The sequence below is a fragment of the Streptomyces sp. NPDC047917 genome, from assembly GCF_043204345.1.
Classification (GTDB): domain Bacteria; phylum Actinomycetota; class Actinomycetes; order Streptomycetales; family Streptomycetaceae; genus Streptomyces; species Streptomyces sanglieri.
Genome location: NZ_JBIDCA010000012.1, coordinates 115,192 through 172,183 on the forward strand (window position 1 = coordinate 115,192; position 56,992 = coordinate 172,183).

General features: G+C 71.4%; 49 protein-coding genes and 3 tRNA genes (1 of these 52 cut by a window edge). 31 read left to right on the plus strand and 21 right to left on the minus strand.

The annotated features are described in order from the left end of the window. Positions 1-13 precede the first annotated feature (13 nt). A complete protein-coding gene (locus ACGF8B_RS28325) occupies positions 14-967 on the minus strand; it encodes a metal ABC transporter substrate-binding protein (RefSeq protein ID WP_392744021.1) in 954 nt (317 codons plus the stop codon). A 206-nt stretch (positions 968-1,173) separates the two neighbouring features. Between ACGF8B_RS28325 and ACGF8B_RS28330 the strand changes: the two genes are divergently transcribed. Further along, positions 1,174-2,556, plus strand: a complete 1,383-nt coding sequence (locus tag ACGF8B_RS28330; RefSeq protein ID WP_392744023.1) for a glycine--tRNA ligase — start codon at positions 1,174-1,176, stop codon at positions 2,554-2,556. Between the two features lie 451 nt (positions 2,557-3,007). After that, positions 3,008-3,244 carry a DUF6243 family protein gene (locus tag ACGF8B_RS28335; RefSeq protein WP_392744026.1) on the plus strand — a complete coding sequence of 79 codons (237 nt, stop codon included), beginning with the start codon at positions 3,008-3,010 and terminating at the stop codon, positions 3,242-3,244. Positions 3,245-3,416: 172 nt separating this feature from the next. Here the strand turns inward: ACGF8B_RS28335 and ACGF8B_RS28340 are convergent, their stop codons facing one another. After that, positions 3,417-4,889, minus strand: a complete 1,473-nt coding sequence (locus ACGF8B_RS28340) for an MFS transporter (RefSeq protein WP_392744028.1) — start codon at positions 4,887-4,889, stop codon at positions 3,417-3,419. A 101-nt stretch (positions 4,890-4,990) separates the two neighbouring features. Here ACGF8B_RS28340 and ACGF8B_RS28345 point away from each other — a divergent pair, with 101 nt between their 5' ends. Beyond that, complete coding sequence (locus ACGF8B_RS28345; protein WP_392744030.1) at positions 4,991-5,908, plus strand: helix-turn-helix domain-containing protein; 918 nt, start codon at positions 4,991-4,993, stop codon at positions 5,906-5,908. Here ACGF8B_RS28345 and ACGF8B_RS28350 read toward each other — a convergent pair. Then, entirely contained in the window at positions 5,881-7,365 is a 1,485-nt protein-coding gene (locus tag ACGF8B_RS28350; RefSeq protein WP_392744033.1) for an MFS transporter, read from the minus strand. The genes ACGF8B_RS28345 and ACGF8B_RS28350 overlap by 28 nt on opposite strands. Positions 7,366-7,435: 70 nt before the next feature. Here ACGF8B_RS28350 and dusB point away from each other — a divergent pair, with 70 nt between their 5' ends. The 4 genes from dusB to ACGF8B_RS28370 all read left to right on the plus strand — a co-directional run bounded on the left by dusB (position 7,436) and on the right by ACGF8B_RS28370 (position 14,024). Next, a complete protein-coding gene (dusB, locus tag ACGF8B_RS28355; protein WP_392744035.1) occupies positions 7,436-8,584 on the plus strand; it encodes a tRNA dihydrouridine synthase DusB in 1,149 nt (382 codons plus the stop codon). Between the two features lie 602 nt (positions 8,585-9,186). Further along, positions 9,187-11,934 carry a pyruvate, phosphate dikinase gene (gene ppdK / locus ACGF8B_RS28360; RefSeq protein WP_392744037.1) on the plus strand — a complete coding sequence of 916 codons (2,748 nt, stop codon included), beginning with the start codon at positions 9,187-9,189 and terminating at the stop codon, positions 11,932-11,934. A gap of 557 nt (positions 11,935-12,491) precedes the next feature. Beyond that, positions 12,492-13,466 (plus strand): ArsR/SmtB family transcription factor, encoded by a 975-nt coding sequence (locus tag ACGF8B_RS28365; RefSeq protein ID WP_392744041.1) that lies wholly within the window; start codon positions 12,492-12,494, stop codon positions 13,464-13,466. Positions 13,467-13,610: 144 nt separating this feature from the next. Further along, positions 13,611-14,024 carry a VOC family protein gene (locus tag ACGF8B_RS28370; RefSeq protein WP_392744044.1) on the plus strand — a complete coding sequence of 138 codons (414 nt, stop codon included), beginning with the start codon at positions 13,611-13,613 and terminating at the stop codon, positions 14,022-14,024. Positions 14,025-14,043: 19 nt separating this feature from the next. Here ACGF8B_RS28370 and ACGF8B_RS28375 read toward each other — a convergent pair whose 3' ends face one another. Next, entirely contained in the window at positions 14,044-14,973 is a 930-nt protein-coding gene (locus ACGF8B_RS28375) for an oxidoreductase (protein WP_392744047.1), read from the minus strand. 183 nt (positions 14,974-15,156) lie between these two features. On the opposite strand from ACGF8B_RS28375, the gene ACGF8B_RS28380 reads away from it, so the two are divergent. Next, the gene (locus ACGF8B_RS28380) at positions 15,157-15,945 is read left to right on the plus strand and encodes a TSUP family transporter (RefSeq protein ID WP_342282323.1); all 789 of its coding nucleotides are present in this window, start codon (positions 15,157-15,159) and stop codon (positions 15,943-15,945) included. A gap of 21 nt (positions 15,946-15,966) precedes the next feature. On the opposite strand, the gene ACGF8B_RS28385 is transcribed toward ACGF8B_RS28380, so the two are convergent. Together ACGF8B_RS28385 and ACGF8B_RS28390 are read right to left on the minus strand one after the other, a co-directional pair. Next, a complete protein-coding gene (locus ACGF8B_RS28385; RefSeq protein WP_392744051.1) occupies positions 15,967-16,590 on the minus strand; it encodes a class F sortase in 624 nt (207 codons plus the stop codon). Positions 16,591-16,689: 99 nt separating this feature from the next. Further along, positions 16,690-17,535 (minus strand): hypothetical protein, encoded by an 846-nt coding sequence (locus ACGF8B_RS28390; protein ID WP_392744669.1) that lies wholly within the window; start codon positions 17,533-17,535, stop codon positions 16,690-16,692. 621 nt (positions 17,536-18,156) lie between these two features. On the opposite strand from ACGF8B_RS28390, the gene ACGF8B_RS28395 reads away from it, so the two are divergent. The 4 genes from ACGF8B_RS28395 (at position 18,157) to ACGF8B_RS28410 (ending at position 23,912) form a co-directional block, all read left to right on the plus strand. Further along, complete coding sequence (locus tag ACGF8B_RS28395; RefSeq protein ID WP_392744054.1) at positions 18,157-19,140, plus strand: ABC transporter permease; 984 nt, start codon at positions 18,157-18,159, stop codon at positions 19,138-19,140. Between the two features lie 13 nt (positions 19,141-19,153). Further along, a complete protein-coding gene (locus tag ACGF8B_RS28400) occupies positions 19,154-20,083 on the plus strand; it encodes an ABC transporter permease (RefSeq protein ID WP_392744627.1) in 930 nt (309 codons plus the stop codon). Beyond that, a complete protein-coding gene (locus ACGF8B_RS28405) occupies positions 20,080-22,161 on the plus strand; it encodes a dipeptide ABC transporter ATP-binding protein (RefSeq protein WP_392744056.1) in 2,082 nt (693 codons plus the stop codon). The genes ACGF8B_RS28400 and ACGF8B_RS28405 overlap by 4 nt, the downstream gene beginning before the upstream one ends. Positions 22,162-22,229: 68 nt before the next feature. Next, positions 22,230-23,912, plus strand: coding sequence for an ABC transporter family substrate-binding protein (locus ACGF8B_RS28410; protein ID WP_392744059.1), 1,683 nt, complete (start codon positions 22,230-22,232; stop codon positions 23,910-23,912). A 61-nt stretch (positions 23,913-23,973) separates the two neighbouring features. Here the strand turns inward: ACGF8B_RS28410 and ACGF8B_RS28415 are convergent, their stop codons facing one another. Together ACGF8B_RS28415 and ACGF8B_RS28420 are read right to left on the minus strand one after the other, a co-directional pair. Continuing rightward, the gene (locus tag ACGF8B_RS28415) at positions 23,974-24,774 is read right to left on the minus strand and encodes an aminotransferase class IV family protein (protein ID WP_392744062.1); all 801 of its coding nucleotides are present in this window, start codon (positions 24,772-24,774) and stop codon (positions 23,974-23,976) included. Then, positions 24,771-25,217, minus strand: a complete 447-nt coding sequence (locus ACGF8B_RS28420; protein WP_392744064.1) for a hypothetical protein — start codon at positions 25,215-25,217, stop codon at positions 24,771-24,773. The genes ACGF8B_RS28415 and ACGF8B_RS28420 overlap by 4 nt, the downstream gene beginning before the upstream one ends. Positions 25,218-25,497: 280 nt before the next feature. On the opposite strand from ACGF8B_RS28420, the gene ACGF8B_RS28425 reads away from it, so the two are divergent. Both ACGF8B_RS28425 and cutA read left to right on the plus strand, forming a co-directional pair. Continuing rightward, on the plus strand, positions 25,498-26,124 hold the full coding sequence (locus ACGF8B_RS28425) for an NADPH-dependent FMN reductase (RefSeq protein WP_392744066.1): 627 nt from the start codon (positions 25,498-25,500) through the stop codon (positions 26,122-26,124). Positions 26,125-26,210: 86 nt separating this feature from the next. After that, a complete protein-coding gene (gene cutA, locus ACGF8B_RS28430) occupies positions 26,211-26,549 on the plus strand; it encodes a divalent-cation tolerance protein CutA (RefSeq protein WP_392744068.1) in 339 nt (112 codons plus the stop codon). 26 nt (positions 26,550-26,575) lie between these two features. On the opposite strand, the gene ACGF8B_RS28435 is transcribed toward cutA, so the two are convergent. After that, positions 26,576-27,286 carry a vancomycin high temperature exclusion protein gene (locus ACGF8B_RS28435; protein WP_392744071.1) on the minus strand — a complete coding sequence of 237 codons (711 nt, stop codon included), beginning with the start codon at positions 27,284-27,286 and terminating at the stop codon, positions 26,576-26,578. Positions 27,287-27,466: 180 nt separating this feature from the next. Here ACGF8B_RS28435 and ACGF8B_RS28440 point away from each other — a divergent pair, with 180 nt between their 5' ends. The 6 genes from ACGF8B_RS28440 (at position 27,467) to ACGF8B_RS28465 (ending at position 34,768) form a co-directional block, all read left to right on the plus strand. Further along, positions 27,467-28,279, plus strand: coding sequence for a Cof-type HAD-IIB family hydrolase (locus tag ACGF8B_RS28440; protein ID WP_392744073.1), 813 nt, complete (start codon positions 27,467-27,469; stop codon positions 28,277-28,279). 68 nt (positions 28,280-28,347) lie between these two features. Beyond that, a complete protein-coding gene (locus ACGF8B_RS28445; RefSeq protein ID WP_392744075.1) occupies positions 28,348-28,539 on the plus strand; it encodes a hypothetical protein in 192 nt (63 codons plus the stop codon). A gap of 104 nt (positions 28,540-28,643) precedes the next feature. After that, on the plus strand, positions 28,644-29,963 hold the full coding sequence (locus ACGF8B_RS28450) for a deoxyguanosinetriphosphate triphosphohydrolase (RefSeq protein WP_392744629.1): 1,320 nt from the start codon (positions 28,644-28,646) through the stop codon (positions 29,961-29,963). Between the two features lie 199 nt (positions 29,964-30,162). Next, complete coding sequence (locus tag ACGF8B_RS28455; RefSeq protein ID WP_392744077.1) at positions 30,163-31,422, plus strand: NAD(P)/FAD-dependent oxidoreductase; 1,260 nt, start codon at positions 30,163-30,165, stop codon at positions 31,420-31,422. A gap of 127 nt (positions 31,423-31,549) precedes the next feature. Beyond that, the gene (gene dnaG / locus ACGF8B_RS28460; protein ID WP_392744080.1) at positions 31,550-33,460 is read left to right on the plus strand and encodes a DNA primase; all 1,911 of its coding nucleotides are present in this window, start codon (positions 31,550-31,552) and stop codon (positions 33,458-33,460) included. Between the two features lie 204 nt (positions 33,461-33,664). Beyond that, positions 33,665-34,768 carry an RNA polymerase sigma factor gene (locus ACGF8B_RS28465; RefSeq protein WP_392744083.1) on the plus strand — a complete coding sequence of 368 codons (1,104 nt, stop codon included), beginning with the start codon at positions 33,665-33,667 and terminating at the stop codon, positions 34,766-34,768. Positions 34,769-34,830: 62 nt separating this feature from the next. Here the strand turns inward: ACGF8B_RS28465 and ACGF8B_RS28470 are convergent, their stop codons facing one another. The 4 genes from ACGF8B_RS28470 to ACGF8B_RS28485 form a co-directional block, all read right to left on the minus strand. Then, positions 34,831-36,762, minus strand: a complete 1,932-nt coding sequence (locus ACGF8B_RS28470) for an ABC transporter ATP-binding protein (RefSeq protein ID WP_392744085.1) — start codon at positions 36,760-36,762, stop codon at positions 34,831-34,833. After that, positions 36,762-38,495, minus strand: a complete 1,734-nt coding sequence (locus tag ACGF8B_RS28475) for an ABC transporter ATP-binding protein (protein ID WP_342286837.1) — start codon at positions 38,493-38,495, stop codon at positions 36,762-36,764. Before ACGF8B_RS28475 ends, ACGF8B_RS28470 begins: the two co-directional genes overlap by 1 nt. Before the next feature lie 168 nt (positions 38,496-38,663). Next, positions 38,664-40,109 carry an FGGY family carbohydrate kinase gene (locus ACGF8B_RS28480; RefSeq protein ID WP_392744088.1) on the minus strand — a complete coding sequence of 482 codons (1,446 nt, stop codon included), beginning with the start codon at positions 40,107-40,109 and terminating at the stop codon, positions 38,664-38,666. A gap of 69 nt (positions 40,110-40,178) precedes the next feature. Further along, positions 40,179-40,478, minus strand: coding sequence for a YtxH domain-containing protein (locus tag ACGF8B_RS28485; protein ID WP_392744091.1), 300 nt, complete (start codon positions 40,476-40,478; stop codon positions 40,179-40,181). A 206-nt stretch (positions 40,479-40,684) separates the two neighbouring features. Between ACGF8B_RS28485 and ACGF8B_RS28490 the strand changes: the two genes are divergently transcribed. From ACGF8B_RS28490 to ACGF8B_RS28515, 6 genes are all read left to right on the plus strand, one after another. Beyond that, positions 40,685-40,757: transfer RNA gene (locus ACGF8B_RS28490), tRNA-Asn, on the plus strand. Between the two features lie 5 nt (positions 40,758-40,762). Then, positions 40,763-40,835 (plus strand) — tRNA-Asn (locus ACGF8B_RS28495). A gap of 233 nt (positions 40,836-41,068) precedes the next feature. Beyond that, a tRNA-Ile gene (locus tag ACGF8B_RS28500) sits at positions 41,069-41,142 on the plus strand. 363 nt (positions 41,143-41,505) lie between these two features. Beyond that, positions 41,506-41,691 carry a hypothetical protein gene (locus ACGF8B_RS28505; protein ID WP_392744093.1) on the plus strand — a complete coding sequence of 62 codons (186 nt, stop codon included), beginning with the start codon at positions 41,506-41,508 and terminating at the stop codon, positions 41,689-41,691. Positions 41,692-41,819: 128 nt separating this feature from the next. Further along, positions 41,820-43,715, plus strand: a complete 1,896-nt coding sequence (locus tag ACGF8B_RS28510) for an ABC transporter ATP-binding protein (protein WP_392744096.1) — start codon at positions 41,820-41,822, stop codon at positions 43,713-43,715. A gap of 96 nt (positions 43,716-43,811) precedes the next feature. Beyond that, positions 43,812-45,077, plus strand: a complete 1,266-nt coding sequence (locus ACGF8B_RS28515; protein WP_392744099.1) for an MFS transporter — start codon at positions 43,812-43,814, stop codon at positions 45,075-45,077. Positions 45,078-45,149: 72 nt separating this feature from the next. Here ACGF8B_RS28515 and ACGF8B_RS28520 read toward each other — a convergent pair whose 3' ends face one another. The 3 genes from ACGF8B_RS28520 to ACGF8B_RS28530 are packed head-to-tail and all read right to left on the minus strand — an operon-like array spanning position 45,150 to position 49,200. Then, the gene (locus ACGF8B_RS28520; RefSeq protein ID WP_392744102.1) at positions 45,150-46,508 is read right to left on the minus strand and encodes a carboxyl transferase domain-containing protein; all 1,359 of its coding nucleotides are present in this window, start codon (positions 46,506-46,508) and stop codon (positions 45,150-45,152) included. Beyond that, entirely contained in the window at positions 46,501-47,955 is a 1,455-nt protein-coding gene (locus ACGF8B_RS28525; protein WP_392744105.1) for an acyl-CoA synthetase, read from the minus strand. Before ACGF8B_RS28525 ends, ACGF8B_RS28520 begins: the two co-directional genes overlap by 8 nt. A gap of 36 nt (positions 47,956-47,991) precedes the next feature. After that, on the minus strand, positions 47,992-49,200 hold the full coding sequence (locus ACGF8B_RS28530; RefSeq protein ID WP_392744109.1) for a nitrate/nitrite transporter: 1,209 nt from the start codon (positions 49,198-49,200) through the stop codon (positions 47,992-47,994). Between the two features lie 148 nt (positions 49,201-49,348). Between ACGF8B_RS28530 and ACGF8B_RS28535 the strand changes: the two genes are divergently transcribed. Next, entirely contained in the window at positions 49,349-49,780 is a 432-nt protein-coding gene (locus ACGF8B_RS28535; RefSeq protein ID WP_342281631.1) for an Lrp/AsnC family transcriptional regulator, read from the plus strand. Here the strand turns inward: ACGF8B_RS28535 and ACGF8B_RS28540 are convergent. From ACGF8B_RS28540 to ACGF8B_RS28555, 4 genes are all read right to left on the minus strand, one after another. Further along, entirely contained in the window at positions 49,758-51,245 is a 1,488-nt protein-coding gene (locus ACGF8B_RS28540; RefSeq protein WP_392744632.1) for a GAF domain-containing sensor histidine kinase, read from the minus strand. The genes ACGF8B_RS28535 and ACGF8B_RS28540 overlap by 23 nt on opposite strands. A gap of 20 nt (positions 51,246-51,265) precedes the next feature. Then, complete coding sequence (locus tag ACGF8B_RS28545) at positions 51,266-52,303, minus strand: rod shape-determining protein (RefSeq protein WP_392744113.1); 1,038 nt, start codon at positions 52,301-52,303, stop codon at positions 51,266-51,268. Positions 52,304-52,452: 149 nt separating this feature from the next. Beyond that, positions 52,453-52,668 (minus strand): hypothetical protein, encoded by a 216-nt coding sequence (locus ACGF8B_RS28550; protein ID WP_392744116.1) that lies wholly within the window; start codon positions 52,666-52,668, stop codon positions 52,453-52,455. Further along, positions 52,665-53,138, minus strand: a complete 474-nt coding sequence (locus tag ACGF8B_RS28555) for a MarR family winged helix-turn-helix transcriptional regulator (protein ID WP_392744119.1) — start codon at positions 53,136-53,138, stop codon at positions 52,665-52,667. Before ACGF8B_RS28555 ends, ACGF8B_RS28550 begins: the two co-directional genes overlap by 4 nt. Before the next feature lie 155 nt (positions 53,139-53,293). Here ACGF8B_RS28555 and ACGF8B_RS28560 point away from each other — a divergent pair, with 155 nt between their 5' ends. The 4 genes from ACGF8B_RS28560 (at position 53,294) to ACGF8B_RS28575 (ending at position 56,417) form a co-directional block, all read left to right on the plus strand. After that, positions 53,294-54,313 carry an NADP-dependent oxidoreductase gene (locus ACGF8B_RS28560; RefSeq protein WP_392744121.1) on the plus strand — a complete coding sequence of 340 codons (1,020 nt, stop codon included), beginning with the start codon at positions 53,294-53,296 and terminating at the stop codon, positions 54,311-54,313. 89 nt (positions 54,314-54,402) lie between these two features. Then, positions 54,403-54,831, plus strand: a complete 429-nt coding sequence (locus tag ACGF8B_RS28565; RefSeq protein ID WP_342281635.1) for an organic hydroperoxide resistance protein — start codon at positions 54,403-54,405, stop codon at positions 54,829-54,831. 169 nt (positions 54,832-55,000) lie between these two features. Then, the gene (locus ACGF8B_RS28570; protein WP_392744125.1) at positions 55,001-55,792 is read left to right on the plus strand and encodes an EI24 domain-containing protein; all 792 of its coding nucleotides are present in this window, start codon (positions 55,001-55,003) and stop codon (positions 55,790-55,792) included. A gap of 16 nt (positions 55,793-55,808) precedes the next feature. Further along, positions 55,809-56,417, plus strand: a complete 609-nt coding sequence (locus ACGF8B_RS28575; RefSeq protein ID WP_392744128.1) for a LysE family translocator — start codon at positions 55,809-55,811, stop codon at positions 56,415-56,417. A gap of 21 nt (positions 56,418-56,438) precedes the next feature. Here the strand turns inward: ACGF8B_RS28575 and ACGF8B_RS28580 are convergent, their stop codons facing one another. Continuing rightward, positions 56,439-56,992: the 3' end of an FAD-dependent oxidoreductase gene (locus ACGF8B_RS28580; RefSeq protein WP_392744131.1), read on the minus strand. The gene runs 1,402 nt beyond the window's last position; only the last 554 of its 1,956 coding nucleotides appear in the window; the start codon falls outside the window, past its right edge; the stop codon is at positions 56,439-56,441.

Below are 56,992 nucleotides of genomic sequence, written 5' to 3' on the forward strand. Positions count from 1 at the left end.
GGGGGTACGAGGGTCACTTCGCGCCGAGCGCCTTCTGCAGGGCGGCGAGATTGGACCGCATGACCTCGATGTAGTCGGCGCCCTTGGACTTGGGCGTGATGCCTTCGAGCGGGTCCAGGACGTCGGTCTTCAGGCCGGTGTCCTTGGCGAGGGTCTTCGCCGTCCTGTCGCTGGCGAGCGTCTCGAAGAAGACGGTGGTGGCCCGGTCCTTCTTCGCGATGGTGTGGATCTCGCTGATCCGGGCGGGGCTGGGCTCGGCCTCGGGGTCGACGCCGGCGATGCCCTCCTGGGTGAGGCCGTAGCGCTCGGCGAGGTACCCGAAGGCGGAGTGGGTGGTGATGAACGTCCTGGTGGCGGTGTTCCTCAGGCCGTCCGCGTACGCCTTGTCCAGCGCGTCGAGCTTGCCGACCAGCGCGGCCGTGTTCTTGCGGTAGTCCGCGGCGTGGTCCGGGTCCGCCTTCGCCATGGACTTCCCGACGCCCTTGGCGACCTCGGCGTACTTCACCGGGTCCAGCCAGATGTGGGGGTCGGCGCCGGCCTCGTCGCCGTGGTGCTCGTGGCCGTGTTCCTCGCCGCCGGCCTCGGTGCCGTGGTCCTCCAGCGTGGTGAGCTTCGCGGCGTCGACGGCGTCCTTCGCGCCGGACTGCCCGATGGCGTCGTCCACGGCGGGCTGGATGCCCTTGAGGTAAAGGATGTAGTCGGCGTCGGTGAGCCCGCCGATCTGCCGCGGGCTGAGCTCCAGGTCGTGCGGCTCGACGCCCGGCTTGGTCAGCGTGGTGACGGAGACGTGTTCCCCGCCTATCTGCTCGGCCAGGAACTGCATCGGATAGAACGAGGCCACCACGTCCAGCTTGTCGCCGTTCTTGTGGTCCGCGGTGTCCGGGGAGGAGCAGGCGGTGAGCGCGGTGAGGCCGAGGGCGACTGCTCCGGCGACCGCGGCGGTGGGTATGAGGCGGCTGACGTTCATGACAGTCATTTTCAACAAAACTGGAAACGATTGTCAACAAGACCTATGAGATGACTTCCCGGCCGACGGCGCCGATACCGATTTGATCCAGGGGCCGTCCCCGCCGGTAATCTGAGTCATTCGCCCGCCCGTCTCCTGAACACCACCCCCCACCTAGGCGCTTCGCGCCGCACCCTGTCCCATTTCGTCGCAATGAAGAGAGCACCGTGGCCGCCGACAAGATCGACTCCATCGTCAGCCTGAGCAAGCGCCGTGGCTTCGTCTACCCGTGCAGTGAGATCTACGGCGGTCAGCGCGCCGCCTGGGACTACGGGCCGCTGGGTGTCGAGATGAAGGAGAACCTCAAGCGCCAGTGGTGGCGCTACATGGTCACCTCGCGCGAGGACGTGGTCGGTCTCGACTCGTCGGTCATCCTGGCCCCCGAGGTCTGGTCCGCCTCCGGCCACGTCGCCACGTTCACCGACCCGCTGACCGAGTGCACCTCCTGCCACAAGCGCTTCCGCGCCGACCACCTGGAGGAGGCGTACGAGGAGAAGCACGGTCACGCGCCCGCGAACGGTCTGACCGAGCTGAACTGCCCCAACTGCGGCAACAAGGGCACCTTCACCGAGCCCAAGCAGTTCTCGGGCCTGCTCTCCACCCACCTCGGCCCGACCCAGGACTCCGGCTCGGTCGCGTACCTGCGTCCCGAGACCGCCCAGGGCATCTTCACCAACTTCGGCCAGGTGCTGCAGACCTCGCGCAAGAAGCCGCCGTTCGGCATCGCCCAGATGGGCAAGTCGTTCCGGAACGAGATCACTCCGGGCAACTTCATCTTCCGCACCCGCGAGTTCGAGCAGATGGAGATGGAGTTCTTCGTCAAGCCGGGCGACGACGAGGAGTGGCAGCAGTACTGGATGGACCAGCGCTGGAACTGGTACACGGACCTCGGCATGCGCGAGGAGAACATGCGCTGGTACGAGCACCCGGCGGAGAAGCTCTCCCACTACTCCAAGCGCACCGCCGACATCGAGTACCGCTTCCGCTTCGGCGGCAGCGAGTGGGGTGAGCTGGAGGGCGTCGCCAACCGCACGGACTACGACCTCAAGGCGCACTCCAAGGCCTCGGGCACCGACCTGGTGTTCTTCGACCAGGAGGCCGGCGAGCGCTGGACCCCGTACGTCATCGAGCCGGCGGCCGGTGTCGGCCGCGCGATGCTCGCCTTCCTCCTCGACGCCTACATCGAGGACGAGGCGCCCAACGCCAAGGGCGTCATGGAGAAGCGCACCGTGATGCGTCTCGACCCGCGCCTGGCGCCGGTCAAGGTCGCCGTCCTGCCGCTGTCCCGCAACCCGCAGCTGTCGCCGAAGGCCAAGGGCCTCGCGGCCGACCTGCGGAAGAACTGGAACATCGAGTTCGACGACGCGGGCGCCATCGGCCGCCGCTACCGCCGTCAGGACGAGATCGGTACGCCGTTCTGCGTCACCGTCGACTTCGACACCCTCGACGACAACGCGGTGACCGTGCGCGAGCGCGACACCATGAAGCAGGAGCGCGTCTCCCTGGACCAGATCCAGGCCTACCTCGGCGCCCGCCTGATCGGCTGCTGACGTATCGACCGCGCCGACGAAGCCCCCGGTTCCCCGTACGGAACCGGGGGCTTCGTCACGCACCGGGCATCCCACCGAGGGGCCCCGGTGCCGTCAATGACCACCAGCGGGGTCACCCGATGCGTCCACGTGTGCAAGCCGGGGGTGCGGCGGCGGCCGGGCCGCGACGCCTGCGGCCGGGAGAACGGGGGCGGTTCCCGCCCCGGCCCGTGGCCGGGAGCATCCGGCCGAGGCCCATCGGACGGCCGCCGACCCGCCCGCCCGGTCACCCGGCGCGGGAACCGGGCGCAAAAGCCGGTGCGGGTGCGCACCGGGCCGGGGTACGGTTCCGGCATGTCTTCGTTCTTCCAGATCTACGAGTGAGAGCGCGGCGGGTTCGACCACCCGCCGCCCACCGGACCCCTGCCAGGTCGCCTGAGACCTCACTTCGCACTACGAACCGGAGAACGCCGTGGCCAAGAGCCGTAACAACCTTCTCGGTGTGGGCGGACAGCGCAAGAAGCTGTCCCGCGCCGATCAGCAGGGCGCGGGCGCCGCCCGCAACACCGACCGCAAGGCGGCGGCCGACCAGAAGCAGGAGCTGCTGCGCAAGATGCGCGAGCGCGCCCAGTCCGGCACCGCCCCCGAGGCGGCCCCGGCGGACGGCGCCGCGGACGCGTCCGGGCAGGACGCCCCGGCCGAGAGCTGACGCCTCCTCACCCCGCTCTGTCCCTTTGGGGCCGCCCCCCCCCCCCCGCGGGCCCCCCCCCCCCCCCCCCCCGCCCCCCCGCCCCCCCCCCCCCCCCCCCCCCCCCCGCCCCCCCCCCCCCCCGCCCGCCCCCCCCCCACGCCCTTGTCCGCGCCCCGCGACCGCCCCGCCTTCACGCCACCCTGCGCGGCAGCCGCAGGCTCAGCAGCGTCGTCAGCACCACCGCGGCCAGCTGCACCAGCAGCGTCACGGCCAGCGCGTCCCGCATCCCGGCGCCCGGCACCAGGGCGAGGAACAGCGTGCCGAGTGTGGCGACCCCCAGGGCCAGCGCGGCCTGCTGGGTCGTCGTCATCACCCCGCCGCCCACCCCGGCCCGCGCGGCCGGTACGTCGGAGAGCACGATCCGGAACAGGACGGGCAGCTGGAGCCCCTGCCCGAACCCCGCGATCGCGACCCCCGGCAGCAGCCCCAGTGCCCCGAGACCGGACCACTCGCGCCACACGGTGATCGCCAGCACCAGCACCCCCGTCGCCTGGATCAGCCCGCCGGCCGTCACGACCCGGCTGCCGTACCGCAGGATCAGCCGCGGACCGGCCAGCGACGCCACGAAGAACGCCGCCGCCATCGGCGCCATCGACAGCCCGGCCGCGGCCGGACCCAGCTCCAGCCCCTGCTGGAGGGCGACCGCGATGACGAACATGAAGCCGCCGAAGCCGATCGAGAACGGCACCACCAGCGCCAGCCCGCGGCGCAGCGACTCCAGCCGCAGCAGGCTCGGCGGCACCAGCGGGGTCAGCCCGCGGCGGTCGGCCCGCCGCTCCACCCGGTAGAACGCGTAACCGGCGAACGGGAACAGGGCCAGCGAGACCCAGGTCCACAACGGCCAGCCCGCGGCGCGCCCCTCCGTCAGCGGCGCGAGCAGCGTCACCAGCGACACGGTCAGCAGCAGCGTGCCCGGTACGTCGATCGGCGCGGGCCGCTCGGAGCGGGTCTCCGGCACCACGCGGGCGGCCAGCACCAGCCCCACCGCCGCCACCGGAACGTTCACCAGGAACACCGAACGCCAGCCCGCGCTCTCGCCGAACACCGACGACAGCGGCGCGGCGGCGACGAGGACACCGCCGAGGACCTGGCCCGCCACCATGGAGAGCCCGGCCGTCGCCCCGTACAGGCCCATCGCACGGGCCCGCCGGTGGCCCGAGGTGGCCGCCTGGATGGTCGCGAGCACCTGCGGCAGCATCAGCGCGGCCGCGGCGCCCTGGGCCACCCGCGCCGCCACCAGCGTCCAGGCGTCGGGGGCGAGTCCGCAGGCGAGCGAGGTGACCCCGAAGGCGGCCATGCCCAGCAGGAAGAGCCGGCGCCGCCCGGCCATGTCCCCGAGCCGGCCGCCGAGGACGAGCAGCACGGCGTAGGAGAGGCCGTAGCCCGCGACGACCAGTTCGAGCAGGGCGGGGCCCGCGGCCAGATCGTGGTCGATCGTCGGCAGGGCGACGTTCACGATGAAGAAGTCGATGAGCGGCAGCGCCGCACCGAGCAGCACGGTGAACAGTCCGAGCGCGCCGAGCACCGGAGCGGGGTGGTCGTGCCGCACCACGGCGTCGGCGGTGGCGGAGGAGGGGTGCGTCCGTACAGTTGATTCACTCACGCCATCGAGAATCGCGGCCTTGTCAGCCTGGTACCAGAGTGTCTTTATCCTGGTACAAGGAGCACCTGGCAGAGCGCCGGGCGGTTCGGCAGGCTGGAGGCATGGCGACGATGGCGAGCGAACCGCCCGAGGTGCGCGTGGTCCCCGGGGTTCCGCCGGCCCAGGGGCGCGGCGGGCGCTTCGAGCCCGATGTCCGGCGGCACGAACTCGCGGACTTCCTGCGCAGCCGCCGGGAGCGCATCACCCCCGAACAGGTCGGCCTGCCCCGGGGCCGCCGCAGGCGCACCCCCGGCCTGCGCCGCGAGGAGGTCGCCCAGCTCTCCGCCGTGGGCGTCACCTGGTACACCTGGCTGGAACAGGCCCGCGACATCCAGGTCTCGCCCCAGGTGCTCGACGCGCTGGCCCGCGCCCTGCTGCTGGACCGCAGCGAGCGCGGCCATCTCTTCTCGCTCGCCGGCGCCGTCGACCCGTCACCGGACGCGGACTGCCCGAGCGTGACTCCGGGACTGCGCGAGATGCTGCGGCAGCTGGACCCCGTCCCGGCCTGCATCCAGAACAGCCGCTACGACATCCTCGCGTACAACCGGACCTACGGCAGGCTGCTCTGCGATCTGGAGGCGGTCGCCCCCGAGGACCGCAACTGCATGATCCTCGCCTACACCAACGCGCAGTGGCGCTCCTCCGTCGTCGACCTCCCCGGGGTGCTCCGGCTGATGGCCGCCAAGTTCCGCGGGGCGATGGCCGACCACCTGGCCGAGCCCGCCTGGAAGGCGCTCCTGGGGCGGCTGGAGGAGTCGTCCGCGGAGTTCCGGGAGATCTGGGCCCGGCACGAGGTGGTCGGCGCGGGCAGCCGGACGAAGGTCTTCCGCAACGCCCACGTGGGACTGCTCCACGTCGAACACACCGACCTGTGGCTCGGCCCGTCGCGCGGGCCGCGGATGGTGACGTACGCGCCCGCCGACGAGGAGACCAGGCAGCGCCTCGACCGGCTTCAGGCCTTGGAGCTTGCCGACGTCTGATCCCCGGCCGGGACGTCCGCCGGCCGCTCCAGCCGCCGCGCGGTCCGCAGTGCCGTCTCCCGCGCCCAGCGCCCGCTGGTCAGCGCCCCCACCAGCAGGACACACAGCCCGCACCCGGCGAGGATCCACCAGGCGGGCTTGCTCGCGTCCACGAAGGCCTCGGCGTAGGCGGCGCCGCGCGGCGAGCCGGTGCCTGCCACCCCGGCCGCCAGCACCGCACCGATCACCGCGACCCCCAGCGCCCCGCCGGTCTGCCGGCTGGTCGAGGCCACCGCGGCCGCCACCCCGGCCTGCGAGCGGGGCATCCCGGAGACGGCCGTGTTGGTGATCGGCGCGTTCACCATGCCGAAGCCGAGGCCGAACAGCACATAGCCGGTGAACAGCAGGACGTTGTCCGTCTCCGCGTCGAACGCGGCGAACAGCAGCCCGCACGCCGTCATGGCCACGCCCGCCACGAGCAGCGGGAGCCGGGGGCCGCGGTTGCCGACGAGCCGCCCGGACAGCGGTGCGCAGACGAAGGTCAGGGTCGCCATCGGCAGCATGTACAGACCGGCGTGCAGCGCGCTCAGCCCGCGCACGTTCTGCAGGTACAGGGTGTTGAGGAAGAGGAACCCGCTCAGCGCGGCGAAGGCGCTGACCGCTATGACGGTGGCACCGCTGAACGGGGCGCTGCGGAAGAACCGCAGATCGATCAGGGGCTCGGCCCGCCGGGGCTCGTACAGCAGCAGGCCGGCCAGCGAGCACGCGGCGAGCGCCGCGAAGGCCAGGATGCGGGCCGAGGTCCACCCGGCCGAGGGTGCCTCGATGATCGCGTAGGTCAGTGAACCGAGCAGCGCCATCACCAGCAGCTGACCCACCGGGTCGGGCCTGCGCGGCTTCGGGGCGCGGGACTCGGGGACGTACCGCCAGGTGAGCAGGAGCGCGGCGAGGCCGACCGGCAGATTGACCCAGAAGATCGACCGCCAGCCCACCGAGTCCACCAGCAGCCCGCCGACCACCGGTCCCGCCGCCATGGAGATGCCGACGACACCGCCCCACACCCCGATGGCACGGGCCCGCTCGCGCGGGTCGGTGAAGGTGTTGGTGATGATCGACATCGCGACCGGGTTGAGCATCGAGCCGCCCACCGCCTGCACCATCCGGAACGCCACCAGCGACTCCAGGTTCGGCGCCACGGAGCAGAGCAGCGAACCGAGGGTGAACAGGACGAGCCCGATCTTGAAGATCTTCCGGCGCCCGATCCGGTCGGCGGTGGAGCCCGCGAGCATCAGCAGCGAGGCCAGTACGAGGGTGTAGGCGTCGATCGTCCACTGCATGCCCGCGACGGTGGCATGCAGTTCCTTCTGCATGGACGGGAGGGCGACATTGAGCACGGTGTTGTCGAGACTGACGATCAGCAGACTCATGCAGCAGATCGCCAGTACCAACTGCCGGCGGCGGTGGCTGAGCTCAGGCATACATGGATAGTACGGTTAACTAACGAACTCTGCTGCCGGAGAGCCGCGCTTTGTACGCGACAATGGAGCAATGACCACGCTCGCCCCCTCGCTCCCACTGCTCCGGATCGGCCCGCACACCGTGCAGCCGCCGGTGGTGCTCGCCCCCATGGCCGGCATCACCAACGCCCCGTTCCGCACCCTGTGCCGGGAGTTCTCCGGCGGCAAGGGGCTGTTCGTCAGCGAGATGATCACCACGCGGGCGCTGGTCGAGCGCAACGAGAAGACCATGCAGCTGATCCACTTCGACGCGAGCGAGACCCCGCGCTCGATCCAGCTGTACGGAGTCGACCCGGTCACCGTCGGCAAGGCCGTCCGCATGATCGTCGACGAGGACCTCGCCGACCACATAGACCTGAACTTCGGCTGCCCGGTCCCCAAGGTGACCCGCAAGGGCGGCGGCTCGGCGCTCCCGTACAAGCGGCCGCTGCTGCGCGCGATCCTCAACCAGGCGGTCTCCAACGCGGGTGATCTGCCGGTCACCATCAAGATGCGCAAGGGCATCGACGACGACCACATGACCTATCTGGACGCGGGCCGGATCGCGGTCGAGGAGGGCGTCACGGCCGTCGCCCTGCACGGCAGGACGGCCGCCCAGCACTACGGCGGCACCGCCGACTGGGACGCCATCGCGCGGCTGAAGGAGCACGTCCCGGAGATCCCCGTCCTCGGCAACGGCGACATCTGGTGCGCGGACGACGCCCGCCGGATGATGCGCGAGACCGGCTGCGACGGTGTGGTCGTGGGCCGGGGCTGCCTGGGCCGTCCCTGGCTCTTCGGCGACCTGGTGAGCGAGTTCGAGGGCACGGGGGCGCGGCAGGCGCCGGGGCTCCGCGAGGTCGCCGATGTGATGCTGCGGCACGCGACGCTGCTGGGGGAGTGGATCGGCGACGAGACGCGCGGCGTGATCGATTTCCGCAAGCACGTGGCCTGGTACCTCAAGGGCTTCTCGGTCGGCTCGGAGATGCGCAAGAGGCTCGCGGTCACCTCCTCGCTGGAGGAGCTCGGCGGACAGCTGCGGGAGCTGGACCTGGACCAGCCGTGGCCGGACGGCGCGGACGGGCCGCGCGGGCGCACCTCCGGCAACAACCGCGTGGTGCTGCCGGACGGCTGGCTGAAGGACCCGTACGACTGCGCGGGCGTGAGCCCGGACGCGGAGCTGGACACCTCGGGCGGCTGAGGGGATCCGCCCGGTCTTCCGGGCAGCTCTCGGGCACGCGGCGCCACAGGCACCGCGTGCCTCTTCTTTTGCCTCGCTCATGTGAGCGCGGCATTCGGCCGGAATCGGTGGTGGTTCGGTCGGGACACGACTCGAACGAGTCGGAAACGGGCACCGCACGGTGACTCCGCCCCCTCTGGTTCCGTATCGGTGATGACGGTGTGACGGGCGGTTGCCGATCGGGCGTCCGGATGGTGACATCTGAGCGTCGGCCGTGGAGTGATTCTCGCCACCCTGAGAGTCGAGGCGCTCAGATGAGCGCAATTTTGAGAGCTGCATTTCTCAAATGATGGCACTCGGTGCCAGGGGCCTCCACTTTGATCGATCGACGCTTCCACTGCGTAGTGTCATCAAAATGGCGAGATCTGATGACTCTCGGTGTTTATGCGTTCAAGAATTGAATGAATCCTGCCGATCGGGCTGCGGATCACGTCACTTTCGATCTGCTGGCGGACGGGTGGTTGAGGCCTCATGACGCGCAAGTGGACGTACCCAGACACCTTCGATCTGGGTATGTTCCTCGCCGTCAGGGCAGCCACCGCGTCCTCGAGGAGTCGAGACCCGTGTCGGAAAACAAAGATCCCCACGTAGCCACCCCGGAATCCCCGGAGCTCAAGGGCGAGAAGTTCGTTTATGACTTCACCGAGGGCAACAAGGATCTGAAGGACCTCCTCGGCGGCAAGGGCGCGAACCTCGCCGAGATGACCAACCTCGGGCTTCCCGTCCCTCCGGGATTCACCATCACCACCGAGGCGTGCAAGGTCTACCTGGACAGCGGTGAAGAGCCGACCGCACTCCGCGCCGAGGTCAGCGCGCATCTCGACGCCCTCGAAGCACGGATGGGCAAGAAGCTCGGCCAGGCCGACGATCCGCTGCTGGTCTCGGTCCGCTCCGGCGCGAAGTTCTCGATGCCCGGCATGATGGACACGGTCCTCAACATCGGTCTCTCCGACGAGTCCGTGGTCGGTCTCACCGCCCAGGCCGGCGACGAGCGGTTCGCGTGGGACTCCTACCGCCGCCTCATCCAGATGTTCGGCAAGACCGTCCTCGGTGTCGACGGCGACCTCTTCGAGGAGGCGCTGGAGGCGGCCAAGGAGGCCAAGGGCGTCACCGTCGACGTCGACCTCGACGCGGCCGACCTGAAGAAGCTGGTCGACCAGTTCAAGAAGATCGTCGCGCGGGACGCCGGACGCGACTTCCCGCAGGACCCGCGCGAGCAGATGGACCTGGCCATAAAGGCCGTCTTCGACTCGTGGAACACCGACCGGGCCAAGCTCTACCGCCGCCAGGAGCGCATCCCCGGCGACCTGGGCACGGCCGTCAACGTCTGCTCGATGGTCTTCGGCAACCTGGGCCCCGACTCCGGTACGGGCGTCGCGTTCACCCGCGACCCGGCCAGCGGCCACCAGGGCGTGTACGGCGACTACCTGCAGAACGCGCAGGGCGAGGACGTCGTCGCCGGTATCCGCAACACGGTGCCGCTCGCCGAGCTGGAGTCGATCGACAAGAAGTCGTACGACCAGCTGATGCAGATCATGGAGACCCTCGAAACGCACTACAAGGACCTGTGCGACATCGAGTTCACCATCGAGCGCGGCCAGCTGTGGATGCTCCAGACCCGGGTCGGCAAGCGCACCGCCGGTGCCGCCTTCCGGATCGCGACCCAGCTCGTCGACCAGGGCCTGATCGACGAGGCCGAGGCACTCCAGCGGGTCAACGGCGCGCAGCTGGCGCAGCTGATGTTCCCGCGCTTCGATGACGACGCGAGGACCGGGCTGCTGGGCCGCGGCATCGCCGCCTCGCCGGGCGCCGCGGTCGGCAAGGCCGTCTTCGACTCGTACACCGCGGTCAAGTGGTCGCGCTCCGGCGAGAAGGTCATCCTGATCCGCCGGGAGACCAACCCCGACGACCTCGACGGCATGATCGCGGCCGAGGGCATCCTGACCTCGCGCGGCGGCAAGACCTCGCACGCGGCCGTCGTCGCCCGCGGCATGGGCAAGACCTGTGTCTGCGGCGCCGAGGACCTCGAAGTCGACACCAAGCGCCGCCGGATGACGGTGGGCGGCCGGGTCGTCGAGGAGGGCGACGTCGTCTCCATCGACGGCTCCACCGGCAAGGTGTACCTCGGTGAGGTACCCGTCGTGCCGTCCCCGGTCGTCGAGTACTTCGAGGGCCGGATGCACGCCGGCGCCGACGACGCCGACGAGCTGGTCGCCGCCGTGCACCGGATCATGGCGTACGCGGACCGGGTGCGCCGGCTGCGGGTGCGGGCCAACGCCGACAACGCCGAGGACGCGCTGCGGGCCCGCCGCTTCGGCGCCCAGGGCATCGGTCTGTGCCGCACCGAGCACATGTTCCTCGGCGAGCGCCGCGAGATGGTCGAGAAGCTGATCCTCGCGGACACCGACGCCGAGCGCGAGACCGCGCTGGAGGAGCTGCTCCCGCTCCAGAAGGCCGACTTCATCGAGCTGTTCGAGGCGATGGACGGACTGCCCGTCACCGTGCGGCTGCTCGACCCGCCACTGCACGAGTTCCTGCCCGACATCACCGAGCTCTCGGTACGGGTCGCGCTCGCCGAGTCCCGCAAGGACGCCAACGAGAACGATCTGCGCCTGCTCCAGGCCGTGCACAAGCTGCACGAGCAGAACCCGATGCTGGGCCTGCGCGGGGTACGCCTCGGGCTCGTCATCCCCGGCCTGTTCGCCATGCAGGTACGGGCGATCGCCGAGGCCGCGGCCGAGCGCAAGAACGCCAAGGGCGACCCGCGCGCGGAGATCATGATTCCGCTCGTCGGCACGGTCCAGGAGCTGGAGATCGTCCGCGAGGAGGCGGACCAGGTCATCGCCGAGGTCGAGGCCGCCACCGGCACCCGGCTGAAGCTCACCATCGGCACGATGATCGAGCTGCCGCGCGCCGCGCTGACCGCGGCCCAGATCGCCGAGGCCGCGCAGTTCTTCTCCTTCGGCACGAACGACCTGACCCAGACGGTCTGGGGCTTCTCCCGCGACGACGTGGAGGCCTCGTTCTTCACCGCGTACCTGGAGAAGGGCATCTTCGGGGTGTCGCCGTTCGAGACGATCGACAAGGACGGCGTCGGCTCGCTGGTCCGCAGCGCCGTCGAGGCCGGCCGGGCCACCCGCCCGGACCTGAAGCTCGGCGTCTGCGGCGAGCACGGCGGAGACCCGGAGTCGGTGCACTTCTTCCACGAGGTGGGTCTGGACTACGTCTCCTGCTCCCCGTTCCGCATCCCCGTCGCCCGGCTCGAAGCGGGCCGTGCGGCGGCGGGCTCGACCGGCAGCGACAGCCGCTGAACCGGCACCGGGTCCACCGACTCCATGACCCTTCGACCCGGTGACTCCATGACCCCCTGACCCGGAGCGGCCGTCGGCCGGGCACCGCTTTCACCGGCCCGACGGCGACTCCGGAACACCCGAGGACGGCGGCACCCTGTGCGGGGGTGCCGCCGTCCTGTCCTGTTCCGGGGAAATCGCTGTGCGGCGTTGTGCCTTTTGCTTGCGCATTACGCATCTTCGCGCATTACGCAAAGTTCGTTCATTACGCAAAGAGCCGGGCCGGGAACGGACCGGGATGCGGCCCATGGATCCCCATCCATGGGCCGCACCCGGGTTACCCCCGTCGGGCACGGAGCCGCTCCGTCGTCCACCGCCGCCGGGCGAGCAAAACCCCCCACGGCCTTCACTCGCCCTTCCGGTGGCGCCGGATTCGTACCCGACGTCGTACAGCTTTTCGGGTGACACCGTGCGGGTGCGAGGCGTTTCACCTCTGGCCGAAACCCCGTGGTGACGTGCTGTTACGGATCACCTACCCTGGGGTGGGGGTAATTGCAGGTGCAACAGGTGGGGGATCGGTGCTGCGTATCCACATGTCCGGAGTGGACCTTTCCAGGGTGCGGATGGCCACCCGGCCCGACGCACTGTGGGAAACCGCTCTGAGTTTCCACCGGCTGCGGGACCGGCGCGGTTCCGCGGTGTTCGGGAAATGGCGTACGGAAACCCGGCCTCGGTTGAATGGTGAAGTACGCCTGCTGTCCGCCGTGATTCCACCGCGCGGCTATTTCCCGGATTTCCTGACGCCTTCTCAGGAAAGCGGCGAGCCGTACGGCATCGACGCGGGAATGCAGGCATTGCGCGAGACCCCGCCCGGCCGGATCCGGGCCGAACTCGCCCTGCTCGGCACCGAACGCCGCGACGCCTACGGCTCCCCGGACGGCCGCACCGAAGCGCCGGGCCGGCTCGTCGACGCGCTGCGCGCCTACCACCGCGCCGCCATCGAGCCCTACTGGCCGCACATCCGGGCCAGCGTCGAGGCCGACCGCGCCATCCGCGGCCGCGCCCTCCTGGACGGCGGCGCGCACGAGCTGCTCGCCTCCCTCCCGCCGATGATCCGCTGGCGTCCCCCCGTGCTGGAGGCGGACTACCCCGTCGACCGGGAGGTCCGTCTGGACGGGCGCGGACTGCTGCTCCAGCCGTCCTTCTTCTGCCGCGTCACCCCGGTCGTCTACCGGGACCCGAGACTTCCGCCGGTCCTCGTCTACCCGGTCACCCACTCCCGCGCCCCCGCCTTCGCCGGACCGGGCCCCTGGCTCGGCCGGCTCCTCGGCAACACCCGCTCGACGGTCCTGAGCGCCATCGGCAACGGCTGCACGACCAGCGAGCTGGCGCTGCGGGCCGGGGTGTCCCTCGCCTCGGCGAGCCAGCACGCCTGCGTGCTGCGCGAGGCGGGCCTGATACACACCCTGCGGCACGGCGGATCGGTCCTGCACACACTGACGCCGCTGGGCGGCTCGCTGCTCCGGGGCGGCGCCCCGCTCGCCCTGTCCTGAGAGCGGGCGACCGGGTGGCCGGGACCGGGCGGCGAGGGGAGGCTGGGAGGCGGCGAAAGTCTTTCCGCCGGCGGCGATGAGTTCCCGCGGGCTGCGCCGTCTACCTGTCGTACACGTTCGAACAACAGAGAGAGCGAAGCGACCATGCCTCAGATGATCTTCGTCAACCTGCCCGTCAAGGACCTCGAAGCGACCAAGGCCTTCTTCGGGAAGCTGGGCTTCTCGTGCAACCCGCAGTTCTCCGACGAGAACACGGCGTGCCTCGTCATCAGCGACACCATCTTCGCGATGCTCCTCACCGAGCCGCGCTTCAAGGACTTCACCAAGAAGGAGATCGCCGACTCCGAGAAGTCCACCGAGGTGATCCTCGCCCTGAGCGCCGAGAGCAGGGAGAAGGTGGACGAGCTGGTCGACGCCGCCCTCGCCTCCGGCGGCTCGCCCGCCAACGAGCCGGTCGACTACGGCCACATGTACGGCCGTTCCTTCCAGGACCCGAACCACCACATCTGGGAGGTCATGTGGATGGACCCGGCCGCCGTCGAGGGCGGGCAGGGCTGAGCCGGCCGGCGACCGGGCCTCAAGGGGTGAGGCTCGGGTACGTCACCCCCGTGAGCTGCTCGGACGCCATCCAGAGCCGCTCACTCGTGACATCGTCCCGGGTCCAGCCCGCCCGCCAGGACGGCGCGGGCGCACCGCGCCAGCCCAGCAGCCCCGGACCGGTGAACGAATCGGGGCGCACGCCGGGCGCGGTGGCCGCGTACAGCGTGGGCAGCGCACCGGCCGAAGCGGGCTGGGCGACGATCCGGTTGCCCAGCTCGAAGAACCGCTCCACCGCCCGCCGGTTCTCCATCCGGGCCGCGGCGGACTGAAGGCCGGTCGACGCGTATCCCGGGTGCGCGGCGGCGGCCATCAGCCGGGAGCCCGCCTTCGTGAGCCGTCGCGCCAGCTCGTGGACGAAGAGCAGATTGGCGGTCTTCGAGCGGCCGTAGGCGATCCAGCGACGGTAGTTCCGTTCGCTGTTGAGATCCCCCATGTCGATGTCGGACAGCGCGTGCATCCCGCTGGAGACGGTCACCACCCGCGCCCCGGGGGTGTCGAGGAGGCGGGGGAGCAGCAGCCCGGTCAGGGCGAAGTGTCCCAGGTGATTGACGCCGAACTGCCTCTCGAAGCCGTCGGCCGTCGTCCCGTACGGGAGGGCCATCACACCCGCGTTGTTGATCAGCAGATCGATCCGGTCGGGCGCACGGTCCGCGGCGAACTCACGCACCGACCCCAGATCGGCCAGATCCAGCGGTACGAACGTCACGTCCGCGCCGGTCACGGCCTTCCGGATCCGGGACTCGGCCGCCCTGCCGCGCGTCTCGTCCCGGCAGGCGAGCAGGACCCGCGCACCGCGCCGGGCCAGCTCCCGCGCGGTGTGCAGACCGAGGCCGCTGTTGGCTCCGGTGACCACGGCCGTACGGCCGCTCTGGTCCGGGATGTCGTTCGCGTTCCAGCCGTGGCTCATGGGCTCAGCGTACGGCCGCGATGTGCGGCCCGGACCTGCCGGGCCGGTCCGGATCCGCGCCTGGGCGCGCCCGGCGGCGCAGGGGCGTACCAGGGGGCGTGAACCTCAGGAGTCGCTCAACTTTTCCGTGATCCGGCCGGAGGGGTTGGACGGCGTGCGTACCGCGTCCATAAGGTCATGATCATGCCGGATATAGCACTCACCACCGTGATCGTCCTCTGCCTCGCCGCGGCCGCGGCGGGCTGGATCGACGCGGTGGTCGGCGGCGGCGGACTGCTTCTGCTGCCCGCGCTGCTCCTGGGCCTGCCGCACGTCCCGGCCGCACAGGTGCTGGGCACCAACAAGGCGGTCGCGATCGTCGGCACGTCGGGCGCGGCCGTGACCTATGTGCGCAAGGCGCCGGTGAAGGTCGGGACCGCGCTGCGGATCGGACTCGCGGCGCTGGCCGGTTCGATGGCCGGGGCGTTCTTCGCCGCCGGGATCAGCAGCGACGTGCTGCGGCCGGTGATCATGGTGGTGCTGCTGGCCGTCGCGGCGTTCGTGATGCTGCGGCCCTCGTTCGGCAAGGACACCGGCGACGGTACGCGGCAGCGGGTCACCCGGGCCCGCACCGTCACCGCGATCGTGCTCGTCGGTGGCGGCATCGGTTTCTACGACGGGCTGTTCGGCCCCGGCACCGGCACGTTCCTGGTACTGGCGCTGACCGCGGTGCTCCACCTCGACCTGGTGACGGCGTCCGCCACCGCGAAGATCGTCAATGTCTGCACCAACGCCGGCGCGCTGGCGATGTTCGCCCACCAGGGCAGTGTGCTGTGGCAACTGGCCGCGCTGATGGCGGTGTTCAACCTGGCGGGCGGGCTCATCGGCGCGCGGATGGCGCTCCGCAAGGGCAGCGAGTTCGTCCGCGGGGTGCTGCTGGTCGTGGTCTTCTCGCTGGTCGCGAAGCTGGCCTTCGACCAGTGGACGGCCTGAGCGGTCCACGGGCGCCGGGTCTCACCGCACGGCGGTCAGATGCGCGTACGCCACCACATTGCCCTCGTACCCCGTCTCCTTGGAGAAGCCGCCGCCGCAGGTGATCAGCCGCAGCGAGGCGAAGGACGCGGCGCCGTACACCCGCCGGTCGGGGAAGTCGTCGTTCTCGTAGACCTCGATCGCGTCCAGTGAGAAGACGGCGGTACGGCCGTCCTGGCGGACCACCTCGACCGTGCTGCCCTTCTGCAGGGCGCCCAGGTCGTAGAAGACCGACCGCCCCTGCGCGTCGTCCACATGACCGGCCACGATCGCGCTGCCCCTGGAGCCCGGGGGAGTGCCGTCCCGGTACCAGCCGACGACGTTGCGGTTGCCGGCCGGGGGCACGTCGAGACTGCCGTCCGGCCCCAGACCGAGACGCATCATCGGGGCGTCCACCCGGATGCTCGGGATGCGGATGCGTACGGGGGCCGAGGGCCTCAGCGGGTCGGCGACCGGGGACCCCGGCTGCGGTACCGGGCCGTCGGCGAAGGCCTGCGCGGCGGTCGGCCGGGGCGGGACCAGCTGGGCGCCGGCGCCGTTGCGGATCAGCCAGACACCGGCCAGCGCCGCGATGACCAGCAGCCAGCCCTTGGCCTTCTCGGACACGGTCGTCCTCCGGGTGACGGAACGGGGACGGTCCCGTCCCGGTGGCGCGCGGCCACCGGGACGGAAACCAGGCGGTACGGAGACGTGAATCCGCCTCCGTCAGCCGGCTCTCTGCGTGCCGCTCGCCCGGCGACGCAGGAGCCAGGCTCCGCCGACGGCGGTCGCGGCGAGAACGCCGGCGCCCGCCGCGATCTGGGTGGTGTCGGGCCGGACACTGCCGCCGACTCCGGTTTTGACGTGCCCGGTGGGCCCGGTGGGGTCCGAGGGGCGGTGTCCGGACGACGAGCTGTCGCGCCCGGACGAGGACGAGCTGTCATGGCCCGACGAGGAGCTGTCGTGCCCGGAGGACGACGAACTGTCGTGTCCGGAGGACGAGCCGTCCTGCTTGCCCGAGCCCTCCTCCTCGTCGGAGGGCTTCCCGCTCTCGCGCCCGCCCGAGCTGTCCTGCCCGGACGAGGACGAGTCTCCGCGCCCGGACGACGAGCTGTCGCCCCGGTCCGAACCCTCACCCTGGTCGGAGCTCTCGCCCCGGTCCGTGTCCTCGTCCCCGGGCGAGGTGTCGCGTGCGCCCGCGATGCCGAGGCCGGACAAGGCGTCGAGCCCGCCGGCCGAATCGAACAACGAGGGCGCGTCGAGCCCGGAGAGCTTGTCGAGGCTGAACGGGTTGTCCGTACCGGCCCCCGACCCGGCGCCGTCGCCGGATCCCCCGTCGCCGGATCCCCCGTCGCCGGATCCCCCGTCGCCGGATCCCCCGTCGTCCGCGGCCCCGTCGCCGGTGGTCCGCGTCCCGAGGCCGTCGGTGGTCCGTGACGCGGCGTCGGCCGAGCTGATCCGCTGCGCGCCGGCCCCGTCCGCGTACGCGGCGGGGCAAGCGGTGAGGAAGCCGAGCGTGGCTATGGTCACCGCGGATGCGGCGGTACCGGTCACTAGGCGGACAGGACGCATGGGGGATTCCTCCGGCGATGGCGCGAGTAGGTGTGTCCTGTCACTGAGCTAACGGGCGGGCCGCCACCCATGCCTGCTGACACCAAGTCAGCTTTCACTCGAACGGACCGGCGCGGCCTCCTTGTCAGGGGGTGATCGCGCAGGTCACAGCGGTGATCGAGGCCGGTCGGGGTGGTCTCGTGGTGCCCGGTGCCGATCGAGTGACGGAGCCCGGGAATAAAGTGGCGTACATCACACGCATGACCTCGCGGGTGCCGGGCACACGTCTGTCACCCCCCACGGGACGGTGTACGAGGCCGCCCCCGGCCGCCGCCCTCACCGGGTCCGCCCCCCCTGGACCCGGTGAGGGCGGATTCGTGCGGAGGGGCAGCGGGCCGGGAGCGGAGGGCCTTCGCTCGAACACGATCCGTCACCGTTTGTGGCCGAATGCTGCGGCAGTATTTCGGCCTCGTGGCGAGAACGATCAAGGGCTGGCGCCGGCCCACAGGGGCGGACCAGGCTGGCACTCGCACATTCGTGCTCACGCTCCGCACCCAGAAAGCCCCTGCCGCAGATGCACACGTCCCCCGGACCCGGCGCCTTCGAGGCGCTTCTCCCACATGCGGGGAGGAGGTGCCGGGCATGGTGCGCCATGTGATCCGCAAGGCGGCCGGCTGGCTCCTGATGATCGTGGTCGCGACCAACGCCACGTACTTCCTGGCCAGTTGGTTCCTGGACCCGCGGTCGAACTTCAAGGAGCTGCGCCCGGTCCGCAGCGAGGCCCAGATCGACCGGGCCCTCGCCCCGTACAACCTGAGCCCGCAGGAACCCCTGGTCCACCGCTGGTGGGACTGGTTCAGCTCGGTGGTGCTCCACTTCGACTGGGGCAGGTCCCCCACCGGTGTCTCCGTCAACGGCGAGATCGGCTACCGGGCGCTCATCAGCGGCGAACTGGTCATCATCGCGACCGTCCTGTCCGTGGTCGTCGGCGTCACGCTGGCCGTGTACACCGCGTCGCGGCAGTACGGCTGGGCCGACCGGATCTCGCAGGCCGTGTCCATCGCCGTGTTCAACGTCCCGACCTCCGTCGCCGCGCTCGCCGTGGTCTTCGTCGCCATCTGGCTGAACCAGAACGCCGGGCTGCACTTCCTCTACGTCGCCGGTGAGAACTCGCCGGGTGTCGAGGGACTGTTCCCGACGATCGGCGACCGCCTGCTGCATCTGATCCTGCCGACCCTCAGCCTGACGCTGATGGGCTACGTCGGCTACCACCTGACGCAGCGTTCGCTGCTGCTGGACACGATCGACGCGGACTTCGTACGCACCGCCCGGGCCACTGGCCTCACCAGGTCCAGGGCGATCCGCAGGCACGCCCTGCGCGCCTCGCTCATTCCGACGGCGACCTCCGTGGCGTTCGGCATCCCGGCCATGTTCACCGGCGCCGTCATCACCGAGACGATCTTCGGCTGGAACGGCATGGGCCGCTACTTCATCCAGACCATCGCCAAGAACGACGTGCACGGCACGGTCGCGACCGCGGCCTTCGCCGCCGCCCTGACCGCGATCGGCGCGATCCTCGCGGATGTCGCCACGGTCTTCCTCGACCCCCGAGTGAGGGTGAACTGACGTGGCCACGGACATGACGACCGACACCGCGTCCGGTGCGACGCCGACGGATCCCGCCGCGCGGCAGGCGGACGTGCCCCACCTCGGACTCGGCCGGCTCTACCTGCGGCGCTTCCTGCGCAACCGGCTCGCCGTCGCCGGGGTGGTGATCTTCGTGCTGCTGGTGCTGTTCAGCCTGTTCGGCGGGATGTTCACCCCCTACGCGTACTCCGACGCCGACTTCGCCGCGCTCACCCGACCACCGAGCGCCACCCACTGGTTCGGCACCAACCAGGGCGGGAACGACGTCTACGCCTCCGCCGTGCACGGGCTCCAGCGCTCCCTGGCGATCGCCGTGAGCGTCTCCGCGCTGACCATCGTCGTCGCCGCGGTCGTCGGCTCCAGCGCCGCGTACTTCGGGGGCCGGGCGGAGAGGGCGACGCTCGCCGTCATCCACTTCCTGCTGGTCGTCCCCTCGTTCCTCATCCTCGCCCTGGTCTCGCACCGCCTCGCCGGGGACTGGCGGGTCCTGATCGTCGTACTCACGGTGTTCGGCTGGATGTCCACCGCGCGGGTCATCTGGTCCGTCTCGACCTCGCTGCGGGAGAGGGACTACGTGACGGCCGCCGAGTTCATGGGCGTCAGCGCGCCGCGCATCATCCTGCGCCACATCATCCCCAACCTCGGCTCGCTGCTGATCGTCAATCTGACGCTCGGCGTCGTCGCGACCGTGCTCAGCGAAACCGCCCTGTCCTTCCTCGGGTTCGGCGTCCAGACCCCTGACGTCTCCCTCGGCACGATGCTCGCGGACGGTGCGAGCACCGTCACGAGTGCCCCGTGGCTCTTCGCCTTCCCCGCGGGTCTGGTCGTCCTGCTCACCATGTCGATGACCTTCGTCGGCGACGGGCTGCGCGACGCCCTCGACCCCACGTCCGTGACCGGTGCGGCAGGAGGCCGACGATGACCCTCACCACCCCGGCCGGACCGCCGGCGGCCACCGGCGACACCCCGGTGCTCTCGGTGCGGGACCTGCGGGTCGCCTTCCCCTCGGAGGCAGGCCCCGTCGAGGCGGTGCGCGGCATCGGCTTCGACCTGCTGCCGGGCCGGACCCTCGGCATCGTCGGCGAGTCCGGCTCGGGCAAGTCGGCCACCGCGATGGCCGTGATGGGCCTGCTGCCGCCCGCCGCCGAACTGCGGGGCCGGGTACTGCTCGGCGGACAGGACCTGATCGGCCTCGGGGACAAGGAGCTCTCCGCGGTACGGGGCAACTCCATCGGCATGGTCTTCCAGGACCCGCTGTCCGCGCTCACGCCGATCTTCTCCGTGGGCCGGCTGCTCTCCGACGCCCTGCGCGTCCATCAGGACCTCACGAAGCGGGCGGCCTGGGAACAGGCGGTCGAACTGCTCGATCTCGTCGGCATACCCGACCCGCGGGGCCGGGCCAAGTCGTTCCCGCACGAGTTCTCCGGCGGCATGCGCCAGCGCGTCGTCATCGCCATGGCGATCGCCAACAAGCCGTCCGTCCTCGTCGCCGACGAGCCCACCACCGCCCTCGACGTCACCGTGCAGGCCCAGATCCTGGACGTCCTGCGACTGGCACAGAAGGAGACCGGGGCCGGCCTCGTCCTCATCACCCACGACCTCGGGGTCGTGGCCGGCCACGCGGACGACATCGCCGTGATGTACGCGGGCCGGTTCGTGGAACGGGCGGGCGTCGACGAGCTGTTCCGCCGGCCGGCCATGCCGTACACCGCGCGGCTGCTGGCCGCCGTGCCCACCGTGGACAGCGGGGTCCACCGCCCCCTGGTCCCGATCGGCGGGGAACCGCCCGTCCTCGTGGACCTGCCCGGCGGCTGCCCCTTCGCCGGCCGCTGCGCCGTCGCCCGGGACGAGTGCCGGGCCGACGAGCCCGAGCTGCGCGAGATCACCGGACACGGGCACGTGGCCTGCCTGCGCGCGGACGAGATCGCCGACGGAACCCTGGACGCCGCCGGGGAGACCGGGACGGACGGCGCTCCGGACGGCGCCGGGACCGCGGTGGCCGGTGATGTGGTGCTCCGGGTCGAGGACCTGGTCAAGACCTTCCCGGTCACCAAGGGCGCCCTCCTCAAGCGCCGGGTCGGCACGCTGCACGCCGTCAACCGGGTGAGCTTCGAGCTGCGCGCCGGGGAGACCCTGGGGCTGGTGGGCGAATCGGGCAGTGGCAAGACCACGACACTGCTGGAGGTCCTGAGGCTGAAGCAGCCCGAGGGCGGCCGGATCGAGATCGCCGGCACCGACGTCGCGGCGGCCGGTTCCGCCGCGCGGGTACGGGAGTTGCGGCAGGACGTACAGATCGTCATGCAGGACCCGCTGGGGGCCCTGAACCCCCGGCTGCCGGTCTTCCAGCTGCTCGCCGAACCCCTCCGGGCCACTGGCCGGGACCGCGAGTCCATTCGCGCCCGGATCCACGAACTGCTCACGCTGGTGGGCCTGGACGCCTCGGTGAGCGGCCGCTTCCCGGCCGCGCTCTCCGGCGGCCAGCGCCAGCGGGTCGGCATCGCCAGGGCCCTGGCGACCGAGCCGAAACTGCTCGCACTCGACGAGCCGCTCTCGGCCCTCGACGTATCGGTGCAGGCCGGGGTGATCAACCTGCTGGCCCGGCTCAAGCGCGAACTCGGCCTCGCCTACCTGGTGGTCGCCCACGACCTGGCCGTGGTCCGGTACATCTCCGACCGCATCGCGGTGATGTACCTCGGGCACATCGTCGAGACCGGGGACACCGAGACGATCTTCGCCGACCCGAAGCACCCCTACACCCGGGCGCTCCTCTCGGCGATCCCGGTGCCCGACCCGCGGCGCGAACGCGCCCGCGAACGGGTCGTGCTCCGGGGCGAGCAGCCGAGCGCCACCCGGCCACCCGCGGGCTGCGTCTTCGTCGACCGCTGCCCCCTGTACCGCCTCGCCGACGAGGAGGTGCGCCGGCGCTGCCGCACCGAGCGCCCCGAGCCGACGGCGGTGGCCGGACGTCCCGGCCACCAGTACGCCTGTCACGCCGTCTGAGCCCCGCCGCACCCCTCGCGCACGCCATTCCTCCCCGCCTCACCGAAACCAGAAGGAGCCCTTCCGCCATGCGCGCAAGACTGGCCCTGCCCATCGCCCTCGTCGCCGCCGTCTCGGTCGCCGCCACCGCCTGTGACGCCTCGTCCGGGAAGGCCGGGTCCGACGCGGCGGGCAAGGACGCCCCCGAGGCCGCGTCGGCCGCGGCCGACTACAACCCGGTGCCGTACGACCGGATCAAGGACGGTGGCACGTACACCACCGCCGGTACCTTCGACGACCAGGGCAACCCCTTCAACGTCAACGCCACCCTGACCGCGTCCCGCGTCTGGGCCTGGTACAACGCCGACGCGATCACGTACTCGCCCACCGGCGAGGTGCAGTACAACCCGGACTACTACAGCGACGTCGAGGTCTCCGTCGAGGGCGGCAGGCAGACGGTCACGCTGACCATCAACGACAAGGCCGCCTTCAACGACGGCACCCCGATCGACTGGACCGCGATCGAGGCCACCTGGAAGGCCAACAACGGTTCGGACAAGGCGTTCGACACCTCTTCCACCGATGGCTACGACCAGATCTCCTCGGTCCACCAGGGCGCGAACGCCAAGCAGGCCGTCATCGGGTTCAAGGGCGTCAACGCCTCCTGGACGACCCTGTTCACCACCTTCCTGCACCCGAAGGCGGCCACCGTCGCCAACTTCAACAAGGCGTACGTCAAGAAGGCCCACCCGGAGTGGGGCGCGGGTCCGTACACGGTCGGCGAGTGGAACACCCACTCCGGCGGCATCACCTTCGTCCGCAACCCGAAGTGGTGGGGCAAGAAGGGCAGGCTCGACAAGCGCGTCTACGTCAACCTGGAGTCGACCGCGGCGGTCAACGCCTTCAAGAACGGCCAGCTCGACTACACCTCGGCGGTCGACGCGGAGAGCCTGAAGCAGGTCAAGGGGCTCAAGGGGACGGAGATCCGCAGCGGCGGCAGCCCCTTCGAGTACTCCCTCTACTTCAACACCAAGTCGGCGAACCTCTCGGACACGGCCGTCCGCAAGGCCCTCCAGCAGGGCATCGACCGCTCCCAGATCGCGAAGATCCAGTTCCAGGGGCTCGACTACAAGGAGCCGCTGCCCGGTTCGGCGGTGCTGTACAGCTTCCAGAAGGGCTACCGGGACAATGTCTCCGCCGTTGTGAAGTACTCACCCGACGAGGCGGAGAAGACGCTCGACGCGGCGGGCTGGAAGCCCGGCGGCGACGGCATCCGGGTCAAGGACGGCAAGAAGCTGGAGGTCGGCTACACGATCCTCGGCGACCAGCCGCTGGACAAGGCGATCGCCGGTGCCTTCACCGCCATGCTGAAGCCGATCGGCGTCGAGGTCGTCACCAGGAAGGCCGACGAGGCGGACTTCTCGAAGATCCTCAGCGAGCGCAGGTTCGACCTCTTCCTGTCCGGCAACCGCTCCATGGACCCGTTCGGCGCCCGCTACCTGTGCGACTTCTACTGCTCCGACCGTGACTCCAACATCACCGGCGCCGGAACGCCGGCCCTGGACAAGGAGATCCGCGCGACCACCGCGATAGCCGACCTCGACGAGCAGGTGAAGGCGGTCAACGAGGTCGAGCAGAAGGCACTCCGGCAGTACGCCTTCCTGCCGTTGTTCAGCGGCCCCTCGACGTACAGCGTGAAGAAGGGCCTCGCCAACGTCGGCGCCACCATCTTCCACAGCCCGCTCCCCGAGACGGTGGGCTGGGAGAAGTAGCCCGCACACGGCCCGGCCCCGGACCCGGTGCGGTCGCCGACCGCACCGGGTCCGGGGTGCGTCAGACGGTGTCCCACCGCGCACCGTCGTACGCCCGCCCGATCCGCCGCATCAGCTCCTCGTCCACCACGAATTCCACGGTGTCGATCCGCCCGACCGGCGCGATGCCCTGCGAGTTGGTGAGGAACGCCGACCGGAACGCGCCCAGCCCGTCCAGGGTCACCGGACGCCGTACGGACTCCCGCCCCGCGCCCGGCAGCTCCCGCTCCAGCAGTGCCATGGTGATGCCGGTCAGACACGGCGCGTCGGGCCAGACCACCGAAGTTCCGTCCCAGAAGCCGACGTTGGTGATCGCGCCCTCCGTCACCGTGCCGTCCGGCAGGGTCAGCAGGGCCTCGTCGAACCCGGCGCGGGCGGCCAGCCGCGCGTAGTACGTCTGGCCGAACTCGCCGGGCCGCTTGATGTGCGGCACGGTGCGGGCGTACGGGACGGACATCAGGGCGTGCGGTTCGGCGGACTTCCGGGCCGGCCCGCGCACCGTGACCATGACGGTCGTCTCCGTGTCACCCGGCGGCAGATAGCCGTACACCCGGACCGAGGCGTCCCGCACCCCGGCGCCCTCCAGCGCGTGCCGGATCAGCGCGCGGACCCGCTCCCCGTCGAGCGGGCGCTCGAACAACTCCCGGTTCGCGCCGTCCAGCCGGGCCAGATGCAGATCGAGGCCGCGTACCCTTCCGTCCCTGACCTGCATGGCCGTGAAATGGCCGTAGCCGAGGAAGGCCGGAATCCGCAGGTCCGCCTCGGTGGCCGGACGGCCGTCGAACTCGGCGTACGGGAAGGGCTGGTGCGGGTGAGTCGTCATGCCTCCACCGTAGGCCCGGCGAAGCGCGATGCGACGGCCCCGGGACCGGGCGCCGGGGGAGCGGTCAGGGCGGTCCCTGGTGCGGGTACCCGGTCAGGAGCACGGCGGTCGTCGGGGGCGCCGTTCGGCAGCAGTTCGCGTCGGGCGGCGGTGCGGTCCCGCCCGGCGGCGTCGCGGAGCGCCCGGAACTGTGCCTCGGGCCGCAGGCCGGAGCTCTGTCTCACACCCTTCGACTCGACGGTCAAACGGTGCCCGTCGAGGTGGAGCAAGCCCGGCGGTGTCGGCATCGACACGTTGTTGTCGCGCTCTTCCGGGGCGATGAAACGGGGGTGCTTGTCGCGAAAGGCGACAACACGCCCGTCGGCCGTCGGGCCGGTGAACCGGTCCTCCGGCTTCCACGGCACGGGTGGTGCGACCGGCTTCGCGCTCGACGCGTTCCGCACCCGCGCCCGGTATCGGTGCTGACGACCGCGAGGTGCGTGCCCGCCGGGTCGAAGACGAACGACGCGGGCTAACAGCAGCCCCCCCCCGCGGATCCCTGACGGCGATTTGCCGTACGCGTCGAACCGGCGTCCCCGAGACATCACGGTACGCACAACCACCGTGCGGAACACGCGATTCGGCGGACTGACGGCCGGTGCGGACACGGGAGCCGGGGAGTCCCGCGGGCCCGGTCCGTACGGAGCTTGACCTCAACCATGGTTGACATACGAGTCTCTCCGCATGGACCTCATCACAGCACCGTCATCCACCGCACCCACGACCGGCTCCACCGCCCCCCTGAAGGTCGCGGTCATCCTCGCCAGCAACCGGGAGGGGCGCTTCGCCCCCGTCATCTCCGACTGGTTCCTCTCGCACACCGGCTCCCACCCGGAGATCGAGACCGATCTGGTCGACGTCGCCGGACTCGGCCTCCCGGTCGCGCTCTCCTTCCGGCCCGACGACGAGTCGCGGGAGCGGCTCGCGGCCGTCGCGTCCAGGCTGGCGGCGGCCGACGCCTTCGTCGTCGTCACCCCCGAGTACAACCACTCGTACCCGGCCCCGCTGAAGAACCTCATCGACTGGCACCGCGACGAGTGGCAGGCCAAACCTGTCGCCTTCGTCTCGTACGGCGGGGTCTCCGGCGGGCTGCGCGCCGTCGAGCACCTGCGGCAGGTCTTCGCGGAGCTGCACACCGTCGGCATCCGCGAAACGGTGTCCTTCCACAACGCGGGCGCGCTCTTCGACGACGACGGCAGGCACCAGGACCCGGCGGGCTGCGACGCGGCGGCCAAGGTGCTGCTGGACCAGCTGGTCTGGTGGGGGCATGCCCTGCGCGAGGCCAAGGCGGTCCGCCCGTACGGCGCCTGACCCGGGAGCGCTGCGCCGCGCCGCCGCGTCCCCGACAATCGACGGGTGCCGGGACATCCGGCGATCCGACCCCGCAGGAGCCGAAAGTGACGACGCCGGCATGGCTGACCGTACTGACCACGACGGACAGTGAGGAGAAGGCCCATGCCCTGGCACAGGGCGTGGTGGAGGCGCGGCTCGCCGCCTGTGTACAGATCTCCGCGCCCGTCACCTCGGTCTACCGCTGGCAGAACGCCATCGAGACCACCGAGGAGTGGCAGCTGCTGATCAAGACGACAACGGAGCGGTACGGCGAACTGGAGGCCCATCTGGAGGCGGCGCACGACTACGAGACCCCGGAGATCATCGCGATCCCGGTGGTACGGGGCAGCGCCGGCTACCTCGCCTGGGTCTCGGCCGAGACCGCACCCGTCACGTCCCTGTAGCCCCGGAGGATCCGGGGCCGCGGGGCCTACCGTTCGGGCGCCGCCAGCGCCTCCCCGATCCCCGTCTCCCGGGGCCCCAGGAAGTGCGGATCGGGCTTGAACAAGGCGTCCAGCGCCGCCTTCCCCGCCGCGAACACCTCCCGCGTCCCGCCGTAGTACCAGGTCGCGTCGTGCTTGGCGTCCACGCCGACGCCGTACGCGTCGATCCCCGCGGACCGGCACAGGGCGATCGCCCGGCGGATGTGGAACCCCTGGCTCACCAGCACCGCCCGGTCGACCCCGAAGATCTTCTTGGCCCGTACGCAGGAGTCCCAGGTGTCGAACCCGGCGAAGTCGCTCACGATCCGCTCGTCCGGCACCCCGTGCTCCTTGAGATAGGTGCGCATGGCATCCGGCTCGTCGTACTCCTCCCGGCTGTTGTCCCCGGTGACGAGTACGACCTTCACCTTCCCGTCCCGGTACAGCTCGGCGGCGGCCTTCAGACGGTTGGCGAGATACGGCGACGGTCTGCCCTGCCAGAGCCCCGCCCCGAACACCATGACCACCTGTTGCGCGGGCGCGTCCGCGGTCGTCCTGACCCGGGCGTCGGCGACGGAGTACATCCAGGTCATCGGCGCCAGCCCGGCCACGCACGCGAGCATCACCGCCTGCACGGCCCGCCGCTGCCCGCGCCGCGTCCGCGGCAACCGCGGCCGCAACCGCCCGAGCAGCTGCCGTCCCGGCCACTTCACCCGCATGGGAGCCCCCTCTTTCCGTACCGCGTTCGGTCGTTCCGCCTGGGCGCCCCACTCGGCCGTCCCACTTGATCGGACGATCCGGAGGCCGAAAGGGTTCTCGGACGGACGGGACGAATGCCGCACGCCCCACCGGACCGGGGCGCGCGCGCCGCCGGGCGGGCCGCCCCTTAGCATCGCCCAATGCTGCGTCCACGACTGATCGCCTCCGATCTCGACGGCACCCTCCTGCGCAACGACGGCACCCTCTCGCCCCGCACGCTGCGCGCCCTGCGCACCGCCGAGAGCGCCGGCGCGGAGATCGTCCTCGTCACCGCCCGGCCGCCCAGGTTCGTCGACCGGCTCGCCGACGCCGCGGGCTTCGGGGGGACGGCGGTGTGCAGCAACGGGGCGATGGTGTACGACATCGGGACGCGTACCGTCGTCTCCTCCCGCGCCCTGCCGCTCGCCACCGCCCGCCGCGTGGCCACCACGCTCGCCGCCGCCGTGCCCGGGATCGGCTTCGCCCTGGAGACCGGCAACCACATCCTGTACGAGCCGGCCTACCGCCTGCGGCTCTCCGAGGACACCGGCGCCGAGCTGCCCGTACCGTCGCTCGCGGACCTCTGGCTGGCCGACGTCCCGGTCACCAAGCTCCTCGCCTGGTCGGACCGGCTCGACGCGGACGCGTTGCTGGCAGCCGCCGAGGCGGGGGCCGTCGACGGGGTGCAGCTCACCCACTCCGGCGGGCGCGGGCTGCTGGAGATCAGCGCGTCCGGGGTCACCAAGGCGGGCACCCTGTCGGTGCTGTGCGCCGGGCGGGGCATCGACGCCGCGGAGGTCGTCGCCTTCGGCGACATGCCCAACGACCTGAGCGTCCTCGAATGGGCAGGCGCCGGTTACGCGATGGGCAACGCCCACCCGAGCGTGCTGGCCGCGATAGCGACGCACACGCTCAGCAACGAGGAGGACGGGGTCGCGGACGTCATCGAGCGGCTCTTCGGCGCCGCCCGCTGAACCCCGCCGCACGCGGCCCGTCACCCGCCCGCAACGGCGCCGCAACCTCTCTCCCGCACCATCGAGCCATGACGCAGCCGGCACCGGCACCAGCCCAGGAGTCCCTGCCCCTCGACAGCACGGCGCAACTGCTGACCCGTTTCACCGCACAGCTCGGCACCCAGCTCTGCCTGGTCACCCGGAACGGGACCCGCAGGCCCGTACCGGCGGACGCCCGGCCCCGGGACGACGCCCGGGGCGTATCCGCAGGGAAAACCTGATGAACCGCAGGAAAAACCTGATGAACGGACATCTCGGGGCGGCCGCCTGAGCCTTCTTGTCGGTCCGGCCGTTTACTGTCGGAACCATGGACGGCATGGACGGCATGGACGGCACGCAGGGCATGGACGGCACGCAGGACCACGGCACCGGTCCCTACGGCCGGCGCGACGCCGAGCGCTGGGACACCGAGCCGGACAAACGGCCGGGCCGCACCGCGTTCCAGCGCGACCGCGCCCGGGTGCTGCACTCCGCCGCGCTGCGCCGGCTCGCCGGGAAGACCCAGGTGGTCACCCCGGGCACCCGCGGTCACGCCTGGGACGCCAGCCCCCGGACCAGGCTCACCCACTCCCTCGAATGCGCCCAGGTCGGCCGGGAGCTCGGGGCGGCACTCGGCTGCGACCCGGACCTCGTCGAGACGGCCTGCCTCGCCCACGACCTGGGCCACCCGCCGTTCGGGCACAACGGAGAGCAGGCGCTCAACGACTTCGCGTCGGACTGCGGGGGCTTCGAGGGCAACGCCCAGTCGCTGCGGCTCCTGACCAGAATCGAACCGAAGCGCTTCGTCCCCGACACCCGCACCGGCGAGCTGGTCAGCGTCGGACTCAACCTGACCCGTGCCGCCCTGGACGCCGCCACCAAGTACCCCTGGCCGCGCGGCGCACACCCCACCGACCCCGGCTCGCCGAAATTCGGGGTGTACGAGGACGACCTGCCGGTCTTCGAATGGGCCCGCGAGGGGGCGCCGAAGGACCGCAAATGCTTCGAGGCCCAGGTCATGGACTGGTCCGACGACGTCGCCTACTCCGTGCACGACTTCGAGGACGGCCTGCACGCCGGGCACATCGACCCCGACTGCCTCTACGCCGAACCGGAGCGGAACGCGATCTGGGCGGTCGCCGTCGGCCGCTACGTCCCGGCGGACACCGAGCCCCAGGAGCTGGCCGACGCGCTGGACCGGCTCATCGCCCAGGACTGGTGGCCGCACGGCTACGACGGCTCCGCCGTCGCCCAGGCCCGGCTGAAGGACGCGACGAGCCAGCTGATCGGCCGGTTCTGCCTCGCCGCCGAGAGCAGCACCCGGCAGGCCCACGGTACGGGCCGCCTCGGGCGGTACGCCGCCGAGCTGGTCGTGCCCCGCGAGGCCCGCAACGAATGCGCCGTGCTCAAGGCGGTCGCCGACCGGTACGTCATGCAGCGCGCCGAGCAGGAGGCGATCCGCGCCGACCAGCGCATCGTCATCGCCGAGCTGGCCGCCGCCCTCACCGCGCGCGCCCCGGAGGGGCTGGAGCCGCAGTTCCGGGCGCTGTTCGACGCCGCCCGCGACGACCGGGCCCGCAAGCGGGTGCTGGTCGACCAGATCGCCGCCCTGACCGACGCCTCGGCCCGCTCGCTGCACGCCGCGCTCACCGGAAACCGCCGGTGACCGGCCCGCGGGGCCCCGTCCGGCCCGACCCGATTCCGCCGCGTCTGCGAGCCGCGCCCCGCGTCGGGGCCGGCGCCGCGCAGACTGGACCCGGCCACTGGGTGTGACCTGATCGGGGTACACCCTCTTTCGCCATCACACTGCGTGCGGGACGCTCGCAGTTGGCGGCGCCGCGAAGCAAGCACCGAGGAGGCATCAAGTGGTCGACGCACATCGGACGTTCGTCATCGTCGGCGGAGGACTGGCGGGAGCGAAGGCAGCCGAGACGCTCCGGGCGGAGGGTTTCAGCGGCCGGGTGATCCTGCTCGGCGACGAACGCGACCATCCGTACGAACGGCCCCCGCTCTCCAAGGGCTATCTCTCCGGCAAGGAGGAACGGGACAGCGTCTTCGTCCACGACACCGCCTGGTACGCGGGCGCCGACATCGAACTGCACCTGGGACAGCCGGTCACCGCACTCGACCGGGAGGCCCGCTCCGTACGGCTCGGCGACGGCACCGTCGTCCACTACGACAAGCTGCTGCTCGCCACCGGAGCCGAGCCGCGCCGCCTCCCCGTCCCCGGCACCGAGCTGGCCGGCGTCCACCACCTGCGCCGCCTGGCCCACGCCGACCGGCTGCGCAACGTACTGGCCGCGCTCGGCAGGGACAACGGCCACCTGGTGATCGCCGGGGCCGGCTGGATCGGCCTGGAGGTCGCGGCGGCGGCCCGCGGCTACGGCGCCGAGGTCACCGTCGTCGAACCGGAGCCGACCCCGCTGCACCAGGTCGTCGGCCCCGAGCTCGGCCAGATCTTCACCGACCTGCACAGCGACCACGGGGTCCGCTTCCACTTCGGGCTCCGCCTCACCGAGATCATCGGCCAGGACGGCCTGGTGCTCGCCGTCCGCACCGACGACGGCGAGGAGCACCCCGCCCACGACGTGCTCGCCGCGATCGGCGCCGCGCCCCGTACCGCCCTCGCCGAGACCGCCGGGCTCGCGATGGCCCCCCGCGCGGACGGCGGCGGCATCGCCGTCGACGCCTCGCTGCGCACCAGCGACCCGCACATCTTCGCGGCCGGTGACGTCGCCAACGTGGCCCACCCGCTGCTCGGCGCCCGGCTGCGCGTGGAGCACTGGGCGAACGCGCTGAACAGCGGCCCGGCCGCCGCCCGCGCCATGCTCGGCCAGGACGTCAGCTACGACCGGGTGCCGTACTTCTTCTCCGACCAGTACGACCTCGGCCTCGAATACTCCGGCTGGGCGCCGCCGGGCAGCTACGACCAGGTGGTCATCCGCGGCGACGCAGGGAAGCGGGAGTTCATCGCCTTCTGGCTGAAGGACCGCCGGGTGCTGGCCGGGATGAACGTCAACGTGTGGGACGTCACCGAGACCGTGCAGGGGCTGATCCGGTCCGGCCGGCCGGTCGACCCGGACGCGCTGGCGGACCCGTCCGTACCGCTGGAATCCCTGGGCTGAGCGCGGCCCGGCCGTCCCGCCGGGGCTCCCGGACGGGACGAGCCGGCCGGTCCGCGCCGCACCGGCGGTTCCAGGGATCACATCGGCGCGCTCCACGGCTGTCCCACCCCACCCGTAGACTTCACCCGTGGCAGGCAGGATCAATGACGACGACGTGAAGGCGGTACGGGACGCGGTCCCGATCGACGCCGTCGTTTCCGAGTATCTCCAGCTGCGCAACGCGGGCGGTGGCAACCTCAAGGGACTCTGCCCCTTCCACGACGAGAAGTCCCCCTCCTTCCAGGTGAGTCCGAGCAAGGGCCTCTTCCACTGCTTCGGCTGCCAGGAGGGCGGCGACACGATCGCCTTCGTGCAGAAGATCGACCATCTGACGTTCGCGGAGGTCGTCGAGCGGCTCGCCGCGAAGGCCGGCATCACCCTGCGGTACGAGGAGGGCGGGTACAACCCCTCCCACCAGCGCGGCGAGCGCATCCGGCTGGTCGAGGCGCACAAGGCGGCCGCCCGGTTCTACGTCGAGCAGCTGGACGGCCCGGAGGCCGAGATCGGCCGCAGGTTCCTCGCCGAGCGCGGCTTCGACCAGGCCGCCGCCGCCCACTTCGGCGTCGGCTACAGCCCGGCCGGCTGGGACCACCTCACCCGCTATCTGCGCGGCCAGGGCTTCAGCGACAAGGAGCTGATCGCCTCCGGCCTCTCCCAGGACGGCAGGCGCGGCCCCATCGACCGCTTCCGCGGCCGGCTGATGTGGCCGATCAGCGACACCTCCGGCGACGTCGTCGGCTTCGGCGCCCGCAAGCTGCGCGACGACGACAACGGACCGAAGTACCTCAACACCCCCGAGACCGCGATCTACAAGAAGTCCCAGGTGCTGTACGGCATCGACCTGGCGAAGAAGGACATCGCGAAGGCCAGCCGGGCCGTGGTCGTCGAGGGCTACACCGACGTCATGGCCTGCCACCTCGCCGGGATCACCACCGCCATCGCCACCTGCGGCACCGCCTTCGGCGGCGACCACATCAAGATCCTGCGCCGCCTCCTGATGGACAACGGCAGCGCCCGCGTGATCTTCACCTTCGACGGTGACGCGGCCGGGCAGAAGGCCGCCCTGCGCGCCTTCGAGGACGACCAGAAGTTCGCCGCCGAGACGTACATCGCGATCGCCCCGGACGGCATGGACCCCTGCGATCTGCGCCTGGTCAAGGGCGACGAGGCCGTCCGCGACCTGGTCGAACCCCGCACCCCGCTCTTCGAGTTCGCGCTCCGCCAGATCGTCGGCCGGTACGACCTGGAGACCCCGGCCGGACGCGGCGCCGCGCTCGACGAGGCGGCCCCCGTCGTCGCCCGGATCAAGAACAGCTCCTCGCAGCACGAGGTCGCCGTCCAGCTGGCCGGCATGCTCGGCATCCTGGACACCCAGTTCGTGGTCAAGCGGGTCGGCCAGCTCGCCCGCTGGGCCCGCGAACGGGGCGACCAGCGGGGCCCAGGCCAGGCCCCCTCCCGCGGCGGCCCCCGGCAGCAGCAGGTCCAGGCGCCCCCCGCCACCCCCTCGGGCCCCGCGCTCAACCTCCGCAGCCCCGCCCACCGCACCGAGCGCGAGCTGCTCAAGCTCGCCCTGCAGAAGCCCGCCCTGGTCTCCCCGGCCTTCGACGCCTACGGGGCCGACGAGTTCACCGCCCCGCCGTACGCCGCCGTACGGCAGTGCATCGCGGAGGCCGGCGGCGCCGAGCTGGGCGTCCCCGAGACCCGCGAATACCTGGTCCAGGTCCTGGACGCGGCGCCCAACGACACGGTCCGCAACCTGGTCACCGAACTCGCGGTCGAGGTATTCCACGGAAAGACCATCGACGAGACCTACGCGGGCATGCAGCTCGTCCAGGTCAGGCTGCGCGCCGTGGACCGCCGGATCGGCGACGTACAGGGCAGCCTCGCCCGCCTCGGCAGCAATGTCGCCCCCGACCACCTGGCGGCGGCACAGAACGAGGTCTGGGTCCTCCAGCAGTACGCCCAGTCCCTGCGCAACAACGGGGCCGACGCGCTCTGACGCCCCGCCCCGGCGACCGGAGCGCCCCCGCGTAACCGGCCGGTCACGGACCGGGCTCAGAAAGTCCCCGCACGCCCCTCGTGGCAGCGATGTGTCTTCCCCCACACTGGGGTGCGGTGCCTGAGACATCGGAGCGCGGCCGGCCCATCGAACGGTGGTCCTCCATCCCCGCGGTCCGGCAGCGATCACCTGGAGGTCGCCCCCGTGCAGACCCGGACCCTGACCGAAACCGAGCACGTCTCGGCCATCCCCGCGCAGAACCGGGCCGTGCACCATCCGGAGGCCGAGGTGGAGCCGCCGATCCCCGACGATCCGCCCGACCCGCCCGAGGTGCTCATGGAGGAGCCGCCGCAGGCGCCGGAGCCGTCCGGGGCCCGGAGACGCCCGGAGACCGCCGGTCCGTCCTCCGACCTCTTCCGCCAGTACCTGCGGGAGATCGGCCGGATCCCACTGCTCAGCGCCGCCGACGAGGTGGAACTCGCCCGCCGCGTCGAGGCCGGGCTCTTCGCCGAGGAACGGCTCGCGAGTACCCCGGACCCGGACACCCGGCTGGCCGTCGACCTCGACCGGCTGGTGGTCATGGGGAGGATGGCCAAACGTCGCCTCATCGAGGCCAACCTCCGCCTCGTCGTCTCCGTCGCCAAGCGCTACGTCGGGCGCGGGCTGACCATGCTCGACCTGGTCCAGGAGGGAAACCTCGGGCTGATCAGGGCGGTCGAGAAATTCGACTACGCCCGGGGCTACAAGTTCTCCACGTACGCGACCTGGTGGATCCGCCAGGCCATGTCCCGTGCCCTCGCCGACCAGGCGCGGACCATACGGGTCCCGGTCCATGTCGTCGAGCTGATCAACCGAGTCGTACGCGTCCAGCGCCGGATGCTCCAGGAACGCGGCTACGAGCCGACGGCCGAGGAGGTCGCCGGCCAGCTCGACCTCACCCCGGAACGGGTCGGCGAGGTCCTGCGGCTCGCCCAGGAACCCGTCTCGCTGCACGCCCCGGTCGGCGAGGAGGACGATGTCGCCCTCGGCGACCTGATCGAGGACGGCGACGCCGCGTCCCCGGTCGAGTCCGCCGCGTTCCTGCTGCTGCGCGAGCACCTGGACGCGGTGCTCTCCACCCTGGGCGAGCGCGAGCGCAAGGTGGTCCAGCTGCGCTACGGGCTGGACGACGGGCGGCCGCGCACCCTGGAGGAGATCGGCAGGATCTTCGGCGTGACGCGCGAACGCATCCGCCAGATCGAGTCCAAGACCCTCAGCAAACTCCGCGACCACGCCTTCGCCGACCAGCTCCGCGGCTACCTCGACTGACGCGTGAGGGCCCGCACCGCCGGGCGGCGGCACGGGCCCTCACGTCCGAACAGGGAGCGCTGCTAGTCGACTTCGGCGACCGCCTGCGCGAACTGTGCCGAATACAGCCGGGCATAGGCGCCCTCCTCGGCCAACAGCTCGTCGTGGGTGCCCTGTTCGACGATCGAGCCGTTCTCCATCACCAGGATGATGTCGGCGTCCCGGATGGTGGAGAGCCGGTGCGCGATCACAAAGCTCGTACGGCCGTGGGCCAGCCGTGCCATCGCCTTCTGGATCAGCACCTCGGTACGGGTGTCGACGGAGCTCGTCGCCTCGTCGAGCACCAGGATCACCGGGTCGGACAGGAACGCCCGCGCGATGGTGATCAGCTGCTTCTCGCCCGCGCTGACACCGGAGCCCTCGTCGTCGATCACCGTGTCGTAACCGTCCGGCAGGGTGCGGATGAACCGGTCGGCGTGGGCCGCCCTCGCCGCCTCCTCGATCTCCTCGCGGGTGACCTCGCGCGATGCCCCGTACGCGATGTTGTCCGCGATCGAACCGCCGAACAGCCAGGTGTCCTGGAGGACCATGCCGATGCCCTGCCGCAGGTCGTCGCGGGACATCCTCGTCACGTCGACCCCGTCCAGCGTGATCCGGCCGCCCGTCACCTCGTAGAACCGCATCAGCAGGTTGACCAGGGTGGTCTTGCCGGCCCCGGTCGGGCCGACGATCGCGACCGTGTGACCCGGCTCGACGTTCAGCGACAGGTCCTCGATGAGCGGCTTCTCCGGGTCGTAACGGAACGACACCTTCTCCAGCGAGACGCTGCCCCGCAGCTCCTTCGGACGCTGCCGCTCGTCGGGCGCGGGGTCGGCGCCCTGCTCCTCGGCGTCCAGCAGCTCGAAGATCCGCTCGGCCGAGGCGACACCCGACTGCACCAGGTTCGCCATCGAGGCGACCTGGGTCAGCGGCATCGAGAACTGCCGCGAGTACTGGATGAAGGCCTGTACATCACCGATCGACAGCGTGCCGGACGCGACCCGCAGACCGCCCACGACGGCGATCAGCACATAGTTCAGGTTGGAGACGAACATCATCAGCGGCTGCATGATCCCGCTGTTGAACTGCGCCTTGAACCCGGCCTCGTACAGCGCCTCGTTCTGCTCGGCGAAGTCCCGCGCGGACTCCTCCTGGCGGCCGAAGACCTTCACCAGGGTGTGCCCGGTGTACATCTCCTCGATGTGGGCGTTGAGCTTGCCCGTCACCTTCCACTGCTGCACGAACTGCGGCTGCGAACGCTTGCCGACCTTCGTCGCCACGACCGCCGAGAGCGGCACCGTCACCAGCGCGACCAGCGCCAGCAGCGGCGAGACCCAGAACATCATGATCAGCACGCCGACGATGGTGAGCAGCGAGTTGATGAGCTGGCCCATCGTCTGCTGCATCGTCTGCGAGATGTTGTCGATGTCGTTCGTCGCCCGGCTGAGCACTTCGCCGCGCTTGGCCTGGTCGAAGTACGACAGCGGCAGCCGCGACAGCTTCGTCTGGATGTCCTCGCGCAGCTGGAACACGACCCGGTTGATGATCCGGATCGACAGCCGGGTCGACACCAGCATCAGCAGACCGGCACCGACATAGACCGCCAGCGCCAGCAGCAGTACGTCGCCCACCGCGCCGAAGTCGATGCCGTGACCGGGGACGAAGTCCACCTTGGAGAGCATGTCGGCCAGGCCGCTGTTGCTGTTGTGCAGGCTCTCGACGGCCTGCTCCTTGGTCGTCCCCTCCGGCATCTTCCGGCCGACCACCCCGGCGAAGACCAGGTCGGTCGCCCGGCCGAGGATCTTCGGCCCGACCACCGACAGACCCACGCTCAGCGCACAGGCCAGCAGCATCACGTACAGCGAGGTCCGCTCCGTCGCGAAGCGCTTCAGCAGCCGCTTCGAAGACCCCTTGAAGTCCATGGACCGGTCGGTCGGCGCCCCGCCCGCCATCATGCGTCCGCCAGGCCCGGCCATTACGCGGCCTCCGCTTCCGTCAGCTGGGAGAGCACGATCTCCCGGTACGTTTCATTGCCGTCCATCAGCTCGTGATGGGTACCGGAGCCGACCACCCGGCCCTCGTCCAGCACCAGGATCCGGTCCGCGTCGCGGATGGTGGACACCCGCTGCGCCACGATCACCACGGTCGCCTCGGCCGTCTCCCGGGAGAGCGCCCCGCGCAGCGCGGCGTCGGTGGCGTAGTCGAGCGCGGAGAACGAGTCGTCGAACAGATAGATCTCCGGGCGCTGCACCAGGGTCCTGGCGATGGCCAGCCGCTGCCGCTGCCCGCCCGACACATTGGTGCCGCCCTGCGAGATCGGCGCGTCCAGACCGTGCTCCAGCGCCGTGACGAACTCCTTGGCCTGCGCGACCTCCAGCGCGTGCCACAGCTCCTCGTCGGTCGCGTCCGGGTTTCCGTACCGCAGATTGGTCGCGACCGTCCCGGAGAACAGATACGGCTTCTGCGGAACGAGACCCACGGTCCTCGCCAGCAGCGCCGGTTCCAGCGTCCGCACGTCCGTGCCGTCGACCAGCACCTGGCCGTCCGTCACGTCGAACAGCCGCGGTACGAGACCGAGCAGCGTCGACTTCCCGCTGCCCGTCGACCCGATGATCGCGGTGGTCTCGCCGGGGCGGGCCACCAGATCCACCGACCGCAGCACCGGCTCCTCGGCGCCCGGGTAGCGGAAGTCCGCGCCGCGCACCTCCAGATGACCGTGGGCGAGCAGCTTGCGGACCGGCTTGACGGGCGGGACCACGCTGGACTCGGTCTCCAGGACCTCCTGGATGCGCTCGGCGCAGACCTCGGCGCGCGGCACCATCATGAACATGAAGGTCGCCATCATCACCGACATGACGATCTGCATCAGATACGCGAGGAACGCGGTCAGCGCCCCGATCTCCATGCCCCCGCTGTCGATGCGGTGGGCACCGAACCAGATCACCGCGATCGAGGAGACGTTCACGACCGTCATCACGGTGGGGAACATCAGCGCCATCAGCCGGCCCGTGGACAGTGCCACGTCCGTCAGCTCGGTGTTGGAGCCGCGGAACCGCTCCTCCTCGTAGCCGTCCCGGACGAAGGCGCGGATGACGCGGTTGCCGGTGATCTGCTCGCGCAGGACCCGGTTGACCGTGTCGACCCGCTCCTGCATCGTGCGGAACAGCGGGCGCATCCGCTTCACGATCAGGCTCACCGCGATGCCGAGCACCGGCACCACCGCGAGCAGCACTGCGGACAGCGGGACGTCCTGACCGAGCGCCATGACGATGCCGCCGACGCACATGATCGGGGCCGACACCATCAGCGTGAACGTCATCAGCACCAGCATCTGGACCTGCTGGACGTCATTGGTCGTACGGGTGATCAGCGAGGGCGCCCCGAAGCGCCCGACCTCACGCGCCGAGAAGGACTGCACCCGGTCGAAGATCGACGCCCGGACGTCGCGGCCGAGCGCGGACGCGGTGCGGGCGCCGATGTGGACGGCCCCCATGTTGCAGACCACCTGGGCGATGCTGACGGCGATCATGATGCCGCCGAATTCGAGGATGTAGCCGGTGTCCCCCTCGACGACACCGTTGTCGATGATGTCGGCGTTCAGGGTGGGCAGATAGAGGCTGGCGCAGGTCTGCAGCAGCTGGAGGAGGACCAGCAGCAGGATGGGTTTTCTGTACGGACCGAGATAGGCCCGCAGGATTTTTATGAGCACGCGTGTCTCTCGGAGTCGGCAGAAGGCAGGAGTCGACCCATTTTCCGGCACCGGGGGGCGTGACTGCGAGCGTTTTTACTCAAGACCAGGTCAAAAAACAGACCGAGTACACAAGTGGAGGGGTTCGCATCGCTCCGTGTACTCGGCCCGTTCGCACGGCTGGACCGCTCAGGGCGCGGAGTCGAACGCCTCCGGGTGGATCTGGTCCCGAGTGGCCGTGTACTGCTGGCGCACCGCCTGCCCGACGGCCAGCTCCTCGCCCGGCTCCAGCACCTGCGCCGCGGCGCCCTGCCAGGCCGGGGGCGTGAGCGGATCGCCGGTCCCCTGCGAGACCGCCAGCGCCCAGGCCGCCTGCCGGGCCGCGCCCAGCGCCGCGTACTCGGCGGGCTGCGGCACGACCACCTGCGTACCGAAGAGAGCGGGCGCCAGCCCCTGCACGGCGGGCAGTTCGGCCGCCGCCCCCAGCAGGAACACCCGGCGCACCTCGACGCCCCGGCCGCGCAGCACGTCGAGTGCGTCGGCCAGCGAGCACAGCATCCCCTCGAACGCCGCCCGCGCCAGGTGCTCCGGCTTCATCGACTCGCGCCGCAGCCCGCAGAGCGTCCCCGCGGCGTGCGGCAGCCGCGGCGTCCGCTCGCCCTCCAGGTACGGCAGCAGCACCAGCCCGGAGGCCCCGGGCGTGGACTTCAGGGCCAGCGCGGAGAGCTCCTCCAGGCCCTCCGCGCCGAGCATCTCGGCGGTCCCGCGCAGCGCCCGTACCGCGTTGGACGTGTACACCACCGGAAGATGCATCCCGGTCGCGTCCGCGAACGAGGTGATCATCCCGTCCGGATCGGACAGCGCCTCGTGGTGCACCGCCATGACCGAGCCCGACGCACCCAGCGAGACCACCGCGTCGCCGACCCCGACGCCGAGCCCGAACGCGGCGGCCATCGTCTCGCCGGTACCCGCGGAGATCAGCAGCCCCTCGGGCGTCGTCCCGGCCGCGTCCGAGGGGCCGAGCACCTCGGGCAGCGCCGCCTGGTGTCCGAGCGCGAGCTCCACCAGGTCGGGCCGGTAGGAACCGCTGCCCGCGGACCAGTACCCGGTGCCGGACGCGGCACCCCGGTCGGTGGTCCGCCGGGCCGGGCGCCCCAGCAACTGCCACACCAGCCAGTCGTGCGGCTGGAGCACCGCGGCCACCCGCCGGGCCGCCTCCGGCTCGGTCCGCGCCAGCCAGCGCAGCTTCGCCACCGGCTGCGCGGCCTGCGGCACCGCCCCGACCGCCTCGGCCCAGGGCTGCCGCCCGCCGAGCCCGTCGACCAGATCGGCCGCGGCGGCCTGCGCCCGTTTGTCGTTGCCGAGCAGCGCCGGGCGTACGAGATTGCCCTGGCGGTCCAGCGGTACCAGGCCGTGCTGCTGGGCGGAGACGCCGATGGCCTGCACCCCTTCGAGCAGCCCGCCGCCGGCGGCCTCGCCGAGCGAGAGCAGCCATGCCTGCGGGTCGACCTCGGTGGCCTTCGCCTCGACGGGGTGTGCGGCGAACCCTCGGCGCAGCACTGCGCCCGTGTCCGTATCGCAGACGACGATGTGTGTGAAGGCGGAAGAACTGTCCAAGCCGGCGACTATCCCCATGCCCAAGATTCTGCCGCACCGCCGGACCGTTTCCGTACCGGTGGAGCGGCAGTGGTGGGGGTGGTGCCCCTATGTGTTGCTGGTGCCCCAGTCGTCCTCGCCGTTCCGGCCGCGGTCCCGCAGCGAGCGCACCCGGTCGGCAACGCCGGCCGGAACCCTCCCGCCCACCTTGTCGCTCACCGCGTGGTACGCCTTGCCGGCCAGGTCGCGGCCGCTCTGCGCGGCGGACTCGGCGGTATTGCGCACGGCCGGATTCTCGGCGAACCGGCGTGCGGACTTCTTCATCTGCTCGTAGCGCTCGCGCCCGGCCCGTGTCCCGATCACGTATCCGAGGGCCAGTCCGGCGATGAACGTGAGCCGGTACCGCATGGCTGCCACCCTTCCTTGGCTCAGCGCGGCGCTCGGTGCGGCGCTCGCTGCGACGTGTGCTGCCCGCCTACCCGCGGGCACCGGAGATCACCCCGGGGGATACCGATTGGCAAAGCACCCCCCTGCTTGCGCTAATGTATGTGTCGCAGCGAACGCGCGCCGCCCGGCAGCAGCCAGGTAGGTAGGGTTCGGTGCATACGCAGCAATCCCCTGTAGCTCAATTGGCAGAGCAGCCGGCTGTTAACCGGCAGGTTACTGGTTCGAGTCCAGTCGGGGGAGCGCGATCCCCTGTAGCTCAATTGGCAGAGCATTCGGCTGTTAACCGGAGGGTTACTGGTTCGAGTCCAGTCGGGGGAGCGGAACGGAAGAGGACCCCTCGGGGTCCTCTTTCGCATGTCCGGCGACCGCGGACACCGTGGTGCGTGTGGGGTGCAAGTGACTCTTTCGCGTGTACTTCGCTCCATCCGGAACCGGACGGCCGACCACGCGGTCTTCATGGTCAGGCGAAGCCGACCATCCGGAGCGAGAGATCGTATGACCGGCTATGCTGCGGCAGACGGCGCGCACACTTGTACGCGCCACGCCGAAAAGGGGCGGTAGCTCAGCCGGTTAGAGCAGCGGACTCATAATCCGTCGGCCGTGGGTTCGAGTCCCACCCGCCCCACTGCCGATGTTCCGGCAGAAACGTTATGACCTGCGTATACGTAGGTATCAGGGCCCTCACGGATTCCGTGGGGGCCCTCACCATAGCCCCGTCACGGGGTCAAGTGGCCGCGCCCCGGCCCGGCGGGTCGTGCCGGTGGGATCCGGTCGCGGGTCCGCCCGTTCCTTTCCGCCCGTTCCTTGTCGATGCGTCATGTCCGGAGAGTCACCTACGACAACGCTCTGAAGGATTGGGGTATTTCGGCACTTTTTATCCTTGATTACGGCTTCTACGACTTGTTGGTCACAGGGGTCGGACGTAGTGTCGAAAGTGCCGCAGCAAGAGCAAGGAGCGGCACAGTGAACTCCTCCAGAGGAGGCGAAGATGAAGGTTCGTAGCATCTTCGACCACAGGGACGGCGGTCGCGGCGGATACGGCGGCGGTCGTGGCGGATACGGCGGACGCGGATATGGCGGCCGTGGCGGTTACGGCGGACGCGGACGCGGACGCGGGTTCGGCTACTTCGACGACTACGGCTATGGCCGTCGTGGACGTGGCTGGGGTTGCTGACACCCTTCACCCCCGATCCCTGACATCAACTCGAGGCAGGCTCGCGCACCGCGCGGGTCCGCCTCGTTGTCTGGGCCCACTCCCATGACCACGGTCCATGGTCCGAGCACGTCCGTGATGTGATGCCCATGCGCTTTCGCAGCCCGCTCCAGCGTTCCGCCCGCGACGAAGAGCCGCCCGAGGACCCGGTGACGGATGTCCCGATCCGCACCGACCCCGTCAGCATCATGGCGTCCTTCAGGCGCTTCTGGCCCTTGACCAGAGGTGATCGGCGCTGGCTCGTCGTCATCTTCGTCTGTGCCGTCCTGGCCGCCCTCGCCGAGACCGTCACCGTCCTGCTGTTCGCCAAACTCACCGACACCGCCCTGCAGAGCGGCGATGTCAGCGCCTTCTGGAAGCCCGCCGGCCAGTGGCTCGCCGTGGCGGTCGCCGGTGCCGTGGTGGGGTACCTGGGCAGTTCGCTCGCGGCCTGGACCGCCGAGCGCTTCGTGCTGCGGCTGCGGGCCCGCGTCTTCGGCCATCTCCAGACGCTCCCGCCGCACTTCTTCCAGCGCAATCGCCGCGGCGACCTGGTGGAGCGGCTGACCGGTGACGTGGAGGCCATCGAGGCGCTCGTGGTCTCCGGCATCGTCGGGGCGGCGTCCGCGCTGTTCGGCACCATCTTCTACGCCGGCGCGGCCCTGTTGCTGCGCTGGGACCTGGCCCTGGCCACCTTCGTCATGGTTCCGATCCTGCTGCTGGTCACCCGTGGTTTCGCCAGGCCCCTGCGCGCGGTGTCCCGGCGCGGCCGGGCGGCGGACGGCGCCATCACCGCCGTGGTCGAGGAGACCCTGGTCAACGTCGTCATGACCCAGGCGTACAACAGGCAGCAGGACGAGGAGGACCGGCTCAGCAGCAAGGCGAGGATCCGGCTGAGGACCGCGGTGAAGGCCGTCCGTCTCACCGAGTTCTACGAGCAATTCATCGAAGTCCTCGAAACGTTGTGCGTCCTCACGATCATCGGCCTGGGGGCGTGGGAGATCTCGGCCGGCCGGATGACCCTCGGACAGCTGCTGGCCTTCGCCGCCTTCATCGGCTACCTCTACCCGCCGATCCGTTCGCTGGGCCAGCTCGGTCTGACGGCCACCGCCGCGACCGCGGGCGCCGAACGACTGCTGGAGATCCTCGACGCGAAGCCCTCCGTCACCGACCCGGGGGACTCGGTACCGGTGCCCGAGCACAGCCGGGCACTCGGTGAGGTGGAGGCGCGCCAGGTCTTCTTCCACTACCCCGGCAGCAGCGAGATGGTGCTCCGGGACCTCTCGTTCACCGCGAGTCCCGGGGAACTGCTGGTCATCACCGGCCCCAGCGGTGCGGGCAAGTCGACGCTGGCGGCCCTGCTGCTCAGGTTCTACGACCCGGAGACCGGCAGCGTCCTGCTGGACGGCGTCTCCATGGACCGTTTGCCGCTGCCCCATATCCGCCGCAACATCACGCTGCTCCCGCAGGACACGCTGGTGCTGCACGACACCATCGAGAAGAACATCGGCTGCGGACGCCCCGACGCGAGCCACGACGATGTCGAGCAGGCCGCGCGGGCGGCCGACGCCCACGCGTTCGTCGAAGCCCTCCCGGAGGGATATGACACCGTCATATCCACCGGCACCTCCCGGCTCTCCGGCGGCCAGTTGCAGCGCATCGCCATCGCCCGCGCCATGCTGCGCGACGCACCCGTGCTGCTCCTGGACGAGCCCACCACCGGCCTCGACCGGCTGGCCGCGGAACGCATCCTGGAGCCCCTGCGACGGCTGGCCCGCGGCCGCACCACCATCGTGATCACCCACGACCTGGCCCTGGCCGCGGACGCCGACCGCATCCTCGTACTGGACGAGGGGCGGCTGGTGGAGTCCGGCACGCACACTCAACTCCTCGGCCGGAGCGGCCTGTACGCCACGCTCTTCGAGCGCCGCTCCCGGCCGCACAACGGGACCGAGTACCCGTCCGCGTACGAATCCGCCCGGCCGTCAGGAATCCACTGGAGGTAGCCGGCCGCCGGCACGGAGCACGAACCGCACCACCGGGGCGGCCGGTTCCCGCCGGGGACCGGACCGCCGGGAAACCCCCGGTGGTTACCATCCGCTGTGACCGAAACGACCGAAGGGCCCGCTCCGCGCCCCCGAATACTCGCCGACCTGACGCCGCTGCGGACCTCCCCCGACTACCGGCGGCTCTGGTTCGGCAACACGGTCTCCTGGGTCGGGCAGGGGATGACGGCGCTCGCCGTGTCGCTCCAGGTCTACGACATCACCGGATCCGCCTTCTCGGTCGGGCTCATCGGATTCTGCTCGTTCCTGCCGCTGGTCGTCTTCGGGCTGTACGGCGGTGCCGTCGCCGACACCATCGACCGTCGCAAGCTGGGCCTGGCCAGTTCCGCCGGGTCGTTCGCGCTCTCCGTCGCCCTGGTCGTCACAACCGTCGCGGGCGTGGAGCAGGTGGGGCTGCTGTACGCGATCGTCGGCCTCCAGGCGGCCTGCTTCGCGGTCAACTCACCGGCCCGCAGCTCGATGATCGCCCGGCTGCTGCCGGCCGAACAGCTGCCCGCCGCCAACGCCCTCACCTCCATGACCAGCACCACCGGAACACTGGTCGGGCCGATGCTCGGCGGGCTCGTCGTCGGCTGGTGGGGCTACCGGGCCGCGTACACCGTCGACGCCGTCACCTTCACCGCCTCGCTCTACGCGATGTGGCGGCTGCCCGCCATGCTGCCGGAGCGGGAGGAGGGCGCGGGGGACAAGCGGGCGTCCGTCGCGGACGGGCTGCGCTTCCTGGGGACCAGGCCCAATCTCCGGATGACCTTCTTCACCGATCTGTGCGCCATGGTGCTGGCCCACCCCCGGGCGCTCTTCCCCGTCGTCGCCGTCCTCTGGTACGGCGGTGACGCGAAGACCACCGGACTGCTGGTCGCCGCCCCGGCGTTCGGGGCGCTGCTCGGCGGAGTGTTCTCCGGTTGGCTGGGACGTGTCCGGCGCCACGGGCTCGCCGTGCTGATCGCCGTCGCCTGCTGGGGCACCGCCATCGCGGTCTTCGGCCTGACCAGGCAGCTGTGGCTCGGGCTGGTCTTCCTGGCGCTCGCCGGGTGCGCGGACACCACCTCGATGGTCTTCCGCAACACCATGCTCCAGGCGGCCGTGCCGGACGAGATGCGCGGACGGCTCCAGGGCGTGTTCATCGTCGTCGTGGCGGGCGGGCCGAGGCTCGGCGACTTCGTGGCGGGATCGGTCGCCGACCTGGCCTCGCCCGGCCTGGCGGTGACCGGGGGCGGGATCGCCTGTGTCGTCGCGGTGGCCCTGCTGGGGCTGCGGTGGCGGGGGTTCGCCCGGTACGACGCGAAGGACCCGCAACCGTGACGGCGCCGCCCGCGCGTCGCCGCCCCCGGCCGCGCCTCACTCCCCGGCCGCGCCTCACTCCCCGGCCGCGCCTCACTCCCCGGGCGGCCCCACCACCGAGCGGGCGAAGCCCAGTTCCACCAGGTCCTGGGGGCGCAGCCGCAGCTGGTCGGCCGTGGCGTTCACCTCGTCCGGGGTGCGCTTCAGGATCGCCGCCGCCAGTTCCGGGGCGATGACCGAGAAGTAACTGTCCCGGGTGACATGGGTGTTCCCCGGCGCCGCCAGCGCCAGCGCGCCGCCCGAGCCGCCCTCGCCGATCACCAGGGTGGTGACGGGGACCCGGGCCTCGGCTATCGCCGCGAAGGCGTCGGCGATGGCGGCGCCCGCCCCGGCCCGTTCCGCCGCCGCGTCGTTGGCCGCGCCGGGGGTGTCGATCAGGGTGAGCACGGGGACGCCGATCCGGTCCGCCAGCCGGATCACCCGGGCCGCCGTGCGGTACCCGGCCGGGCGGGTCGCGGTGCCGCACTGGGCCACGTACGCGATCGACCGGCGGTCCCGCTCCCCGAAACCGGCGAGCAGCCCCGGGTCCGTGCCCCCGCAGCGGTCGCCGACGAGCGGCAGCCGGTATGCGAAATAGGCGTCCAGATACGCCTCGGCGCGCGGCCGGGAGGGTGAGCGGGCCTGCCGGACCGCGTCCATGCCGGTCACCGGGAGCCCGGCCGTGGAGAGGGCCTCCGGCACCGGGGCGGGGGGTTCCGGGGCGTCCGGGAGGTGCAGCGCCCGCAGCCAGCGGCCCACCGTCCTCGGGAGCTCGTCCGGCGGGACGACCGGGACGACCGCGTCGACCTGGCCCGCCGCCAGCTGGCCCTCGGCGGTGTACGCGTGCGGGTCCGCGTCCGGCGGCCGTACCCGGGAACCGGCGAACCCGACCTGGGCGCCCGGCAGCGCCAGGATCACATCGGCGCCGGCCCCCAGCGTGGCCCAGCCGCCGCCCGTCGTCGGGTCGCGCAGGACCGCGATCTGGGCCGGGCCCGCCGCCCGCAGCCGCGCCGAGGCGCGGGCCACCCGCTGGAGCTGGGTCAGGGCGACCATGCCCTCCTGCATCCGGCTGCCGCCCGTCGCGATCAGTGAGACCAGCGGCAGCCCCCGGGTCCGGGCAGCCTCGTACGCGGCCACCAGCCGGTCCCCGGTGCGCTGCCCCAGCGAACCGCCCAGGAAGCCGAACTCGAACGAGACCAGGACGCAGAACCGGCCGCCGAGCGACGCGGTGCCGTGGACGACGGACTCCTCCTCGCCGGTACGGGCGGTGGCACGGGCCCGGGACTCCCCGTATCCGGCCCAGGAGAGCGGCCCGTCCCCGGCGTCGTCCGGAGCACCGTTGCCAAACGTGAGTTCCTCGAACTCCGTGGTGAGGGCCGTGATCGCCGCTCTCGCCGTCAGACGCTCAGCCATGGAGCGACCGCTTCATGATCTTGCCGAGGTCGTTGCGGGGCAGCGCGTCCAGGTAGCGGACCGTGCGCGGGCGCTTGTGCGGGGACAGCTGGGCGGCCACATGGTCCGCGAGCTCCTGCTCGCAGGGCGGCGCCGCCGGGTCGGCCGGTACCACCCAGGCGACGATCCGCTCGCCCAGATCCGGGTCCGGTTCACCGGTGACGGCGGCCTCGCGGACGCCGGGGTGGTCCAGCAGCGCGTTCTCGATCTCCCCGGCGCCGATCTTGTAACCGCCGCTCTTGATCAGGTCGGTGGCCTTGCGTCCGACGATCCGCACATAGCCGTCGGCGTCCCGGGTGGCCATGTCCCCGGTGCGGAACCAGCCGTCCTCGGTGAGCGCGGCGGCGGTGGCGTCGGGGCGGTTCAGATAGCCGGTGAAGAGGTTCGGGCCGCGTACCTGGATCTCGCCGATGGTGTCGGGACCGGTGCCGTCCCCGGGCAGGACGGTGCCGTCCTCCTCGACCAGGCGGAGCTCCACGCCGCGCAGGGGCGTGCCGACCGTTCCGGGCCGGGGTTCGCCGTCGGCCCGGACGCCCGTGTTCATCAGGGTCTCCGTCATGCCGTACCGCTCGATGACCCGGCGGCCGGTGGCGGCAGCGATCCGCTCGTGGTCGTGCACCGGCAGCGCGGCCGACCCGGACACCAGCAGCCGGGCGCCGGCCAGCGCCTTCGCCAGCCCGTCCGCCCCGGAGCCGTCGAGGGCCTCGGCCAGCCGGTGGTACATCGTCGGCACGCCGAAGAGCATGGTGCCGCCGGACGAAAGCTCCCGGGCCACCCCGTCGGTGGAGAACCTGCCCAGGTGCCGCACCGAGCCGCCCCGGCGCAGCGGCCCGAGCACGCCCAGGATCAGGCCGTGCACATGGAACAGCGGCAGGGCGTGGACGAGCACGTCGTCGCCGGTCCACCGCCAGGCGTCCTCCAGCGCGTCGAGCGAGGCGGCGATCGCCCGCCGGGGCAGGATCGCGCCCTTGGGCGGGCCGGTGGTCCCGGAGGTGTAGACGATCAGCGCGGGGGATTCGGGGGAGGGCTCGGGGAGCGTGGCGCCCGCGCCCTCCCCGGCCGTGTCGACGTCGACGCGGTCCAGCGCGTCCAGCACCGGCGGGAGCGTGTCGTCCGCCCCGGCCAGCACCACGGCCGGTTCGCTGTCGGCCACGATGTGCGCGAGTTCGCGCGTCCCCGTCTTCGGGTTGAGCGGAACCGCCGGTACCCCGGCACGCAGCGCGGCCACGACGGCGACCACCGTCTCGGGGGTGGGAGTGGCCCAGACCGCGACCCGCCCCGCCCCGGCGAGGCGCCCGGCGAGCGCGGTGGAGGCGGTGGCCAACCGCTCGTAGGTCATGGTGTGTTCGCCGAACCGGGTGGCTTCCCGGGTCGAACCGTCATCCGGCGCAGAGAGAAGAGGAGTCACCCACCGCACCTTATGGGCTGAGGCGGAAGCGCGGACTTAGTCCCGCTTGAGTCCGCGCATGCGGCCGTACGCGTACACGCACCCCGCCAGTGCCAGGTCCGACAGCAGCATGAAGCCGATCGAGTACGAGCCCTTCGCGCTGTAGATCGCGCCCATCACCAGCGGTGGTACGAAGCCGCCCAGGCCGCCCATCGCGCCGACGATCCCGGTCACGCTGCCCACCTTCGCCTGCGGGGTCACCTGCGAGACCAGGGCGAAGACGCTGCCGCTCGCGGTGCCCAGGCCCGCCGCCATGCAGAGCAGCGCGATCGTGCCGCCCGGGGCCAGCGGCGGGTCGAAGGCCTGGACGATCGCCATCAGGGCGGCCAGGCCGAGTGCCGCGGCCGTGACCACGGCCGGGTGGACGCGGTCCGAGAGCCAGCCCCCGATCGGCCGGAAGACGACCGTGACCAGGGCGAATCCGGCGGCCTTCGTACCGGCGTCGGTGGGCGACAGGTCGTACCAGGTCTTCAGATAGGTGGGGAGGTAGACGCCGAACGCGACGATTCCGCCGAACCCGATCGCGTACAGCGCGGACAGCTCCCAGGTGACCCGCAGCCGTCCGGCGTCGGCCAGCCGGTGGGCGAGCGAGTCGGTCGGCACCGGGCGGCCCGGCCGGTCGCTGACCAGCACCGCGGCCAGTGCCGCGTACACCACGAGCGCCGCCGCGACCACCAGGTACGGCAGGTTGTCGCCGTGCCCGGCGATCCTCGGGGTGAAGTACCCGGACAGTGCGACACCGCCCATGCCCATGCCGAAGATCCCGAGCGCGAGGCCCCGTTTGGCGGGCGGGAACCACGAGTTGACCAGGGGGATGCCGATCGCGAACGTGGTGCCGCCCAGGCCCAGCAGAAAGCCCACGGCGAGCATCGCGCTGTAGGAGTCCCGCGCCGGGATCAGCAGCAGCACCGGCACGATGGTGAGCGCCGAGACCAGCGGGAACATCAGCCGTGCGCCGTACTTGTCGGTCAGCGCGCCCGCCGGGATCCGGCCCAGCGAACCCACCAGCACCGGCACCGCCACCAGCAGCGACTGCTCGAACGAGGTCAGCCCCAGCCGTTCCTTGTAGTCCCCGGACAGCGGCGCGATCAGATTCCAGGCCCAGAAGGTGAGCCCGAAACCGATCGTGGCCATCAGAAGGTTGCAGTAGGCGGCCGGGGACGGCGCGTCGACCGGGGCGGGGGACTGCTTGACGGCTGTATCCACCCCCTCAGTCAAGGGCGGGCGGAGGCCGCGGGCCTGCCGGAATGCGCCATGCGGGTCACCCGCCGACAGGGGACCGGGTACGGGGGCGGGGTAGGGCCTGACGCGACTTGCACAGTCACGAACCGGACAAAGCTGCGACAATCGCAGTATGGACCGGCTGGACAGAGAAATCCTCGGCATCCTCCAGGAGGACGCCCGGATCTCGTACCGCGATCTGGGCGTACGGGTGGGGCTCAGTGCCAACGCGGCGGCCGACCGGGTGCGCAGACTGCGCCGCGACGGTGTCATCCGCGGCTTCACCGTGATCATCGATCCGGCCGCCGACACCCGTACCGGCCTCGTCGTCTTCATCGATGTGACGCTGCGCATCGACACGACCAACGAGGTGTTCGAGCGGGCGGTGCTCGCCCTGCCCGGCATCACCGAGGTGGTCCATGTGACCGGTGGCCACGACTATCTCGTACGGGCCACCGTCGCCGACACCGCCGCCCTGGACGGGCTGCTGCGCCGGCTGAAGCGGGAGGCCGGGGTCGCCCACTCCAACACCCGGGTCGCGCTCAGAGCGGCGCCTGCCAGCTGACGGTCGGCGAGCGCGAGCCGTCCTCCTCGCGCCCGTCGTCGGCGACCGTCAGCCGGACCGCGGCCCGCCCGTCCGGCAGCCGGGCCGTCGCGTCCACCGACACCTCGATCGCCGACACCCCGGCCCGCCGGTGCGCGGTCGCGAGCGCGCCGCGCAGCGCGGCGAGCAACCGCCGGTCCACGGGCTCCCGGATCAGCGCGTCGACCGCCCCGGTGAAGTGCACCGACGGCTGGAAACCGAGTACGGCGGCGGCGCCCGCGGTCTCCCGCAGCACCCGGCCGCGGAAGGTCGCGGGAGCCTCGGCGGGCGGCTGCTGGAGGGCGAAGATCGCCGTCCGCACCTCCTGAATGGTGGAGTCCAGCTCGTCCACCGCCCTGCCGAGCAGCTCGTCGGTGTCCGGGGCGGCGGCCCTGCGGCGGGTCGACTCCAGCATCATCTCGGTCGCGAACAGCCGCTGGACCACGAGATCGTGCAGATCGCGGGCGATCCGGTCCCGGTCCTCGTACACCGCGAGCTGTTCCCGGTCGTGCCGGGCGTCCGCCAGGACCAGTGCCAGCGCGGCCTGCGAGGCGAACTGGGTGGCCAGCAGCCGGTCCACGGCCGTGTACGGGCGGTCGCCGCGCCGCCGGGGCAGGGCCAGGGTGCCGATCAGCCGGCCGCCGCTCTGCAGCGGCAGCATCATGCTGGGGCCGAAGCGCGAGCGCACATGCGTCGTCATCCGCGGATCGGTCGCCGAGTCATCGATGAACACCGGTTCCCCGCCCAGCAGTTGGACCAGCACCTCGGAGCCGGGCGCGATGGCCGTGCCGACGATCCCGGCCGGGTCGTCGAGCGTGGACGCGGTGACGATCTCCATCCCGCCCTCCTCGTTCGGCTGGAGGATGACCCCCGCGCAGGCGTCGGCGAGCGCCCTGGCCCGTTCGGCGACGGTCAGCAGCGCGTCGGCCGCGCTCCCGCCGGTCAGCAGCGCGGTGGTGACGGCGGCCGCCCCCTCGATCCAGCGCTCCCGCTGCCGGGCCGCCGCGTACAGCCGGGCGTTGGCGATCGCGACACCGGCCTGCGAGGCCAGCGCGCCGAGCACCGCCGTGTCCGGGTCGGTGAACCCGCCGGGGTGCTTCTCCGTGAGGCAGAGGTTGCCGAAGACCTGGCCGTGCACCCGGATCGGCGCCGCGAGGGAGGGTCGCGCCGGCGGATCGCCGAGCGGCAGCCCGCCCGTCCCTCCGGGCCCCGAGGTGTACAGCTCGCCGATGGTGCCGCGCTCCGGGTCGAGCACGCCGAGCGTGCCGCGGCGGGCCCCGGTCAGGGCCGTCGCGGTGTCCACGATCTGCTGGAGCATGGTCCGCAGTCCGAGATCGGAACCGATGCTCAGCACCGCTTCCAGAAGCATCGACAGCGCCGGCTTCTCCGGGGCGGGGGCCGCCGGAGCCGCCCCGCACGGTCCCGCGCCCGCCGCCTCCTCGGTCATGCGCCGCACGCCCGCGGTGCTCAGCAGCCCAGCGGGTCGAGGACCATCGGCTCGATCTTCCCGTCCAGCATGGCGCCGAGCCCCAGCACCGCGCAGACGTCCGGCCGCTCCGCGATGTGCACCGGCACGCCCGTGGCGTCCCGCAGCATCTGGTCGAGTCCGGGCAGCAGCGCGCTGCCGCCGACCATCATGATCCCGCAGTCCGCGAGGTCGGCCACCAGATCGGGCGGGCAGTCGCGCAGGATCTTGCCGAGCCCGTCCAGCACCGCGGTGAGCGGGGCGTGGATGGCCTCCCGCACGGCGGCGGTGTCCACCCGCACCGAGCGGGCCAGACCGGTCGCCACGTCACGGCCGTGGATCTCGGTCGTGGCGGGCCCCTTCGCGGTGAGGCCGCTGCCGCTGAGCGCCAGCTGCAACGGGCGCACGGACTGGCTCGGCAGCATCAGCGCGTGGTGCTGGCGCAGATGCTGGATCACCGCGTGGTCGATGGCGTCGCCGCCCACCGGGATGCGTACGGCGCTGACGATCGAACCGAGCGAGAGCACCGCGATCTGGGTGGTCGCCGCCCCGCACACCATGATCATGGTGGCGGTCGGCTGCTCGACCGGCAGTCCGCAGCCCACGGCCGCCGCGATCAGGGTGTCGACCAGCTCGACCCGCCGGGCACCGAGCCCGACCATCGTCTCCACGGCGGCCCGCTGGGCGAGCGGATCGCTGTCGTGCGGGGTGCAGGCGGCGGCCCGCAGCCGCGGCTTGCGGCGCAGCTGCCGGCGGAGCTTCTCGCCGAGCAGATGGCGGAGCATGCGCTGGGCCATCTCGATGTCGACGACGGTCCCGCCGGTGACCGGGCGGGCCACCCGGATGTAGTCGGGAGTGCGGCCCGTCATCTGTTCGGCGAGCGCGCCGACGGCGATGAGCGACCCGGTACGGGTGTTCACCGCGGCGACGCTCGGCTCGTCGACGACGAGCCCGAGGCCCTTGACGTACACCCGGGTCCGGGCGGCCCCGAGGTCGACGGCGACATGGCAGCGGCGCAACTGCTCAAGACTGACGGTCACGGCAGGTCTCCCGAGAGCGCGGACGATGGCACCGGCGGCAGCCGGTTCTGTCCCGCAAGCCTGCGCCGTTCGGAGTCCTGGCGCGCGCTGGGATGAGCCGTCGGGGGGACCTGGACGGCGGGCCGGCGGAAGGGTGCGGTACGCGGGAATCAGCCCGGCGGAAGCCGCTGGAGGAGCCCCCGGGTGAACCCGGCGACGTACGGCTCGCCGGTGCCCGGCGCGGTGATCGCGAGCGCCCACCGGGCCGTCGCGCCGCCCTCCGCCGGGCGGGCCGGCGCGACGGCCCGCGCGACCTCGTCGACCGTGCCCGGCCAGGGGTACGGATCCGGGACCGCACGCGGATCGCGCAGACCCGGCGCGGTCACGGCTTCGGCGGTTCCGCGCCGGGGCCCCGGCCGCCGGACGGCGCCGGCTCGCCGAGCATCCGGCGCAGCAGGTCCCGCAGCATCGCCCGGTCCCCGTCCGACAGCTCGGCCAGCGGCTCCCGGGCGAAGGTGAGCGAATCGCGCAGCTGCTGCGCGGTCCGGGCGCCCAGCTCCGTGGGGGCGGCCAGCTTCACCCGCCGGTCGGCCGGGTCCGGCCTGCGCTCCACCAGGCCGCGGGTCTCCAGCCGGTCGACGATGCCGGTGACGTTGGACGGCTCGCACTTCAGCTTCTGGGCGATCCTGCGCATGGGCATCGGCTCCAGCGAGAGCAGCCCGAGCACCCGTGCCTGCGCACCGGTGAGCGAGTGGGCCGCCGCCGCCTCGTCGTACTCCTCGTAGTAGCGCGCCACGACGGTGCCGATGAGCTCGACGACTTCGAGGGTCAGCGGGTCTGTGCGGGTGGTGGCCATGACACCCAGGATAGCCGGTTGCTTGACAACATGAAATATTCAGGAGCATGGTTGTTTCACCACATGAAGTATTTCGCTTCCCCGGTGCGGCACCGACCGCCCCGGCCGGAGCCTCCCCCCCCCACCGCGTAGGACTTCGAGGAGAACCCGAGCCCATGTCAGCAGCACTTCCCACGTCCGGCCGTGAATGGCACCTCGTCGCCCGCCCCCACGGCTGGCCGAAGGCCGAGGACTTCGCGCTGCGTGAGGTCCCGGTCGCCGCTCCCGGCGAGGGCCGGGTACTCGTCCGCAACCTGCACTTCTCGGTCGACCCCTACATGCGGGGCCGGATGAACGACGTGAAGTCGTACACCCCGCCCTTCAAGCTCGACCACCCCATGGACGGCGGAGCGGTCGGCGAGGTCATCGCCTCCAACGCCGACGGCTTCGCGGTCGGCGACCACGTCCTGCACGGTCTCGGCTGGCGCGAGTACGCCGACGTCCCGGCCAAGCACGCCGTGAAGGTCGACCCCTCGCTCGCCCCGCTCTCCGCCTACCTCGGCGTGCTCGGCATGACCGGGCTCACCGCCTACGCGGGCCTCTTCGACGTCGCCTCCTTCAAGCCGGGCGACGCCGTCTTCGTCTCCGGCGCGGCCGGCGCGGTCGGCAGCCAGGTCGGCCAGATGGCCAGGATCAAGGGCGCCTCGCGGGTCATCGGCTCGGCCGGCTCCGACGAGAAGGTCAAGCTCCTCGTCGAGGAGTACGGCTTCGACGCCGCCTTCAACTACAAGAACGGCCCGGTCGCCGACCAGCTGCGCGAGGCCGCCCCCGACGGCATCGACGTCTACTTCGACAACGTCGGCGGCGAGCACCTCGAAGCGGCGATCTCCTCGCTCAACCTGCACGGCCGCGTCACCGTCTGCGGAATGATCGCCCAGTACAACGCGACCGAGCCGACCCCCGGCCCGCGCAACCTCGCGCTCGTCATCGGCAAGCGGCTGCGCATCCAGGGCATGCTCGTCGGCGACCACGCCGACCTCCAGCCGCAGTTCGTCCAGGAGGTCGCCGGCTGGCTGGCCTCGGGCGAGCTGAAGTACGGCGAGACCTTCGTCGAGGGCATCGAGAACGGCTTCGACGCCTTCCTCGGTCTGCTGCGCGGCGAGAACACCGGAAAGATGATCGTCTCCCTCGCCTGACAGCCGCTCCGGCGGACCCGTTAGGCTCACCCACAGGCCGCCGCGATCGTGGGCGCGAGTCGCGGCGCACAGCAGGAGGAATCCTCAGCATGACCATTCAGGACATCACCGTTGCCTACACCGCCGTCGCCACCGCCGAGAACGGCCGTGACGGCCGCGTCTCGTCCGACGACGGCAACCTCGACGTCGTCGTGAACCCGCCGAAGGCCATGGGCGGAAGCGGCGCGGGCACCAACCCCGAGCAGCTCTTCGCGGCCGGCTACAGCGCCTGCTTCCAGGGCGCGCTCGGCGTCGTGGCCCGCCAGGAGAAGGCCGACATCACCGGCTCCACGGTGACCGCCGAGGTCTCCATCGGCAAGACGGCCGAGGGCGGCTTCGGCCTGGAGGTGGCGATCAGCGCCACCATCCCGAACGTCGACACCGCCACCGCGCAGGCGCTCGTCGAGAAGGCCCACCAGGTGTGCCCGTACTCGAACGCCACCCGGGGCAACATCAAGGTCGAGCTGTCGGTCGCCTGACCGGCCGCCCGCGACAGGCGAAGGGCCGCACTCCCGTACGGGGTGCGGCCCTTCGCCGTCACCCCTCGCGGCAACGCCCGCCGACCATTGGGGACAAACCGTCCGGCGGGCCGCGCCCCGCCCCAACTCCCAGGTCAACGGCCCCCTTCGCCCCCAGTACGCTGACGCCATGCGTGATCTGGGTGCGGGCTTCGGCTACTTGATAAAGGGACAGCGCTGGGCCGTCCGGCACGGGCGCTGGTTCGGTTTCGGGCTGCTGCCCGGACTCATCACACTCGTGCTGTACGCGGGTGCCCTGGTCGGCCTCGGCTACGGCGCGGACGACCTCGTGGACTGGGCGACCCCGTTCGCCGACGACTGGTCCTCACCCTGGCTCGGGCTGCTGCGCAACACCCTGACCGTACTGGTCTTCGGTCTCGGCCTCTTCCTCGCCGTGATCACCTTCACCGCAGTGACCCTGCTGGTCGGCCAGCCCTTCTACGAGTCGCTCTCCGAGCAGGTCGACCGCACCGAGGGCGGCGACGTCCCCGAGTCCGGACTGCCGCTCTGGCGGGAGCTGTGGATCTCCGCCCGCGACAGCGTCCGCGTCCTGGTGCGGGTGGGGCTCTACTCGGTGCTGCTCTTCGCCCTCGGATTCGTTCCGGTGCTCGGCCAGACCGTCGTACCCGTGCTCGGCTTCTGCGTCACCGGCTACTTCCTCGCCGAGGAGCTCACCGCCGTCGCGCTCCAGCGCCGTGGCATGGTGCTGCGCGACCGGCTCGCGCTGCTGCGCGGCCGGCGGCTGCTGACCCTCGGCTTCGGCGTACCGCTGGGGCTCGCCTTCCTGGTCCCGTTCGTCGCGGTGTTCCTGATGCCGGGTGCCGTCGCCGGAGCGACCCTGCTGGCGCGCGACCTGGTCGCGCCCGCCGAGGACGAGGACGAGGACGAGACCCCGGCCCCGTACACCCTCGACAAGGACTGAGAGGCTGCGTCCACCCGTGACCGAGCTCATCGCTGTCGCCGTCATCACCGTTCTCGCCGTCATCAGCCCGGGCGCGGACTTCGCGATGGTCATCCGCAACAGCTACCTCTACGGACGCGCGACGGGGCTCATGGCCGCCGCCGGGGTCGCCGCCGGCGTCCTCGTCCACGTCACGTACACGATGCTCGGCGTCGGGCTGCTGATCGCCTCGTCGACCGCCCTGTTCACCGCGATCAAGCTGGTCGGCGCGGGCTATCTCGTCTACATCGGCCTGCGGACCTTCTTCGCCCGCGGTGACCTCGACGTCGACCTGGAGACCAAGCCGCGGCTGACGCGGCTCGGGGCCCTGCGCACCGGCTTCCTCACCAACGCGCTGAACCCCAAGACCACGCTCTTCGTCGTGTCGACCTTCACCCAGGTCGTCGGGCCCGACACCGCCCTGTGGCAGCAGGCCGGTTACGGGCTGTTCATGTCCGCCGCCCACTTCGGCTGGTTCGCCCTGGTCGCGCTGTTCTTCTCGAACCCGCGGCTGCGCACCTCGATGCTGAAGTGGCAGAAGACCCTCAACCGGGGCATCGGATCCGTGCTCGTCGGACTGGGCGTCACCCTGGGCCTGGCCCGCTGAGCGACGCCCGCCGGTCCCGGCTCAGCTGCTGTGCACCTCAAGCGCCGACCTGACCGCCGACTCCAGCGCCCCCTCGATCCAGGCCGGCTTGACCGAGGTGTGGTCGCCGGCGAAGTACAGCGGCCCCTCGACCGACCGCACGTCGGCGAGGAGTTCGGTGTGCTGGCCCGGCAGCAGCACCGAGGCCTCGCCGTACGCGTACTGGTCGCGCATCCAGGACTGGGTGGCCCCGGCCCCCGTGTAGAACACCTCGACGCGCTGCCCGTACACGTCCTGCACCCCGCCGAGCGTGTGCGGGTAGCGCTCGTCGTCGTCCAGCGAGTCCCACTTCAGGGCGTCGTCGGCCCAGCTGTACGAGGCGAGCAGGACGCCGCCCTCGCTGCCCTCGACCGGGTGGGAGGGCTGGTAGATGAAGCGGTTGGCGTTGTCGGTGACCGATCCGCCACCGATGACGTGCGCCGCCTCGGGCTGGTTGCGGGCGGTGGCCCGGGAAGCCGCGTAGTGCACCCGCTGGTTGGGGGTGATGTGGCCGGGCGGTACGGAGGGGTGCGCGCCGAGCAGCGAACCGTCGGCCG

Excerpts from the sequence above, each read along its gene's own strand:
- ACGF8B_RS28510 (WP_392744096.1), top strand. The coding sequence starts at position 41,820 with ATGCGCTTTCGCAGCCCGCTCCAGCGTTCCGCCCGCGACGAAGAGCCG.
- ACGF8B_RS28390 (WP_392744669.1), bottom strand. The coding sequence starts at position 17,535 with ATGCGTCCTGTCCGCCTAGTGACCGGTACCGCCGCATCCGCGGTGACC.
- ACGF8B_RS28415 (WP_392744062.1), bottom strand. The coding sequence starts at position 24,774 with ATGACGACTCACCCGCACCAGCCCTTCCCGTACGCCGAGTTCGACGGC.
- ACGF8B_RS28505 (WP_392744093.1), top strand. The coding sequence starts at position 41,506 with ATGAAGGTTCGTAGCATCTTCGACCACAGGGACGGCGGTCGCGGCGGA.
- ACGF8B_RS28370 (WP_392744044.1), top strand. The coding sequence starts at position 13,611 with ATGCCTCAGATGATCTTCGTCAACCTGCCCGTCAAGGACCTCGAAGCG.
- ACGF8B_RS28555 (WP_392744119.1), bottom strand. The coding sequence starts at position 53,138 with ATGGCCACCACCCGCACAGACCCGCTGACCCTCGAAGTCGTCGAGCTC.
- ACGF8B_RS28570 (WP_392744125.1), top strand. The coding sequence starts at position 55,001 with ATGCGTGATCTGGGTGCGGGCTTCGGCTACTTGATAAAGGGACAGCGC.
- ACGF8B_RS28540 (WP_392744632.1), bottom strand. The coding sequence starts at position 51,245 with ATGACCGAGGAGGCGGCGGGCGCGGGACCGTGCGGGGCGGCTCCGGCG.
- ACGF8B_RS28450 (WP_392744629.1), top strand. The coding sequence starts at position 28,644 with ATGGACGGCACGCAGGGCATGGACGGCACGCAGGACCACGGCACCGGT.
- ACGF8B_RS28470 (WP_392744085.1), bottom strand. The coding sequence starts at position 36,762 with ATGGCCGGGCCTGGCGGACGCATGATGGCGGGCGGGGCGCCGACCGAC.
- ACGF8B_RS28405 (WP_392744056.1), top strand. The coding sequence starts at position 20,080 with ATGACCCTCACCACCCCGGCCGGACCGCCGGCGGCCACCGGCGACACC.
- ACGF8B_RS28485 (WP_392744091.1), bottom strand. The coding sequence starts at position 40,478 with ATGCGGTACCGGCTCACGTTCATCGCCGGACTGGCCCTCGGATACGTG.
- ACGF8B_RS28425 (WP_392744066.1), top strand. The coding sequence starts at position 25,498 with ATGGACCTCATCACAGCACCGTCATCCACCGCACCCACGACCGGCTCC.
- ACGF8B_RS28435 (WP_392744071.1), bottom strand. The coding sequence starts at position 27,286 with ATGCGGGTGAAGTGGCCGGGACGGCAGCTGCTCGGGCGGTTGCGGCCG.
- ACGF8B_RS28325 (WP_392744021.1), bottom strand. The coding sequence starts at position 967 with ATGAACGTCAGCCGCCTCATACCCACCGCCGCGGTCGCCGGAGCAGTC.
- dusB (WP_392744035.1), top strand. The coding sequence starts at position 7,436 with ATGACCACGCTCGCCCCCTCGCTCCCACTGCTCCGGATCGGCCCGCAC.
- ACGF8B_RS28565 (WP_342281635.1), top strand. The coding sequence starts at position 54,403 with ATGACCATTCAGGACATCACCGTTGCCTACACCGCCGTCGCCACCGCC.
- ACGF8B_RS28560 (WP_392744121.1), top strand. The coding sequence starts at position 53,294 with ATGTCAGCAGCACTTCCCACGTCCGGCCGTGAATGGCACCTCGTCGCC.
- ACGF8B_RS28480 (WP_392744088.1), bottom strand. The coding sequence starts at position 40,109 with ATGGGGATAGTCGCCGGCTTGGACAGTTCTTCCGCCTTCACACACATC.
- ACGF8B_RS28395 (WP_392744054.1), top strand. The coding sequence starts at position 18,157 with ATGGTGCGCCATGTGATCCGCAAGGCGGCCGGCTGGCTCCTGATGATC.
- ACGF8B_RS28445 (WP_392744075.1), top strand. The coding sequence starts at position 28,348 with ATGACGCAGCCGGCACCGGCACCAGCCCAGGAGTCCCTGCCCCTCGAC.
- ACGF8B_RS28520 (WP_392744102.1), bottom strand. The coding sequence starts at position 46,508 with ATGGCTGAGCGTCTGACGGCGAGAGCGGCGATCACGGCCCTCACCACG.
- ACGF8B_RS28380 (WP_342282323.1), top strand. The coding sequence starts at position 15,157 with ATGCCGGATATAGCACTCACCACCGTGATCGTCCTCTGCCTCGCCGCG.
- ACGF8B_RS28345 (WP_392744030.1), top strand. The coding sequence starts at position 4,991 with ATGGCGACGATGGCGAGCGAACCGCCCGAGGTGCGCGTGGTCCCCGGG.
- ACGF8B_RS28410 (WP_392744059.1), top strand. The coding sequence starts at position 22,230 with ATGCGCGCAAGACTGGCCCTGCCCATCGCCCTCGTCGCCGCCGTCTCG.
- ACGF8B_RS28400 (WP_392744627.1), top strand. The coding sequence starts at position 19,154 with ATGACGACCGACACCGCGTCCGGTGCGACGCCGACGGATCCCGCCGCG.
- ACGF8B_RS28440 (WP_392744073.1), top strand. The coding sequence starts at position 27,467 with ATGCTGCGTCCACGACTGATCGCCTCCGATCTCGACGGCACCCTCCTG.
- ACGF8B_RS28375 (WP_392744047.1), bottom strand. The coding sequence starts at position 14,973 with ATGAGCCACGGCTGGAACGCGAACGACATCCCGGACCAGAGCGGCCGT.
- ACGF8B_RS28535 (WP_342281631.1), top strand. The coding sequence starts at position 49,349 with ATGGACCGGCTGGACAGAGAAATCCTCGGCATCCTCCAGGAGGACGCC.
- ACGF8B_RS28350 (WP_392744033.1), bottom strand. The coding sequence starts at position 7,365 with ATGCCTGAGCTCAGCCACCGCCGCCGGCAGTTGGTACTGGCGATCTGC.